This is a genomic window from Aeromonas sp. ZOR0001 (genome assembly GCF_000801015.1).
GTDB lineage: Bacteria > Pseudomonadota > Gammaproteobacteria > Enterobacterales > Aeromonadaceae > Aeromonas > Aeromonas veronii.
Window position 1 is genome coordinate 1 of the sequence record NZ_JRJY01000057.1, and the last position, 56,168, is coordinate 56,168.

57 protein-coding genes and 4 pseudogenes (1 of these 61 running past the window's edge) are annotated in these 56,168 nt (G+C 56.8%); 19 read left to right on the forward strand and 42 right to left on the reverse strand.

Annotated elements, in window-relative coordinates; all coding sequences use genetic code 11:
* Positions 1-668: pseudogene (locus L972_RS07520) on the forward strand (AMP-binding protein); the annotation flags it as partial.
* 81 nt (positions 669-749) lie between these two features.
* Here L972_RS07520 and gshA read toward each other — a convergent pair.
* The 4 genes from gshA to L972_RS07540 form a co-directional block, all read right to left on the reverse strand.
* Positions 750-2,348, reverse strand: a complete 1,599-nt coding sequence (gene gshA, locus L972_RS07525; protein WP_047437167.1) for a glutamate--cysteine ligase — start codon at positions 2,346-2,348, stop codon at positions 750-752.
* Between the two features lie 61 nt (positions 2,349-2,409).
* Positions 2,410-5,223 (reverse strand): M16 family metallopeptidase, encoded by a 2,814-nt coding sequence (locus tag L972_RS07530; RefSeq protein ID WP_047437170.1) that lies wholly within the window; start codon positions 5,221-5,223, stop codon positions 2,410-2,412.
* Between the two features lie 27 nt (positions 5,224-5,250).
* Positions 5,251-5,688 (reverse strand): YqaA family protein, encoded by a 438-nt coding sequence (locus tag L972_RS07535; protein ID WP_005348990.1) that lies wholly within the window; start codon positions 5,686-5,688, stop codon positions 5,251-5,253.
* Positions 5,685-6,662, reverse strand: coding sequence for an NADP-dependent oxidoreductase (locus L972_RS07540; RefSeq protein WP_052200036.1), 978 nt, complete (start codon positions 6,660-6,662; stop codon positions 5,685-5,687). Before L972_RS07540 ends, L972_RS07535 begins: the two co-directional genes overlap by 4 nt.
* A gap of 56 nt (positions 6,663-6,718) precedes the next feature.
* Here L972_RS07540 and L972_RS21360 point away from each other — a divergent pair, with 56 nt between their 5' ends.
* Positions 6,719-6,886: a hypothetical protein gene (locus tag L972_RS21360; protein ID WP_005308905.1), complete on the forward strand. Its 168-nt coding sequence runs from the start codon at positions 6,719-6,721 to the stop codon at positions 6,884-6,886.
* A gap of 59 nt (positions 6,887-6,945) precedes the next feature.
* On the opposite strand, the gene L972_RS07545 is transcribed toward L972_RS21360, so the two are convergent.
* Complete coding sequence (locus L972_RS07545; RefSeq protein WP_047437177.1) at positions 6,946-7,956, reverse strand: hypothetical protein; 1,011 nt, start codon at positions 7,954-7,956, stop codon at positions 6,946-6,948.
* A 255-nt stretch (positions 7,957-8,211) separates the two neighbouring features.
* Between L972_RS07545 and L972_RS07550 the strand changes: the two genes are divergently transcribed.
* Together L972_RS07550 and L972_RS07555 are read left to right on the forward strand one after the other, a co-directional pair.
* On the forward strand, positions 8,212-8,508 hold the full coding sequence (locus tag L972_RS07550; protein ID WP_047437180.1) for a hypothetical protein: 297 nt from the start codon (positions 8,212-8,214) through the stop codon (positions 8,506-8,508).
* A gap of 19 nt (positions 8,509-8,527) precedes the next feature.
* On the forward strand, positions 8,528-8,878 hold the full coding sequence (locus L972_RS07555; RefSeq protein WP_047437184.1) for a hypothetical protein: 351 nt from the start codon (positions 8,528-8,530) through the stop codon (positions 8,876-8,878).
* Positions 8,879-8,927: 49 nt separating this feature from the next.
* Here L972_RS07555 and L972_RS07560 read toward each other — a convergent pair whose 3' ends face one another.
* The 4 genes from L972_RS07560 to rpsF all read right to left on the reverse strand — a co-directional run bounded on the left by L972_RS07560 (position 8,928) and on the right by rpsF (position 10,916).
* Positions 8,928-9,668, reverse strand: a complete 741-nt coding sequence (locus tag L972_RS07560) for a ferredoxin--NADP reductase (protein ID WP_047437186.1) — start codon at positions 9,666-9,668, stop codon at positions 8,928-8,930.
* Between the two features lie 101 nt (positions 9,669-9,769).
* On the reverse strand, positions 9,770-10,216 hold the full coding sequence (gene rplI / locus L972_RS07565; RefSeq protein ID WP_005340490.1) for a 50S ribosomal protein L9: 447 nt from the start codon (positions 10,214-10,216) through the stop codon (positions 9,770-9,772).
* A 52-nt stretch (positions 10,217-10,268) separates the two neighbouring features.
* The gene (rpsR, locus tag L972_RS07570) at positions 10,269-10,499 is read right to left on the reverse strand and encodes a 30S ribosomal protein S18 (RefSeq protein ID WP_005308890.1); all 231 of its coding nucleotides are present in this window, start codon (positions 10,497-10,499) and stop codon (positions 10,269-10,271) included.
* Between the two features lie 30 nt (positions 10,500-10,529).
* On the reverse strand, positions 10,530-10,916 hold the full coding sequence (gene rpsF / locus L972_RS07575) for a 30S ribosomal protein S6 (protein WP_005308887.1): 387 nt from the start codon (positions 10,914-10,916) through the stop codon (positions 10,530-10,532).
* Positions 10,917-11,153: 237 nt separating this feature from the next.
* Here rpsF and L972_RS07580 point away from each other — a divergent pair, with 237 nt between their 5' ends.
* The 3 genes from L972_RS07580 to L972_RS07590 all read left to right on the forward strand — a co-directional run bounded on the left by L972_RS07580 (position 11,154) and on the right by L972_RS07590 (position 13,954).
* Positions 11,154-12,377, forward strand: coding sequence for an Nramp family divalent metal transporter (locus L972_RS07580; protein ID WP_047437276.1), 1,224 nt, complete (start codon positions 11,154-11,156; stop codon positions 12,375-12,377).
* A gap of 111 nt (positions 12,378-12,488) precedes the next feature.
* Entirely contained in the window at positions 12,489-13,346 is an 858-nt protein-coding gene (locus L972_RS07585; RefSeq protein ID WP_047437193.1) for a hypothetical protein, read from the forward strand.
* A gap of 164 nt (positions 13,347-13,510) precedes the next feature.
* Positions 13,511-13,954: a PACE efflux transporter gene (locus L972_RS07590; RefSeq protein WP_047437196.1), complete on the forward strand. Its 444-nt coding sequence runs from the start codon at positions 13,511-13,513 to the stop codon at positions 13,952-13,954.
* A gap of 127 nt (positions 13,955-14,081) precedes the next feature.
* On the opposite strand, the gene hupA is transcribed toward L972_RS07590, so the two are convergent.
* Complete coding sequence (hupA, locus tag L972_RS07595) at positions 14,082-14,354, reverse strand: nucleoid-associated protein HU-alpha (protein ID WP_005340484.1); 273 nt, start codon at positions 14,352-14,354, stop codon at positions 14,082-14,084.
* A gap of 337 nt (positions 14,355-14,691) precedes the next feature.
* Here hupA and L972_RS07600 point away from each other — a divergent pair, with 337 nt between their 5' ends.
* Positions 14,692-15,174, forward strand: a complete 483-nt coding sequence (locus L972_RS07600; RefSeq protein ID WP_005348975.1) for an Rsd/AlgQ family anti-sigma factor — start codon at positions 14,692-14,694, stop codon at positions 15,172-15,174.
* 100 nt (positions 15,175-15,274) lie between these two features.
* Entirely contained in the window at positions 15,275-15,655 is a 381-nt protein-coding gene (locus tag L972_RS07605) for a PilZ domain-containing protein (protein ID WP_005340482.1), read from the forward strand.
* A gap of 81 nt (positions 15,656-15,736) precedes the next feature.
* On the opposite strand, the gene radA is transcribed toward L972_RS07605, so the two are convergent.
* Positions 15,737-17,104: a DNA repair protein RadA gene (radA, locus tag L972_RS07610; protein ID WP_005340481.1), complete on the reverse strand. Its 1,368-nt coding sequence runs from the start codon at positions 17,102-17,104 to the stop codon at positions 15,737-15,739.
* Between the two features lie 100 nt (positions 17,105-17,204).
* Here radA and L972_RS07615 point away from each other — a divergent pair, with 100 nt between their 5' ends.
* Positions 17,205-19,583 carry a PilZ domain-containing protein gene (locus L972_RS07615; protein WP_047437199.1) on the forward strand — a complete coding sequence of 793 codons (2,379 nt, stop codon included), beginning with the start codon at positions 17,205-17,207 and terminating at the stop codon, positions 19,581-19,583.
* 54 nt (positions 19,584-19,637) lie between these two features.
* Here the strand turns inward: L972_RS07615 and L972_RS07620 are convergent, their stop codons facing one another.
* Positions 19,638-20,543: an alpha/beta hydrolase family protein gene (locus L972_RS07620; RefSeq protein ID WP_047437202.1), complete on the reverse strand. Its 906-nt coding sequence runs from the start codon at positions 20,541-20,543 to the stop codon at positions 19,638-19,640.
* A 28-nt stretch (positions 20,544-20,571) separates the two neighbouring features.
* Positions 20,572-21,582, reverse strand: coding sequence for a phosphoserine phosphatase SerB (serB, locus tag L972_RS07625; protein ID WP_047437205.1), 1,011 nt, complete (start codon positions 21,580-21,582; stop codon positions 20,572-20,574).
* 120 nt (positions 21,583-21,702) lie between these two features.
* Between serB and L972_RS07630 the strand changes: the two genes are divergently transcribed.
* Positions 21,703-22,323, forward strand: a complete 621-nt coding sequence (locus tag L972_RS07630; RefSeq protein ID WP_005340472.1) for an AhpA/YtjB family protein — start codon at positions 21,703-21,705, stop codon at positions 22,321-22,323.
* Between the two features lie 67 nt (positions 22,324-22,390).
* Here the strand turns inward: L972_RS07630 and deoD are convergent, their stop codons facing one another.
* The 7 genes from deoD to L972_RS07665 all read right to left on the reverse strand — a co-directional run bounded on the left by deoD (position 22,391) and on the right by L972_RS07665 (position 29,612).
* Complete coding sequence (gene deoD, locus L972_RS07635) at positions 22,391-23,107, reverse strand: purine-nucleoside phosphorylase (RefSeq protein WP_005340471.1); 717 nt, start codon at positions 23,105-23,107, stop codon at positions 22,391-22,393.
* A 76-nt stretch (positions 23,108-23,183) separates the two neighbouring features.
* A complete protein-coding gene (locus L972_RS07640) occupies positions 23,184-24,392 on the reverse strand; it encodes a phosphopentomutase (RefSeq protein ID WP_021230981.1) in 1,209 nt (402 codons plus the stop codon).
* Between the two features lie 14 nt (positions 24,393-24,406).
* Complete coding sequence (deoA, locus tag L972_RS07645) at positions 24,407-25,738, reverse strand: thymidine phosphorylase (protein WP_042030712.1); 1,332 nt, start codon at positions 25,736-25,738, stop codon at positions 24,407-24,409.
* A gap of 109 nt (positions 25,739-25,847) precedes the next feature.
* Positions 25,848-26,621 carry a deoxyribose-phosphate aldolase gene (gene deoC, locus L972_RS07650; RefSeq protein WP_005340468.1) on the reverse strand — a complete coding sequence of 258 codons (774 nt, stop codon included), beginning with the start codon at positions 26,619-26,621 and terminating at the stop codon, positions 25,848-25,850.
* A gap of 424 nt (positions 26,622-27,045) precedes the next feature.
* Entirely contained in the window at positions 27,046-27,216 is a 171-nt protein-coding gene (locus L972_RS07655) for a XapX domain-containing protein (protein WP_005340467.1), read from the reverse strand.
* A 125-nt stretch (positions 27,217-27,341) separates the two neighbouring features.
* A complete protein-coding gene (locus L972_RS07660; protein ID WP_019445565.1) occupies positions 27,342-28,616 on the reverse strand; it encodes a NupC/NupG family nucleoside CNT transporter in 1,275 nt (424 codons plus the stop codon).
* A gap of 222 nt (positions 28,617-28,838) precedes the next feature.
* The gene (locus tag L972_RS07665) at positions 28,839-29,612 is read right to left on the reverse strand and encodes a TatD family hydrolase (protein ID WP_047437211.1); all 774 of its coding nucleotides are present in this window, start codon (positions 29,610-29,612) and stop codon (positions 28,839-28,841) included.
* A gap of 41 nt (positions 29,613-29,653) precedes the next feature.
* Here L972_RS07665 and L972_RS07670 point away from each other — a divergent pair, with 41 nt between their 5' ends.
* Positions 29,654-30,283 carry a type II secretion system protein gene (locus L972_RS07670; protein ID WP_047437214.1) on the forward strand — a complete coding sequence of 210 codons (630 nt, stop codon included), beginning with the start codon at positions 29,654-29,656 and terminating at the stop codon, positions 30,281-30,283.
* Positions 30,284-30,608: 325 nt separating this feature from the next.
* Here L972_RS07670 and luxS read toward each other — a convergent pair whose 3' ends face one another.
* The 4 genes from luxS to L972_RS07690 are packed head-to-tail and all read right to left on the reverse strand — an operon-like array spanning position 30,609 to position 33,760.
* Positions 30,609-31,118: an S-ribosylhomocysteine lyase gene (luxS, locus tag L972_RS07675; RefSeq protein ID WP_005340462.1), complete on the reverse strand. Its 510-nt coding sequence runs from the start codon at positions 31,116-31,118 to the stop codon at positions 30,609-30,611.
* Positions 31,119-31,136: 18 nt separating this feature from the next.
* Positions 31,137-31,730, reverse strand: a complete 594-nt coding sequence (locus L972_RS07680; protein ID WP_272951253.1) for a transglycosylase SLT domain-containing protein — start codon at positions 31,728-31,730, stop codon at positions 31,137-31,139.
* A 59-nt stretch (positions 31,731-31,789) separates the two neighbouring features.
* The gene (gene glnB, locus L972_RS07685) at positions 31,790-32,128 is read right to left on the reverse strand and encodes a nitrogen regulatory protein P-II (RefSeq protein WP_005308848.1); all 339 of its coding nucleotides are present in this window, start codon (positions 32,126-32,128) and stop codon (positions 31,790-31,792) included.
* 9 nt (positions 32,129-32,137) lie between these two features.
* Positions 32,138-33,760 carry an NAD+ synthase gene (locus L972_RS07690; RefSeq protein ID WP_047437221.1) on the reverse strand — a complete coding sequence of 541 codons (1,623 nt, stop codon included), beginning with the start codon at positions 33,758-33,760 and terminating at the stop codon, positions 32,138-32,140.
* A gap of 146 nt (positions 33,761-33,906) precedes the next feature.
* Here L972_RS07690 and L972_RS07695 point away from each other — a divergent pair, with 146 nt between their 5' ends.
* Positions 33,907-34,425, forward strand: a complete 519-nt coding sequence (locus L972_RS07695) for a GspH/FimT family pseudopilin (protein ID WP_019445570.1) — start codon at positions 33,907-33,909, stop codon at positions 34,423-34,425.
* A gap of 98 nt (positions 34,426-34,523) precedes the next feature.
* The gene (locus tag L972_RS07700) at positions 34,524-35,051 is read left to right on the forward strand and encodes a GspH/FimT family protein (RefSeq protein ID WP_047437225.1); all 528 of its coding nucleotides are present in this window, start codon (positions 34,524-34,526) and stop codon (positions 35,049-35,051) included.
* 27 nt (positions 35,052-35,078) lie between these two features.
* Here the strand turns inward: L972_RS07700 and tapY2 are convergent, their stop codons facing one another.
* The 12 genes from tapY2 to murJ form a co-directional block, all read right to left on the reverse strand.
* Positions 35,079-35,360 carry a type IVa secretion system protein TapY2 gene (gene tapY2, locus L972_RS07705; protein ID WP_047437227.1) on the reverse strand — a complete coding sequence of 94 codons (282 nt, stop codon included), beginning with the start codon at positions 35,358-35,360 and terminating at the stop codon, positions 35,079-35,081.
* A complete protein-coding gene (locus tag L972_RS07710) occupies positions 35,357-39,052 on the reverse strand; it encodes a pilus assembly protein (RefSeq protein WP_047437230.1) in 3,696 nt (1,231 codons plus the stop codon). Before L972_RS07710 ends, tapY2 begins: the two co-directional genes overlap by 4 nt.
* Positions 39,053-39,062: 10 nt before the next feature.
* Positions 39,063-39,500, reverse strand: coding sequence for a type IVa pilus pseudopilin TppD (tppD, locus tag L972_RS20685; RefSeq protein WP_081990703.1), 438 nt, complete (start codon positions 39,498-39,500; stop codon positions 39,063-39,065).
* On the reverse strand, positions 39,497-40,498 hold the full coding sequence (locus L972_RS07715; protein ID WP_081990704.1) for a PilW family protein: 1,002 nt from the start codon (positions 40,496-40,498) through the stop codon (positions 39,497-39,499). Before L972_RS07715 ends, tppD begins: the two co-directional genes overlap by 4 nt.
* Positions 40,495-41,064 carry a type IV pilus modification protein PilV gene (gene pilV, locus L972_RS07720; RefSeq protein WP_047437234.1) on the reverse strand — a complete coding sequence of 190 codons (570 nt, stop codon included), beginning with the start codon at positions 41,062-41,064 and terminating at the stop codon, positions 40,495-40,497. Before pilV ends, L972_RS07715 begins: the two co-directional genes overlap by 4 nt.
* Before the next feature lie 2 nt (positions 41,065-41,066).
* On the reverse strand, positions 41,067-41,471 hold the full coding sequence (locus tag L972_RS07725) for a type IV pilin protein (protein ID WP_005358030.1): 405 nt from the start codon (positions 41,469-41,471) through the stop codon (positions 41,067-41,069).
* Positions 41,472-41,581: 110 nt separating this feature from the next.
* A complete protein-coding gene (gene ispH, locus L972_RS07730; RefSeq protein ID WP_047437237.1) occupies positions 41,582-42,517 on the reverse strand; it encodes a 4-hydroxy-3-methylbut-2-enyl diphosphate reductase in 936 nt (311 codons plus the stop codon).
* Positions 42,517-42,969 carry an FKBP-type peptidyl-prolyl cis-trans isomerase gene (gene fkpB, locus L972_RS07735; RefSeq protein ID WP_047437240.1) on the reverse strand — a complete coding sequence of 151 codons (453 nt, stop codon included), beginning with the start codon at positions 42,967-42,969 and terminating at the stop codon, positions 42,517-42,519. The genes ispH and fkpB overlap by 1 nt, the downstream gene beginning before the upstream one ends.
* Positions 42,966-43,463, reverse strand: coding sequence for a signal peptidase II (gene lspA / locus L972_RS07740; RefSeq protein WP_005340447.1), 498 nt, complete (start codon positions 43,461-43,463; stop codon positions 42,966-42,968). Before lspA ends, fkpB begins: the two co-directional genes overlap by 4 nt.
* Positions 43,463-46,324 carry an isoleucine--tRNA ligase gene (ileS, locus tag L972_RS07745; protein ID WP_047437242.1) on the reverse strand — a complete coding sequence of 954 codons (2,862 nt, stop codon included), beginning with the start codon at positions 46,322-46,324 and terminating at the stop codon, positions 43,463-43,465. Before ileS ends, lspA begins: the two co-directional genes overlap by 1 nt.
* Complete coding sequence (gene ribF / locus L972_RS07750; protein ID WP_019445579.1) at positions 46,324-47,298, reverse strand: bifunctional riboflavin kinase/FAD synthetase; 975 nt, start codon at positions 47,296-47,298, stop codon at positions 46,324-46,326. The genes ileS and ribF overlap by 1 nt, the downstream gene beginning before the upstream one ends.
* 154 nt (positions 47,299-47,452) lie before the next feature.
* Positions 47,453-49,015 carry a murein biosynthesis integral membrane protein MurJ gene (murJ, locus tag L972_RS07755; RefSeq protein ID WP_047437247.1) on the reverse strand — a complete coding sequence of 521 codons (1,563 nt, stop codon included), beginning with the start codon at positions 49,013-49,015 and terminating at the stop codon, positions 47,453-47,455.
* Between the two features lie 191 nt (positions 49,016-49,206).
* Here murJ and rpsT point away from each other — a divergent pair, with 191 nt between their 5' ends.
* Positions 49,207-49,470 (forward strand): 30S ribosomal protein S20, encoded by a 264-nt coding sequence (gene rpsT / locus L972_RS07760; RefSeq protein ID WP_005308808.1) that lies wholly within the window; start codon positions 49,207-49,209, stop codon positions 49,468-49,470.
* 49 nt (positions 49,471-49,519) lie between these two features.
* Here the strand turns inward: rpsT and L972_RS07765 are convergent, their stop codons facing one another.
* The 5 genes and pseudogenes from L972_RS07765 to thyA form a co-directional block, all read right to left on the reverse strand.
* Complete coding sequence (locus tag L972_RS07765) at positions 49,520-49,822, reverse strand: ArsR/SmtB family transcription factor (protein WP_013724128.1); 303 nt, start codon at positions 49,820-49,822, stop codon at positions 49,520-49,522.
* 48 nt (positions 49,823-49,870) lie between these two features.
* Entirely contained in the window at positions 49,871-50,803 is a 933-nt protein-coding gene (nhaR, locus tag L972_RS07770) for a transcriptional activator NhaR (protein WP_005340434.1), read from the reverse strand.
* Positions 50,790-51,197 carry a hypothetical protein gene (locus L972_RS07775; protein ID WP_047437252.1) on the reverse strand — a complete coding sequence of 136 codons (408 nt, stop codon included), beginning with the start codon at positions 51,195-51,197 and terminating at the stop codon, positions 50,790-50,792. The genes nhaR and L972_RS07775 overlap by 14 nt, the downstream gene beginning before the upstream one ends.
* Positions 51,194-52,384, reverse strand: a complete 1,191-nt coding sequence (gene nhaA / locus L972_RS07780) for a Na+/H+ antiporter NhaA (RefSeq protein ID WP_005358003.1) — start codon at positions 52,382-52,384, stop codon at positions 51,194-51,196. The genes L972_RS07775 and nhaA overlap by 4 nt, the downstream gene beginning before the upstream one ends.
* A gap of 223 nt (positions 52,385-52,607) precedes the next feature.
* A pseudogene (gene thyA, locus L972_RS07785) lies at positions 52,608-52,901 on the reverse strand (thymidylate synthase); the annotation flags it as partial.
* A 698-nt stretch (positions 52,902-53,599) separates the two neighbouring features.
* Here thyA and L972_RS22225 point away from each other — a divergent pair.
* A pseudogene (locus L972_RS22225) lies at positions 53,600-53,752 on the forward strand (IS66 family transposase); the annotation flags it as partial.
* A 15-nt stretch (positions 53,753-53,767) separates the two neighbouring features.
* Here L972_RS22225 and L972_RS07795 read toward each other — a convergent pair.
* A complete protein-coding gene (locus tag L972_RS07795) occupies positions 53,768-54,340 on the reverse strand; it encodes a hypothetical protein (protein ID WP_005895555.1) in 573 nt (190 codons plus the stop codon).
* A gap of 118 nt (positions 54,341-54,458) precedes the next feature.
* Between L972_RS07795 and L972_RS20690 the strand changes: the two genes are divergently transcribed.
* The 3 genes and pseudogenes from L972_RS20690 to L972_RS07805 form a co-directional block, all read left to right on the forward strand.
* A complete protein-coding gene (locus tag L972_RS20690) occupies positions 54,459-54,665 on the forward strand; it encodes a helix-turn-helix domain-containing protein (RefSeq protein ID WP_005895552.1) in 207 nt (68 codons plus the stop codon).
* Positions 54,666-55,084: 419 nt separating this feature from the next.
* Positions 55,085-55,318: pseudogene (locus L972_RS21800) on the forward strand (DUF4172 domain-containing protein); the annotation flags it as partial.
* Between the two features lie 66 nt (positions 55,319-55,384).
* Positions 55,385-56,168: the 5' portion of a Fic family protein gene (locus L972_RS07805; protein WP_231560909.1), read on the forward strand. 44 nt of this gene lie beyond the right edge of the window; the window shows 784 of its 828 coding nt (coding positions 1-784); its start codon is at positions 55,385-55,387; its stop codon lies off the right edge, out of view.

Consider the following 56,168-nt stretch of genomic DNA (forward strand, 5'->3'; position numbering starts at 1 on the left):
AGACCACCGCCACTGTCTGCTGCTACGAAGACAGCCAGTTCAAGTTGGGCTCCATCGGCACGGCACTGAACGGCATCGAGGTGAAGCTGGGTGAGAACAACGAACTGCTGGTGCGCTCCCCCACAGTAATGCGCGGCTACTACAACAAGCCGGACGCGACCGCTGAGGTGATGACCGAGGATGGCTTCCTGCGTACTGGCGATGCCGGTGAGCTCGACAGCCAGGGCAATATCTACTTCACCGAACGCCTCAAGGAGCTGATGAAGACCTCCAACGGCAAGTACGTGGCCCCGCAACTGGTGGAAGGGACCATCGGCAAGGATCGCTTTATCGAGCAGATCGCCATCGTCGCCGATGCCCGCCACTTCGTCTCTGCGCTGATCGTCCCCTGCTTCGAGTCGCTTGAGGAGTACGCCCGCTCCATCAACCTGCAGTACCAGTGCAAGACCGAGCTGCTGCGCCACTCCCGGGTGATGGAGTTCTTCGAAGCACGCATCGCCGACTTGCAAAAAGAGCTGGCCAAGTTCGAGCAGGTGAAGAAGTTCACCCTGCTGCCGAGCGCCTTCTCCATGGAGCTGGGTGAACTGACCCCCACCATGAAGCTGCGCCGCAAGATCATCGAAGCCAAGTACCAGAGTGAAATCGAGGCGATGTATAACCACGTCTGATATCGCTCAGGTTCAGAGGAATAAAAAAGCCGCTCACTCGAGCGGCTTTTTGTTGGCACTTTGGTTGGTACGAACCCGCCTTCAGGCCGTGGTGGTAGTGGTACCGAAGTAGTCGGCCAGGAAGTCATCGAACGACAGGCTGTCGCTGCGCTCGCGCTCCCGCTGCTTGGCCAGCGAATCCTTCGCTTCACCGGCAAAGTAGGCCTCATCCCAGTACTGCAGCTCCCCTGCCAGCAGCTCCTCGCGATAGCGGGTCGCCAGCTTGTCGCCATAGCAGCCGTTGTCCTTGCCGCTCTCCAGCAACTCCCTGAGCATGCGGGCGGAGTAGGTTAGCTCGGGGTCGAGCAGCTTCTCGCGGTGCATCGCCAGCGTCTCGCGATAGCGGTTGCGGCCGCAGCAGCGATCCAGCAGATCGGCCACCTGAGCCAGCTCGTCGAACAGTTTGAGGCCGTACTCTTTGAGGCCAATGGCATTGCCCTGCTCATCTTCCAGCGTCAGGCCGGGACGACGCCCTTCCAGCACCACCTTGTTCTGGTTGCGGCGGTTGCGGGCAATCTCCTCGTCACTCAGCACCGGAGAGGGGCGCAGCAGGCACCAGACCAGGAACAGATCGAAGAAGCGGATCTGGTCGGCATCGATGCCGAGCGGGGTGAAGGGGTTGACGTCCACGGTGCGCAGCTCGATGTATTCGATGCCGCGCTGATCCAGCGCATCCGAGGGCTTCTCGCCGCTGCGCGGGGTGCGCTTGGGGCGGATTGGGGCGTAGAGCTCATTCTCCAGCTGCAACACGTTGTCGTTGAGCTGGCGATACTCCCCATCCACCTTGACCCCGATCTTGGCAAAGTCGGGATTGTGGGTGTTGATGGCGCGGCGCAGGCTGCTGACATAGGTCGGCAGATTGTCGTGGCTGATCTTGAGCCCAGCCTGGGCGCTGTTGGTGTAACCGAGATCAGAGAGACGCAGCGCGGTGGCGTAAGGCAGATAGAGGGTGCCCTTGCCGGTCTTCTCGAACGGCAGGTTGCTCTTGCGCCCTTTGAGGAAGGATTCGCAGATGGCCGGAGAGGCACCAAATAGATAGGGTACCAGCCAGCCGAAGCGGTAGACGTTGCGAATAAGCCCCATGTACTTGTCGGAGATAAAGCGCTGGCTGCAGCACCCTTCGCACACCAGATCCTGCCACTCGCTCCAGAAGCTGTCGGGCATGGAGAAGTTGAAGTGCACCCCGGCGATCACCTGCATCAGGCTGCCGTAGCGGTTCTTCAAGCCCTGACGGTAGAGAGTCTTCATCTTGCCGATGTTGGAGCTGCCGTACTGGGCCAGCCGGATGCTCTCTTCCCCGCCGACGAAGCAGGGCATGGAGAGCGGCCAAATCCGCTCGTCACCCAGATGCTGAATCACATGGTGATGGATGTCGCCGAGCTGCTCCATCAAGCTGTCGATGGAGTCGGTGGCCGGGGTGATGAACTCCAGCAGGCTCTCCGAGTAGTCGGTGGTGATATTGGGATGGGTCAGGGCCGAGCCCAGCGCCCGGGGATGGTCACTCTGGGCGAGTCGGCCATCCGGCGTGATGCGCAGGCATTCACGTTCGATCCCGCGCCGGATCCCCTTGAGCGCGGTGAGGCGCTCCGGTGATCCCAACGCATTCAGCAACTCGGTGAGCGACAAGCTTGTTGTAGTCATATTCACGGCTCATGTGAGGCCGCCCCATCCGGGGCGGCTCTTGATTTTTATAAAGCGTCAGTTACGGCAACTGCAGCGGATAGATGGGAAGATGAAGCTCCTTCAGGGGTTTTTCAAGCTTTTGCTTGTCTCCCACCACCACGATCTCCATGTCGGCCGGATTGAGCCAACGGGCGGCACTGGCCTTCAGCGCCTCGGGCGACACCGTTTTGATCAGGTTGTTCTGGGCCTGCACATAGTCCGGTTTCAGGTCATACATCACCATCTGCAGCAGGAAGCCCGCCTTCTGGCCCAAGGTCTCGTAAGAGAGGGCATCCTGCTGGGAGACAGCGCTGCGCATATAGGCCAGCTCCACCGGTGTCGGGCCGCTCTTGCGGTAGTTGTCCATCTCCTTGAGGAACTGGCGGATGGCATCCACAGTCGCATCGGCCCGCACATTGGCGCCGGTGGCGAAGGTGCCAACCTCGCGGTTGGCGGAGAAACCGGAGCTGGCGCCGTAGGTGTAACCCTTGTCTTCCCGCAGGTTGAGGTTGATGCGGCTGTTGAAGTTGCCACCCAGATTGAAGTTCATCAGCCCGGCGGTGAAGTAATCCCCCGTGGTATCGAACGGCATGGCGCGACGACCGATGCGGATCACCGACTGGGGTGCCCCCGGCTTGTCGACCAGATATATGCCCGGCTTGGCCTGCTCACCCTTGAGCTTGAGATCCCCCAGAGTCGGCGTTGCCCCCTTCCACTCGGTCAGGAAGCCAAGTTGCTCCTCGATCTGCTTCTGCTCCACATCACCGACCACCACCACTTTGGCGTTGGTGGGGTTGTAGTAGGCCTGATAGAAGTGCTTCACGTCCGCCAGGGTCAGCTTGGCCACATCGGCCGCAACCCCGTCGGTAGGTTGACCGAGGCGGTTTTGCTTGCCGTAGACCAGCTCGCGGAACGCCTGCCCGGCCAGCCACTCGGGCTGTTGCTGGGCCTGTTGCATCCCCTGCAGCAGCTGCGCCTTGACCCGCTCGAAGTCCGCCTCCCGCATGCCCGGACGCTCCAGCACTTCGCGCACCAGCGCCAGCGTCTGGGGCAGCTTGTCCGCCAGCGAGCTGACGGTGATCAGGTTGTTGTACTGGGCGCTGGAGACATCAATGCTTGAGCCCAGCTTTTGCAGCTCGTCGCTCAGCTGAGCCTCGGTCAGGCGCACCGTGCCCTGCCCCATCATGGCGGCGGTCAGATTGGCCAGCCCCAGTTGCCCTTTATCTTCGGCACGAATGCCGCCCGGCAGGGCGATCATGATGGAGACGGCCGGGATCTCGTCACTCTTGGTGCCAATGATCTCGATGTTCTTGTCGAGCTTGCCGTGCCAGATGGCGGGCACCTTGACGCTCACCGCCTCGCTCGCCTTGGGCTGCACGCTGCGATCGAAATTGTCTTTTACCGGTCGTTCGGCCAGCGCTTCGTCATGCTTGCTGTAATCCGGCAGCTCGCGCTTGGCAGGGGTAAAGTTCGGGGTGGCAACCTGCCACTCGGTCTTGCCCTTGGGCACCACGCTCAGCACCACCGCAGGCTTGCCGGCGATGAACTTGTCGTAGGCGGCCTTCACCTGCTCAGGTGTCACCTTGCCGATGGCATCCAGCGTCTTGAACACATAGTTGGGATCCTGGGCAAACACCTGACCCATGGCGAGCTGGCTCACCTTGCCGGAGACGCTATCCAGACCCCAGATGGCGGAGGCGCGGTACTTGGCGATCGCCTTCTCCAGATCTTCCGGCTTGAGGCCGCGCTGGGCGAACTCGCCGATCACCTTGTCCACCTCCCCCTTGAGGGTCTTGAGGCTGCCATCCTGCGACGGATTGGGATAGGCGTAGACGGTCAGGGTACAGGCCAGCTCTTCGCAGTAGTGGGACGCCCCCACATCGATCGCCTTGCCGGTTTTCACCAGCGACTGGTAGAGCATGGAGCTGGCGGAACCGCCGAGTACGTCGGCAAACATGTCGAGCGCAGGCTCCTGCGGGTCACCAAGGGATACGGTGGGGTAGCTGATATAGAGCAGCGGCAGGTGTACCTTGTCCTGCAGCGTCACGTAGCGGGTCTCGGGCAGGGTCACCGGCTTTGGCGTCGGCTCGGCCACGTCCGGGCCGCGCGGGATGGAGCCGAAGTACTTCTCGATCCATTCGAGGGCCTGCTTGCTGTCAAAGTCGCCGCCCAGAGTCAGGGTGGCGTTGTTGGGGCCATACCAGCGCAGGAAGAACTGCTTGAGGTCGTTCACATCGACCCGGTCGAGATCTTCCACGTAACCGATAGGCTGCCAGGAGTAGGGGTGAGTGCGCGGATAGAGCGCCTCCCCCACCTTCTCGCTCACCAGCCCGTACGGCTGGTTATCGACCCGCTGGGCCCGCTCGTTCTTGACGGTGGCGCGCTGGATCTCGAACTTCTTCTGGCTCACCGCATCGAGCAGGAAGCCCATCCGGTCCGCCTCCAGCCAGAGCACTTTTTCCAGCTGGTTGGCCGGCACTGTCTCGTAGTAGTTGGTGCGATCCTTGTTGGTGGTGCCGTTCATGTCGCCACCGGCCTCGTTGATGATCCGCATATGCTCCTGATCACCGACGTGTTTCGAGCCCTGGAACATCATGTGCTCGAAGAAATGGGCGAAACCGGACTTGCCGACCGTCTCGCGGGATGAGCCGACGTGATAGGTCACATCGAGGTGCACCAGCGGATCGGAGCGATCGGGGGCCAGGATCACGGTCAGGCCGTTGTCCAGCTTGTACATCTGGTAGGGGATGGCGAGCTTGCCCTCCTCCTTGCCCTGTTCGGCAATCAGGGTCGGTGCCGCCAGCACCGGCAGGGTGAAGCCCAGCAGAATCGTTAAAGGTATGACTTTGTTCACGGTAACCTCGTGAGTGACAAAAACAGGCTAGAAAATGTGACTGGCCAGCAGAAAAACCAGGGCATAACGGAACAATTTGCCGAGCCCGATCAGAATGAGAGAGCGCCAGAAGGAGAGGCGCAGCCAACCGGCCAACAGACAGAGACCATCACCGACCACCGGCGTCCAGGCAAGCAGCAGACACCAGTGACCATGTTGTTTGAGCCAGCCTAAGGCTTTTTGTTCCCCACGGCCTTGAAAATCTTCCGGTTTTTTCTTGAAGGTGGCGAGCCATCCAAGCCACCAGGTGGTCATGGAGCCGAGGGTATTGCCCAGCGTCGCCCACAGCAGCAGGCTCGCCATGCTCCACTCCCCCTTGGCCGCCATGGCCCCCAGCAGCACTTCGGAGCTGCCGGGCAGCAGGGTGGCGGAGGTAAAGGCGCTTAAAAAGAGCCACCCCAGCCCCATCTCCATCATCTCGCTCATTCGGGATAGCCGTCGGCCGCAGGCATGCGCAGCAGCAGCTTGCCGCGCACATGGCCCCCTTCGATGGCCTGATGGGCCAGCGCCCCCTCAGCCAGAGCGAACTCACCGGCGAGGGTGACCTTCACCTCCCCCTGACGCAGCAGCATCAACATCTGACCCAGCTGCTTCTGGTCAGGGTGAACCAGCATGCCGACCACCTCGATACCCGCCGCAGCCCCTGCATCCTTGATCTGCTGGGCGGTAATAGTGGGCACAGTCACCAGGCGGCCACCCGGCTTGACACAGGCCAGCGCCGCCTTGCCGCTCTCGCCGCCCACCAGATCCAGCACCAGATCGACCTGACCGGCCTCTGCCACCACCCGCGCGGGCCAGTTCGCATCGTGGTAATCCACCATCCAGCGCGCCCCCAGAGCATGCAGGAAGCCATGGTTGTCCGGGCTGGCGGTAGCCACTACCTCGGCGCCATAGGCGCTGGCAAACTGCACCGCCAGATGGCCGACCCCACCGGCACCGGCGAGGATCAAGACCCGCTGACCGCTCTGGAGGCCGCCGTGCTCAAGCAGCCCCTGCCAGGCGGTGAGACCGGCCAGCGGCAGCGCCGCCCCCTGCTGCAGGCTCACCCCGTCGAGCTTGACCAGCTCGCTCTCGCTTGCCACCACAGACTCCCCGTAGCCACCGGCGGTGAGGGGAAAACCGACCATGCCGCACACCCGATCCCCCTCGACCAGCGAGGTTACGCCGGGGCCCACTTTCTCTACCACGCCAGAGACGTCATAACCCGGCGTCCAGGGCAGCTTGTCCTTGTTCTGGGCCGCCGCCCAACCGAGACCTGCGCGGGTTTTGGCATCGATGGGGTTCACCCCCGCAAAGCAGATGCGCACCCGCACTTCGCCATCGGCTGGCACCTTATCGAGGGAAGGGTTGAGCTTGAGTACCGAGGGGTCACCGAATGCGGTAATCTGTAGTTGCGTCATTGCACAATCCATCCTGTTGATTGATCAAGGGTCAACAGAATAACAGCGAGGACACCATGGCTCGAATGTTTCTTATTCCTCTGTTGCTGGCACTGGGGTGGTGGGCGTTTCTGCTCTACTTCCGCATCCCGCTCAAACAGGGGGCCAAGGGGTTTTACTGGATCATCGGCATCGGTGGCGGACTGGCCGCCTTCCTCAGCCTGATGATGGTGCTGACTCACTGAGTGCCGTGCCACAGCCACTCGATAACGAAAAAGGCCACCGCGTTCCGGTGGCCTTCTCACTATCCGGGTTGCTGCTCCAGCGCCGGATTGAGGTAGTAGTGGCGATTGCTCCCCTGCCCCAACACCCCTTGCGACAGCAGATGGTGGAACACCCGATCCACCTCCTCCAGCGAGAGTGACAGCGCCTGTGCCACCGAGCGCTTGCTGCACTTGAGCTCACCGCTCACCAGCGCACCGCGCACCTGCGCCAGCACTTCGGGGGCGGGCTCGGGGGGCATGATGGGCTCGGGCTGCGCCGCCATCGCCAACGCCTCCTGCGCCTCTCTGCGAGCTTGCTCCTGCTGCCAGCGCCACATCCGGCGAAAGCGGTTCTCCTCGCCGATCAGGCTGACGAAGAAGGCGCCGAACACGTCGAGCAGCACCGAGAGGAAGCAGACCAGCAGGAACTGCACCTGACTGATGCTCATCCCCACCCCGTCCGCCAGACTGCTCATCAGCCCCAACATGGAGGATTGTTCGTTGACCGGCTTGGCATCGCGCTGCTGACGCAGCTCATCCTGCTGCAAACGCAGCTTGGTGTTGGCGTGCTGCAACGAGGAGACGCCGCTAGAGATACGCTCCAGCTCGATGTATTTGCGGGCCGCCTCCTCGTTGAGCTGGATCTGCCGCTCGATGCTGGCGATCTGCTCGTCGAAACGGGCCAGCTCCCGCTCGTGGCGCGCCTGCTGGCTCAGTACCGTATTGGTGGCGCTGTTGATGCCACCAATACTGCCGCCGATGGAGATGGCCGCCAGCACGCTGTAGAACAACAGCGACCAGAAAGCGCCACTCAAATCCCGCCGCGCCTTGCGCTCGCCGTACTCGTACCAGACGTAAAACTTGCCCAGCTCGAAGATGATGGCCAAGCCGCCGAACAGCCACTTCATCAGCGGGTTGTCATCGATGGAGAGGAACAGCAGCAGGGAGAAGATAATGGAGGCCAGAATAGCCAACCCGGTGAAACTGTATACCGTCGTCAGAGCAAACCACCCCTTGGGGTAGCGCAATGTGGAGGAGTCCTGTGTGGTCATGATGAAGGGGTGTGCTGTGCAGGAAAAGTTGGCTGCCGATTATAGTCGCCAGACTCGCCCAGAGAAGGGCAAATGACTGAATTCCTTCAGATTGGCAACCAGCTGTCCAGAGTGCGACCAAAACGGACAAATCGGCAGCAGAAAAGCGATACAATCCCTCCCTGACTTGATCATGTAGTGAGATGGGGAACAGTTCCGCCCGGGTTCAGCTCCGGTCTGTACACTCATCCACCGTTGCAATTATCCGAGGCCATCATGAACAGTAAGACCACTTTGCTACTCTCCCTTCTTCTGGTTACCGGCAGCGCCGCAGCGACCCAGCAATATCAAGAGAGCAGTGGCTCCGAATTCTCCGTAGATGAGCTTAAATTCAACCTGGACTGGGATGACAAGCAGTTCGGCTGGACCCAGAACGACTGCCTCGACTTGGGGGTCGGCGAAACCGCCCCGGCCGACTGCAGGGCGGTCAAATTCAATCTGGAAGATGAAGAGAACCGCAACCAGCCACCGCAAACCAACCAGATCCCTGCCAACTCGCAGAGTAGCCAATAACGACAGGAGTCCCCTTGCGATGACCCAAGCCAAATACAACCCCGTTATCCGGCGCGGTGCCCTGTGGCTCTCCCTGCTGATGGTGCATGGCATCGCGGTTGCGGCGCCGCCAAGCAAAAATGGCGATGGCATCAAGATCTCCGGTGATGACATCAAGATCAATCTCGACTGGGATGACAAAGAGTACGACTGGTGGCAGGACAACTGTCTGGATCTTGGCATTGGCGACAGCCGGATCAAACTCAACTGCGACAAGATGGATGGCAAGTACCGGGATCACTACAACCGCAGCATCCACAGTGGCAATAACCCCGGGCAAGGTCACGACAAACAGAAAGATAAAAACAAAGGCAACGGCAAGAAGAACTGAACGCACTCTCCTGATGCAGCAGGGGCCTGGCGCCCCTGTGCTGATTTTTTTACCAATAATTCTCCGCACTGATATTGCCCGGCGCACGCCGCAGATTCTTGGCCAACCCCAGCGCCAGCAAGGTCTGCTGGGTCTCTTTCACCATCTCCGGATTGCCGCAGATCAGCACCTGACTCAGCTCGGGTGAGAACTCCAACCCCACCCGCGCCTGTAGCTGACCATTGGCAATCGCCGCCGGGATCCGCCCTGCCATTGCATCGGGCCAGGGCTCACGGCTGACAAAGGGGACATAGCGGAAACGTGCGCCATATTGCTCGGTAAAGCTGGCGATCAAATCCTGATAGCTCAGCTCTTCGCCTTTGCGCACCCCGTGCACCAGCACCAGATTCTCGAAACGGTTGAAGGCTTCCCCATCGGCCAGCATGGAGAGAAAGGGGCCGATGGCAGTGCCGGTCGAGAGCAGCCAGAGATCGCGCCCGGCGGGCACCTCATCCAGCGTCAGAAAGCCGGTGGCCTGGGATTGCACCAGCAGGGTATCGCCCGCTTGCAGCGAGCCGAGCGAGGGAGTCAGCTCACCGCTCGGGATCTCGACCAGATAGAACTCGTGATATGGCGCAGAGGGGGGATTGACGAAGGAGTAGGCGCGCTGAATGCGGCGATCGCCCTGCTCGAGGGCCAGCTTGGTGAATTGGCCTGCCTTGTAGGGAGCCAGCTCGGCCGCTACCCGCAGGGAGAACAGAGTGGGTGTCCATTCGATGCGTTCGATGACGCGGCCTTCTACCCAAGCCATAGGGATCTCCTCCAGTGGAACAGACCTTCACTCTACCCCCGGGCCGGAAAATAAAAAACCCGCGCAAGTGCGCGGGTTTTCTCTGCAAAAGCGAATCGCTATTACAGGGCAACAACCTGGATCTGTACGGTTGCTTTAACGTCAGCGTGCAGCTGAACAGCAACTTCGTAGTCACCGGTGTTACGCAGAACGTTGCCCATGCGGACTTCGCTCTTGGCAACGGCTACGCCGGCAGCAGTGATGGCTTCAGCCACGTCACGGGTACCGATGGAACCGAACAGCTTGCCTTCGTCGCCAGACTTGGAAGCGATAACCACGGTAGCCAGTTCGGCCAGCTTGGCAGCACGCTCTTCAGCAGCAGCTTTGTTGGCAGCCAGTTTGGCTTCCAGCTCAGCGCGACGAGCACCGAAAGCTTCGATGTTGGCCTTGGTGGCCATAACAGCTTTGCCTTGCGGGATCAGGTAGTTACGGGCATAACCAGATTTCACGGAAACTTGGTCACCCAGACCGCCCAGTTTGGCGATTTTGTCGAGCAGGATAACTTGCATTACCTTTCCTCTATAAATTTCGTTGAGTTAGGCTTAAGTGCCGGGCCGATTCTTACTTGTTGTGCAGATCGGTGTACGGCAGCAGAGCCAGGTAACGAGCACGCTTGATGGCGCGTGCCAGCTGACGCTGATACTTGGCGCGGGTACCGGTGATACGGCTCGGTACGATCTTGCCAGATTCAGTGATGTAGTTTTTCAGAGTAACGATATCTTTGTAGTCGATCTCGGTAACGTTCTCGGCGGTGAAGCGGCAGAACTTACGACGACGGAAATAACGTGCCATGGCCTTTATCCTCTAGTCAGTGATCCAGAATTACTCTTCGGAAGCAGCTTCAGTAGCTTCTTCGCGGCGCTCGTCGTCACGACGGGTGAAGCGCTCTTCTTTGGCCTTGGCCATCGGAGAAACTTCAGTCACGGCGTGCTTGGTGCGCATGATCATGTTGCGGATAACGGCATCGTTGAAGCGGAAGTTGGTTTCCAGCTCATCGATAACGGCTTGCTCTGCTTCTACGTTCATCAGAACGTAGTGGGCTTTGTGCAGTTTGTCGATCGGGTAAGCCAGCTGACGACGGCCCCAATCTTCCAGGCGATGAATGGTACCACCGGAGGTGGTGATGGCGCCGGTGTAACGCTCGATCATGCCGGGAACTTGCTCGCTCTGGTCCGGATGAACCATGAAGACGATTTCGTAATGACGCATTTTAGCTCCTTACGGATTAATTCAGCCTCCGCCCAGGTGCAGCCAGACCTCGGAGGCAAGGAACATAAAGGTGTTTAGTCGCTGCTTTTCTAGGGCGGCGTATTGTACGAAATCACATCCCTCACTGCAACTGACTGCCTTAAATGTTTTTCCCGATGGAAATCATCAGAAACAACAATTGATAATGATTATCACTTAGATCTATTCTCTCTCCATATCCTTATGGAGGGTGATGCCATGCAACCCGCACTGACGACTACGATTCCAGCCCGCAAATTCAAACTGACCCTGCTCGGGCCTGCCTTTATCGCCGCCATCGGCTATATCGACCCGGGCAACTTCGCCACCAATATTCAGGCGGGCTCTACCTTTGGCTACCAGTTGCTCTGGGTGGTGGTATGGGCCAACCTGATGGCCATGCTGGTGCAAACCCTCTCGGCCAAACTCGGTATCGTCACCGGCAAGAATCTGGCGGAGCACATCCGCGACCGACTGCCAAAACCGGCGGTCTGGGCCTACTGGGTACAGGCAGAGATCATCGCCATGGCCACCGATCTCGCCGAATTTATCGGCGCCGCAGTCGGCTTCAAGCTGCTGCTTGGCGTTACCTTGCTTGAAGGGGCCTGCATCACCGCCGTGGTGACCTGGGGGATCCTGATGTTGCAATCCCGTGGTCAGAAACCGCTGGAGTTTGTGGTCGGTGGCCTATTGCTGTTCGTCGCGGCGGCCTACATCGTCGAGCTGATCTTCTCCCGCCCCCATCTGCCCAGCCTGCTGGAGGGCGCCCTCTTCCCCGGTCTGCCCAACAGCGATGCCGTCTATCTGGCCGCCGGTGTGCTCGGTGCTACCGTGATGCCCCACGTTATCTATCTGCACTCGGCACTGACCCAGCACACGCAGGATCAGGGCTCGGTCAGCCAGCGGCTGCACACCACCCGGGTCGATGTGGCGATTGCCATGACCATCGCCGGTTTCGTCAATCTGGCGATGATGGCGATGGCGGCCGCCGCGTTCCACAGCTCGGGCCACCAGCAGGTAGCGGAGCTGGAATCCGCCTACCAGACCCTCACTCCGCTGCTGGGTAAGGCTGCCGCCACCCTGTTTGGCCTCTCGCTGGTCGCATCCGGCATCAGCTCTACCGTGGTGGGCACCCTGGCCGGGCAAGTGGTGATGCAGGGCTTTGTCCGCTTTACCATCCCGCTCTGGCTGCGTCGCGCCATCACCATGGCTCCCGCCTTCGTGGTAATCGCCATGGGACTCAACACCACCGAAATTCTGGTGTTGAGTCAGGTGATCCTGAGCTTTGGCATCGCGCTGGCCCTGATCCCGCTGTTGATGCTGACCGGCGATCGGGCGCTGATGGGGCAACATCGCAACTATCCGGTCACACAAGCCGTCGGCCGCCTTATCGTTGCGCTGGTGATCGGGCTCAATGCCTATCTGCTGGTCGCCATGATCTAGCGAACCGTAAAACCGAGAAGAGAGGCTCATTAACTCTGGTTAATGAGCCTCTTCGCACTTTGGCGTATGCTGCCGCTTTCTCTTCTCATTTATCGTTGCGGGAGCCTTGCCATGGAACATACCCGAGCCAGCTTCGTACTGGGCCATCATCAAGAGCAGGCCAGCGTGGTCTGCTGCCAGCGCGGTGACACCACGCTGCTGGTCACCGACCTCACCCCCTTTCATCCCCAGAGCCACCTCTGGCCCGATCAGCCGGGGGATGTAGGCCATGTTCGCTGGGAAGGGGGCGAAGCCACCATTGGCCCTTGCCGAATGGGGGCCATCAGCCCGGATGGCGAGCTGTTCGTCGATACTGCCATTCCGGTCAAGCGGGGCGCAGAGGGGTGGTGTTTCGTGGTGGTCCACCCGCTGACCGGAGACCACGCGCTAGCCGTTGGCAGCCAGGTCGAATTGCAAGTGGATAGCGCTGCCCGCCACGCCCTGAGTCTGGGCCATAGCGGCTGTCATCTGGCGGCACTAGCCCTCAACCGGGTACTCATCCCCTACTGGCGCAAGGAGGTAAGCGAGCGTGATGCACTGGGCCAGCCCGACTTCGACCGCCTGGCTATTCAAAGCTCTCGGGTCGAGCCTTGTGGATCGCGGGAGCAGTACCGCATCGGCAAGAGCCTGCGCAAGAAGGGGGTCAACAGCGAGGCGCTGCTGGCAGATCTGGCGCTGATTGAAGAGAAGGTCAACCAGCAACTGGCCGACTGGATCGCAGCCGGAGGCGAAATCCGCCGCAGCCGCGCTGGCGAGGCGATCATCGATTCCCGTTACTGGCACTGCATGCTGGAAGGCCAGGAGGTCACCATCCCCTGTGGCGGCACCCATGTTGCCTCGCTCGCCGAGTTGGGAGAGGTCAAGGTAGAGCTCACCCAAGTGGAAGAGGGCTTTGCCATGCTGACCCGGGTCACGCCAACCGGCGCCTGAGTCGCAGACTTGACCACTCAGGGCTAACGCCCAAATTGGCAATAGAGAAGTATCGCAAATGAGGGGGCATCATCATGCCTCTCAACGCCAGTCATGACGGGCCGATGCTTCTCTTTTAACCACTCCCTGATTAGAATGCGCCTCCCACAGGAGGCACATCACCCATGAGTAGTACCCAACTTCGCACCACCCCTGATCGACTTCGTTATCTGGTTCTCTACGAAGGCATCGGACTGGCACTGGTCGCACCGCTGATCAGCCAGCTGTTCGGTCAGGGCGTCGCCGAGGTCGGTTCGCTGGCCATCTTCTTCTCCATCGTCGCCACCGCATGGACCTATGGCTGGAACCTGTTGTTCGACAAGGGGTTGCTCAAACTTTGCGGGCGCACCAACAAGCGACCACTGGACCGCTTCCTGCACGCGTTTGGCTATGAAGCGAGCTTTATGATGCTCTCCCTCCCCTGCGTCATGTTCTGGCTCGATTTGGGAGTGTGGGACGCCCTGATGCTGGATCTCGGTTTCGTTGCCTTCTACCTCGTCTACATCATGGTCTTTACCTGGGCCTATGAGCGGATCTGGCCGCTGCCATCCAACCAGCAAACGGCATAAGGCCTCAGCCGCCACGAGGCTGACAGAAGGAAAAGTCAGGAAGGACTAATAGGAAGGATGGGAGAATCCCATAAAAACAATGCCAGTCAGCAAGCTGACTGGCATTGGACAAAACAGACTTTCGGACTTACTTGACGGCGTCTTTCAGAGCCTTGCCAGCCACGAATGAAGGCACGTTGGCAGCAGCAATCTGGATCTCTTTACCAGTTTGCGGGTTACGACCTGTGCGGCCTGCGCGGTGGGTGACCTTGAAGGTGCCAAAACCGACCAGTTGCACAGCATCGCCTTCTTTCAAGCTCTGGGTAATACCATTGATGATCTCTTCCAGAGCCACTTTGGCCTGAGCTTTGCTCAGATCTGCTTTGGCGGCAATCGCATCGACAAGTTGAGCTTTGTTCATAACATTTCCTTTATGATCGGGCATTTAGCGCTGGGTCACTCTATGCAAAAAAAAACTCACAGGCAAAGCCTTTATCGAGCCGAACGCGTCAAACGCTGGGGTTTTCATCAAGATCTGCGGAAATAGTCACATTCCACACGCGAAAAACCGTGAGTAGGCCTGAAACCTGCTAGCACGCAGACACAATCCACTGACTATTTCTTCGCCACTTAACATTATCCCCCCATGGCTATTGACGCTTGCCCAGATTTTCCCTAGTTATAGGTTGTGTCACTGCTCAAACGGCTCGGAATACCGAACAATCGGCCAGCCTTTGCCCCACGGAGGGATAGGGATTATGTTGACGAAACTGGAACAGACCAAGCAGGCGCTGGCAGGCAAGCATAAAGCTATCGACGACTGGCTGGATGCAAGGCAAGCGTTGCTGGTTGGATACATGCAGCTGGCAGGCCTTACTCCGGCGCGGACCAAGCAACGCAGCCTGCCCAAAACAGAAGAGCTGCATCAGTTTTGCGACCGCCTGGTCGACTATGTCAGCGCGGGCCATTTCGAGATCTACCACCACGTCGTCACCGCCTTCGAGCAAGCCAGCGGCGAAACACTGGAGCTGGCCAAGCGCATCTATCCCCATATTCGTAACAGCACTGAATTCGCCCTCGAATTCAACGACAAATACAGTGATGCCGACGAGGCCCAATTGCTACTACTGGATGATGATCTCAATGAGTTGGGTCCGGTTCTGGAAGAGCGGTTCAAACAGGAAGATCGCCTGGTCAAGGCGCTTCATGTAGTGGAATCCTTGAGTACCCAGCAAGCCTGAATGCCATTTTCGGAGCAAGTTCAAGATACTGGCAACCAAGGTGGATTACACTCAGAGCAATGACCCTAGCGTCCACACTTATTGCATACAGGAGATGAGCATGTCTGAGCGCCGCCGTTTTGCACGGATCCTCTACTTGACCATGGCAGAACTCACCCAGGGGGAACAGAAGTGGCAGACCCAGCTTGTCGACGTCTCCTTGCAGGGAGCCCTGCTGATCCGCCCCGACGACTGGGAGAGCCGTGACAACAAGGAGTACCAGCTCAGCTTTATCCTGAGCGGTAGCGATATCGAGATCAAAATGCAGGTCGAGCTGACCCACGAAGCCAGCAAGAAATTGGGTTTCTACTGCCACCACATCGATATCGACAGTGCCACCCACCTCAAGCGGATGATCGAGCTTAACGTCGGTGACGAAGAGCTGCTCCACCGCGAGCTGGAACAACTGCTGAGCGAGCATCTGGAACACAGCCAGCCCTGATGGCAGATTCCTGCCCGTAAAAAAGAGCGCCGAGGCGCTCTTTTTTCGTTGTACTGTTGTATCGATTGCAATGCTGAGAGATTACAGCGCCTCGAGTGCCTCAGACAGCTTCTTGACCGGCACTACTTCCATCCCTTCGATGGGATGCTTGGGGGCATTGGCGTGCGGCACAATAGCACGGCGGAAACCGTGCTTGGCCGCCTCCTGCAACCGCTCCTGGCCGGATGGCACCGGGCGAATTTCACCGGAAAGACCCACTTCGCCGAACACCACCAGATCCTTGGGCAGCGCCTGATCCCGGAAGCTGGAGACCATCGCCAGCAGCAGCGCCAGGTCCGCACTGGTCTCCTCGACCTTGACCCCGCCGACCACGTTGATGAAGACATCCTGATCCGCCATCTGCAACCCGCCGTGACGGTGCAGCACCGCCAGCAACATGGCGAGTCGGTTGTGATCCATCCCCACTGCCACCCGCCGCGGGTTGGAGAGCTGGGAGTAATCCACCAGCGCCTGCAACTCCACCAGCAGCGGCCGGGTGCCCTCCCAGATCACCATGACGATGGAACCGGGCGCCTGCTCCTGCCCCCGGCTGAGGAAGATAGCGGAGGGGTTGCTCACCTCGCGCATCCCCTGTTCGGTCATGGCAAAGACCCCCAGCTCGTTGACCGCACCGAAGCGGTTCTTGTGGGAGCGCAGGGTACGAAAACGGGAGTCATGGCCACCATCGAGCAGCACAGAGCAGTCGATGCAGTGCTCCAGCACCTTGGGGCCCGCCAGACTGCCATCCTTGGTCACATGACCCACCATGAAGATGGCCACATGATTCTGCTTGGCATAGCGGGTCAGCAACGCAGCCGCTTCGCGCACCTGAGAGACTGAACCGGGGGACGATTGCACATCCGCCACATGCATCACCTGAATGGAGTCAATCACCATGATCTGCGGCTGCTCCTGCTGGGCAATAAGGCAGATCTGCTCGACGCTGGTCTCGGAGAGCATCCGCAGCTTGTCGGTGGGCAGCCCAAGGCGGTTGGCCCGCATCGCCACCTGCTGCAGCGACTCCTCACCAGTGACATAGAGGGTTTTCATCCGTTCAGCGAGACCACACATGGTCTGCAGCAGCAGGGTCGACTTGCCCGCCCCCGGGTTGCCGCCAATCAGAATGGCCGAGCCGGGCACCACACCGCCACCAAGTACCCGATCCAACTCCTTGAAACCTGAGGTAAAACGGGGAATTTCGGTGGTGGCGATCTCTGCCAGTGTCTGTACCTGACTGCCGACCGCACCGGCATAACCGGTGTAACGGGCACTCTTGCCTGCGGGACTCACCGAACCGAGGCGCACCTCGGTAATGGTATTCCACTCCTTGCACTCGCTGCATTGACCTTGCCAGCGTGTGAAGTCGGCACCACATTCGGAACAAACATAAGCAGTTTTATTTTTGGCCATTGATAACTCGGGGACAGGATGAATTCCTGCTTGATATACTTGTTTGCGACCGACAGATCAAACCCAGAATCGGAAAAGTGACTTTCCGTGGCAGGAACAAATGGATTCAGAACACCAGCAACATCTGATTGAACAACTCGTCCCCTTGCTGCGGGAGAAAGATTTCGAGGAGATCTTCAACCGCATGACTCAGGAGGAAAACAGCAACAGCCGTTTTCTGATCAAGATGGAGCTCAAGCGCAAGTGCTCCCCCTGCCGCAGGGTCATCGACATGCGCGATGAGCTGGAGGATGAGTGCCTGGTGCATGAGTTCGACGGCATCACTCACTTCATGCCCGCCGATGCGATTGCCCTGTTCCAGTCCCAGTGCTATCTCTACCGCGATATTTATACCCTCGGTGTCTACGAGGCGCTGCAACAGTGGCAAAAACAGCACCACAACGCCCGCGTGGATGGTCAGCTGTCGCCGCCGGCCAGCCCCTTCCGGCAATATGATGTCAACACTATTGCCTTTGCCAGCTACTACGGCCGCCGTCAGGAGCGGATGCACTTCAGCTCGCCGGTGCTGATCAAGTTTCAGGACGGGGAAAAGTTGTTCGCCAAGAGTTCCGATCTCTCGCTGGGTGGCATGCGGGTCTCGGTACCCTATCTGCCTAACTATCACACCGGCGCCCAGGTGGAGGTCTTCTTTACCGGACTGGAGCGGGACACCCCCAATCCGGTGCTGCATCAGTCGGTCGGCTATCAGATCCTCGGCGAAGAGAGCAAAGAGGGGAAATACTGGCTGCGACTGGTGCGCTCCGGCGAACAGCCAGCCTTTGATGCCTTCCTCAGCGACTTTATCGACGCCAACAAGATCCGCTATCGGGTCAGCGTCGACTATCTGCTCTCCGCCGCCATCATCAAGGGGTATGAGCAGTTCTACCTGCCGCGGATGACCGGCATGCCGCTCTTCTTCGGCACCGGCGACAGCCCCAATCTCGAGATTGCCCTGCGTACGGAAAACAACCAGCACCTGCTGGAGTATTGGCGCGATGAGAAAAACCGCGATGCCCTCGCGGGGCTTTTCAGCGCAGAGCGGATGAAACGGCTCTGCCCGGCCCCCGGCACCACCACCGAGACCATCATCTACTGCTTTACCCACACGGTGCGCAGCCACATCTACTTCTTCTCCGCCACCGCCGAGGAGCTGCGCCAGAGTGGCCTCACCGCCCTCTTCTTCCAGGTGGGCTCACGCCGCCCCAGCTGGCGTGTCTACAAATTCACGCTGGAGGCATGCGATCTGGTCGAGGCGGATGTGGGACAACTGCAGGGGCAGGACAACCCGCAGTTACAAGACATCCTGCTGCTCGAGCGGCTCAAGCAGATCGGCTATTGCGGCCTGCTGCAGGAGATCGGTCTGGAGTCCCAGCGGGAAGAGTTCCACCAGGAAGGAGTCAGCAACAACGCCAACGAGCTGCAACGCTTTGGTCACGAACAGGGGGTTGCCCCGTTCGAGATCGAGACCCTGCACTATGTTCAGCTGCGCAAGGAGTCGCGCTACATCCACAAGACCGCGGTCGCCATCCATCACAACGGCAAATCCTGGATCGGCTGGACCCGCGATATCTCGACACACGGCCTGCAAATCGAGCTGGAAGATGCTTTTATCGGCGAGAAGAACGATGTGGTGACCATCGCCCTGCCCCGCTTGCAGGAGCTCTCCAAGAGCATGGATCTGCAGCGCCTCTCCTATCGGCTGGTCAGCCTCAACATGACCCGCACCGTGCTGCACCTCTGCATCGAAGGGGATTCGGATCGCCATACCGGCCGCCAGTTCTTCAGCCTGCTGATCGAGAGCAACCAGAACAAGCTCAAGGCGGCGCAGGAGCAGCGTCGCTATCGCGGGCTGGCGCGGGCCCTGCGAAACATCTATACCCATCACCTGTTCAACTCGCCGGTATATATCAACAAGCTCAAAGGAGCCCCCAAACCGGCCTCCATCGGCAAATCCCTGCAACCGCGCAGTCTGCAGCGGCTGCTGCAAGCCTGTGCCGAGCTGCCGGAGCAGGAGAACCTCTATCCGCTGTTTCAGGGGGAGCTGCTCAAGGAGCTGCTGATGAACCCGCTGCGAGCCATCGAGCGGGAGGACAAACCGAGAGAGGACGAGGTCTATATCGCCAGCATCCAGACCAAGGCCGGCCTGCCCATCTTCAGCAGCCGGCTGGCCAGCAGCTTTGCCAACGTCAAAGAGAAGCGTCAGTTCATCGAGCTGGCGCAGCAACAGGGAGAGTTCTACTCGGTGCTGGTCGGCATCTCCCGTACCGGACGGCCCGACACCAACTTCATCGCCAACGAGCTGGACTACATCGCCAAGTTCGCCATCCACAAGGCGCGCAAGCTGGAAGAGGAGCTATGGAGCGTGGTGGGGGTGGGCGAACTGACCGATACCACCCAGGCCACCCTGTTCCGCTTTGGCATCACGCGGCCGCTGAACTGAAGATCCGGAAACAGACAAAAATGAAACAGGGCGCTCGAGGCGCCCTGTTTTTTGTCATGCCGCCTGCGGGTTGAGCAGCCAGTCGAGGATCTGGGGAAAGTGATCCTCCTGGGCCTGCTGGGCGGTCAGCATATTGATGTGGTCATAATCGAGGAGGTTGCCGTTGTCCCGCCCCAATCGGGTGTGACGTGTGGCCGAACCCATCTCGTCGCTGAAGCGGCGCACATCGGTCGGGTGACCCAGCACCTTGTCCGCTTTGGCCGAGATCATCCAGAGCGGTGGCCAGTTGACCCGTGCCGCCGCCTCGTCATAGGCAAAACCGTCGTGAGGATCCTGCCAGGGGCCGCACTTGACCCAGGGGATGGTCTCCTGCAGATAGCGCAGCGGCTCGTCGTCTGCACCGATCTTCAGAGTACGAGCCGCCAGAAAACCACGGCGGCGGGCCAGCCAGGGGGCCAGCCGATTCCAGATCAGATCCACCTTCAGCCAGCGCTCGGGATTGTGTACCGACACGCCGCGCTTGGTGCCAAAAAACAGCAGACTGGCAACCTGTTCCGCCAGCTCGGGGAAGCGCACCAGAGTCGAGGCCATGATGACACCACCCCAGGAGTGGGCCACCCAGTGCACCTTGAAACCATGATGGCGCTCGGCAATCCAGCGCTGCAGGGCGGGCAGATCCTCGGTGATCAGCTCATGCTGACCGTGCTCTGCCTGCTCGGCGATGGCAGGAGTGCTGAGCCCTCGCCCCCGCAAATCAGCCACATAGACCTGATAGCCGTGGCGGGCCAGAAAGCAGGCAAGCCCCTTGCCCGATTCGGTATAGAAGATCCGCCCGTTCTCGATGGCGCCATGCACCATCAGGATCGGCTCGCCATGCACGGCGACCCGGGGTTTGATGTGGCGAACATGCAATTGATGGCCACCACAGGGGATAAACAGAGACTGCTGCAACAATTCCATTTTTATTGGTTTCCTCCTTGAAACACTGTCAGCGCTTGTCCCAACGTTGCTCGCTGCAGGCCCGCGCCGCCAGCAGGCAGATCACCCCCTCCAAATCGTGATGATTGAGGGTGGCCGCCGCCTGCGCCCGCACCAGCGGCTTGGCGTGAATGGCGATGCCAAGGCCAGCGACCCCCATCATCTTGAGATCGTTGGCACCATCGCCGATGGCCACGGTCTGGGCGGCAGCAATGCCGTACTCCTGAGCAAGCTGCTGCAACACCTCGGCCTTGACGCTGGCATCAACGATGCGCCCGCTCACCTTGCCGCTCAGTTGCTCCCCTTCCACCGCCAGCTCGTTGGCGAAGATGGCATCGAGCCCCAGCTCGCGCTGCAACTGGCCAGCAAAACGGGTAAAACCGCCGGAGGCGATGGCCACCTTCCAACCCGCCCCTTTGAGGGTATCGACCATCAGCTGCAAGCCCGGCATCCAAGGCATCCATGCCGCCACCTCGTCGAGAATAGTGACCGGCGCCCCAGCCAACAGGGCAACCCGATTGCGCAGGCTGTCGGAAAACTCCAGCTTGCCCTGCATGGCTGCGGCCGTTACTGCCGCCACCTGCTCGCCGACCCCGGCAAGCCGGGCAATCTCGTCGATGCACTCGATGCGGATCGCGGTGGAGTCCATATCCATCACCAGCAGGCCGGGCTCGTTCAGGGTCGGCAGGGCGGGCAGATGGCAGAGATCGATTTCCCACTCACCGCTCTTGAGCTCGGCCACCAAATCGGCAGAGAAGCGATCGCAGCCAAGCAGCAGCAAAGGCACGCCCGCCACCTCGGTGGGAGGATAGAGGGTGGCCGCCAACTCCTGTGCTGCCAACAGTGGCGACAGACGCGCCAGATGGGAGGCGCCCAGCCCCTTGCCAAACAGCACCAACCAGCCGCCAGCCTGCGGAGTCTCTGTCGGTTGCAACGCATCTGCGCTGAGCTGCCAACAGGGTGAGCCGGACAACAACGCGGGCCAATCGGATAACAGAGGGGGGAGCCGGGACAACAACATAAGGGATACGCCTTCCTTGGTGATCAGGGGGTTAACAATGCTGGCCCAGAGTAGCGTATTGCTTTTTGTACAGGCAAGCGCCAAGATCCCGCCACTCCTTGTTACCATGAGGTCTCGCGCTTGCAGCGTCATCTTCCCATCAAACGTGTTCTCAGCCTGGGTGCCGGTATCCTGCTCGGATGCTGGGTGCTCGGTGTGCTTATCCATATGCAGGGTGAAAGCCAGGCCTCGCTGCACAGCGAAGCGCGCAACCGGGCGCAGGCGCTGGTCGCCTATGCCGCCCGAGACATGAAACGCTGGATCAAGGAGGAGAAGAGCAGCGAGCTGGAGCGGCTGGCGCGGGATCTGGCTGCGGAGCCGGAGATCCTCGATGCCACCCTCTACGACGGACGCGGCATTCCCCTCGCCCAATCGGAGCAGGCGGTGCCGCTGGAGAGCCTGCTGCCCATCGGCAGCGATAACAAGTCACTGCCGGAGCAGGGCAAGGGGCGGATCCAGTTCGTACAGGAGATCCGGGATGGCGAGCAGACCATCGGCTTCCTGCGAATCACCCTGGAAGAGCAGCAGATGCTGGCAGACAAGGACACCCGGCTCAAGGTGGTGCAGGAGAAACAGCGGCTGATGCTGCTGGTCGCCCTGCTGGCCGGGGTGCTCATCTCCTACGGCGTGCGCCGTAACTACATGCGGGTGCGCAAGCACAAGAAAAAGAGTACGCCCCCCTCGCCACCTCCGGAAAACTGATGGCGCAACCAGAGAGCAGATACAAAAACGGCGGCCAGAAGGCCGCCGTTTCTTATTCGCGAAGGAATTACTTGTCGCCCAGCAGGACGGAATCCAGTGCGATTTCGATCATGTCGTTGAAGGTCAGCTGACGCTCTTCAGAGGTGGTCTGCTCGCCGGTACGGATATGGTCGGAGACGGTGCAGATAGTCAGCGCCTTGGCACCGTACTCTGCGGCCACGCCGTAGATACCGGCGGCTTCCATCTCGACACCCAGGATGCCGTACTTTTCCATGACGTCGAACATGGAGGGGTCCGGGGTGTAGAACAGGTCGGCGGAGAAGATGTTACCGACGCGCACGGCAACGCCCTTGTTCTTGGCGGCCTGCACGGCATTGGCAACCAGATCGAAGTCGGCGATGGCAGCGAAGTCGTGATCCTTGAAGCGCAGACGGTTTACTTTGGAATCGGTGCAGGCACCCATACCGATCACCACGTCACGCAGTTTCACGTCTTCACGCACAGCGCCACAGGAGCCCACGCGGATCAGGGTCTTCACACCGTAATCGGTGATCAGCTCTTTTGCGTAGATGGAGCAGGACGGGATACCCATGCCGTGACCCATGACGGAGATACGACGGCCCTTGTAGGTACCGGTGAAACCGAACATGTTGCGCACGTCGCAGATCTGCTCGACGTTCTCCAGGAAAGTTTCAGCGATGTACTTGGCGCGCAGGGGGTCGCCCGGCATCAGCACGGTATCAGCAAAGGCGCCATCTTTCGCATTGATATGAGGAGTTGCCATTCTCTTGATTCCTTCACACTAGGTTGAGTTTTATTGTTTTATAAATTGCCCGCCGCCGAAGTGGCGGGCGGGTAAATTACAGGAAGCTGGTACCGTACGCCAGTTTCGGCAGGCCGTGGTAAGCCGCGATGCTCTGGCCGATATCGGCAAAGGTCTCGCGACGACCAACGGAGCCAGCCTTGACCGGCTTGCCGAAGAACAGCACCGGAATGTATTCGCGGGTGTGGTCGGTCCCACCCCAGGTCGGGTCACAGCCGTGGTCCGCAGTCAGCACCACCACGTCGCCATCTTGCAGCAGCTCAAACAGCTCCGGCAGGCGGGAATCGAAATACTCCAGTGCACCGGCATAACCGGCAACGTCACGGCGGTGGCCGTAGGAGGAGTCGAAGTCGACGAAGTTGGTGAAGACGATGGTGTTGTCACCAGCCGCTTTCACCTCTTCCAGCGTGCGATCCCACAGCTCGGTCAGACCGGTCCCTTTCACCTGCTTGGTGATGCCCTGTTGGGCATAGATGTCGGCAATCTTGCCAATGGAGACCACCTGACCGCCCGCATCTTTCATGTAATCCAGCACGGTCGGCGCCGGCGGCAGCACTGAGTAGTCGTGGCGGTTGCCGGTACGCTTGAAGTTGCCCTTGCCAGTGCCCACGAACGGACGCGCAATCACGCGGCCGATATTGTAGGGCTCCAGCAACTCGCGCACTATGTGGCACAGCTCATAGAGCTTCTCGAGGCCGTAGGTCTCTTCGTGGCAGGCAATCTGGAATACGGAGTCGGCAGAAGTGTAGAGAATCGGCTTGCCGGTCTTCATGTGCTCTTCGCCCAGATCATCCAGCACCTGGGTACCGGAGGCGTGGCAGTTGCCCAGATAGCCTGGCAGACCAGCCTTCTCGACGATGGCGTCCAGCAGCTCCTGCGGGAAGCTGTTGTGGTGATCCTTAAAGTAGCCCCACTCGAACAGCACAGGCACACCGGCGATCTCCCAGTGACCGGACGGGGTATCCTTGCCGGAGGAGAGCTCCTGCGCAAAGCCGTAGGCACCGACCACCTCGATATCTTTTTTCAGCCCTTCCGGGAAGTAGCCGGAAGCCTGCTCGCAGGCGTGGCCCAGACCCAGCTTGTTGAGGTTGGGCAGATTGAGGGCGCCACGGCCTTCAATTTCACCTGCCGCACACGCCTTGGCGATATGGCCAAGGGTGTTGGCGCCCACATCTCCGAACTTGTCGGCGTCGGCAGCTGCGCCAATACCGAAAGAGTCCATCATCAGAATAAAGGTACGTTTCATGGGTCTTCCCCTTGTTACAAATCAGCCAGGGTGATACGGCGGTACACTTCAGGCAGTGCCTCCGGCCGCTCGCCACCAATCCGGACAGCCGCCTGCACCATGCTGGCAGCCTGAGCATATTGCTCTTCAGTCTGAGCGTGGATCATCGCGATCGGCTTGTCAGCATCGACGCTTTGACCCAGGCGGATAAAGTCGGTCAGACCGACCGCATAATCAAGTTTGTCACCGGCAGCGCGGCGACCACCGCCCATCGCCACCACGGCCAGACCCAGCTCGCGGGTATCCATGGCGGTCACAAAACCGCTGTTGGCCGCGAAGACCGGGCGTACGATGGCGGCCTTGGGCAGGTAAGCGTCGTAACGCTCCATAAAATCGGCCGGGCCACCGAGACCAGTCACCATGCGACCGAAGATCTCGGCCGCCTTGCCGTTATCCAGCACCGCCTGCAGCTTGGTGCGGGCATCGCGCTCGTCGCTGGCCAAGCCTGCAGAGATAAGCATCTCGGCGCACAGCGCCATGGTCACTTCGTGGATGCGCGGGTTGCGGTATTCACCGGTCAGGTAGCGCACCGCTTCACGCACTTCCACCGCGTTACCGGCGCTGGAGGCCAGCACCTGGTTCATATCGGTCAAGAGCGCAGAGGTGCGGCAACCGGCACCGTTGGCCACGGCCACAATGCTCTTGGCCAGCTCTTCGGAGGCTTCGAAGGTTGGCATAAAGGCGCCGGAGCCCACTTTCACATCCATCACCAGCGCTTCGAGCCCGGAGGCGAGCTTCTTGGAGAGAATGGAGCCGGTGATCATCGCGACAGATTCGACGGTGGCGGTGATGTCACGTACTGCATAGATACGCTTGTCAGCCGGGGCGAGATCGCCGGTCTGGCCGATGATGGCGACACCCGCCTCTTTCACCACTTTCAGGAAACGATCGTTGTCGACCGAGGTCTGGTAGCCGGGAATGGCATCCAGCTTGTCGAGGGTGCCGCCGGTGTGGCCCAGACCACGACCGGAGATCATCGGCACGAAACCGCCGCAGGCAGCGACCATCGGGCCAAGCATCAGAGAGACAACATCACCCACCCCGCCGGTGGAGTGCTTGTCGACTATCGGGCCACCCAGATTGAGGTGATCCCAGGTCAATACCATGCCGGAGTCGCGCATGGCGCAGGTCAGGGCAACCCGCTCATCCATGGTCATGTCTTTGAAATAGACCGCCATCGCCAGCGCGGCGATCTGCCCCTCGCCGATGGTGTTATTGGTAATGCCCTGAACGAAGAATTGAATTTCTTGGGTACTGAGCGCTTCACCGTTGCGCTTCTTGCGAATAATTTCTTGAGGCAAAAACATCTTTCATTCCCTCCGCCATTGCTGGCGTTACACAAGCCTGAATCCTTGCCCGCACACCGCATGGTGGGGGCTATCAGGGCGGACTGCTGTCCGCCCTCTCATCAACCTATTAGTAACCGCTGGTGTTGGCCGGCTTGTCGCCATGCCCCAGAGTGGCCAGCAGACTGGCCAGCAGGCTGGATGCACCAAAGCGGAAGGTACGGGCGGATACCCAGTCGTTGCCGAGGATCTCTTCGGCCATGGCCAGGTACTGACCGGCCACGGCGGCATCTTTCACGCCACCAGCTGGCTTGAAGCCAACTTTCGGATTCTTGGCCTTGATCACTTCCATCATGATGCGTGCCGCTTCCGGGGTCGCATTGACCGGCACCTTGCCGGTGGAGGTCTTGATGAAGTCGGCACCGGCATCGATACAGATTTCGGAAGCGCGACGGATCAGCGCCTCTTCTTTCAGCTCGCCGGTTTCGATGATCACTTTCAGCAGCACGTTGGCACCGCAGGCCTCTTTACAGGCTTTGACCAGATCAAAACCGATCTGTTCATTACCGGCCATGAAGGCGCGGTACGGGAACACCACGTCCACTTCGTCAGCACCGTAGGCGACAGCGGCACGGGTCTCAGCCACGGCGATCTCGATGTCGTCGTTGCCGTGGGGGAAGTTGGTCACGGTCGCAATGCGTACGTCGGCTGCGCCGATCTCACGCAGGGTCTTGCGAGCGATAGGGATAAAACGGGGGTAGATGCAGACAGCGGCGGTCAGGCCAGCCGGTGACTTGGCCTTATGGCACAGGTCGATCACCTTCTGATCGGTGTCGTCATCGTTCAGGGTGGTCAGGTCCATCAGGTTCAGGGCGCGCTGAGCGGCCACTTTCAGATCAGTCATTCTGTTCTCCAAAGTCTCGATTTAATCCAGATAACCGGGCACCACCATACCATCCAGCGATGGATGCACAGGCAGTAATCCCCAGCTATACGGGAATGGAATTACAGTGCGAAGGCACCGGCACTATCGGGATGCTATTCAAAACACCCTGCAGGCACTGCGACTGTAAATAAGGCAAGAGCCCTGTCACTTTCTTACAAAAGTGCGGACTTGGTTCCATGAAGACTTGAGAAAGGCCGACAACATCTGACCCGACTTCCCAATCAATTCCATTTGACCGCCAACACCCGATTTCATCGAGTATTAGTCATTGCCAGCACCCTGCTGGCAACGCCTATTTCAGCCGAGATACCCCCTGTTTGCAAGCCGGATTTACCAATTTCAGAGGTACCTCACATCTGGCAAATCCAGGTCTAAAAAAGCCTTACGAAAAGAAACGAGTCAGGATCCAGGAGTAGGCCAATCCCCCCAGATAGACCCCGACGATCCCCATTACCCCGGACAAAACGGGAGGCGCCGGGATCGGCAATTTGAGGAAAGAAAACAACAAACCAACTATAAAGCCGGCCACCATCGCCAGTAGCACTTCATTCATAAAACCTCCGATTTGACTCATTTTATTATTAGTTTAGATAGGAAAACGGTTGTCACCGCTCCATACGCGAACGCCACGGCAGATGCCGTGGCGTTCGTGTTTATACCCTGTCAGTCAGGCGGCGATTACATGCCGGACAGTGCCAGGAAGAAGCCGGCGATAGTGGCAGACATCAGGTTGGACAGAGAGCCAGCCAGTACGGCTTTCAGACCAAAGCGTGCAATGGTACCGCGGCGGTTCGGCGCCATGGACCCCAGACCACCCAGCAGGATGGCAACAGAGGAGAGGTTGGCAAAACCACACAGTGCGAAGGAGATGATCGCCTTGGTGTGATCGGACATGGCCACACCGTTGATCAGCACTTCGTCTTTCAGGTACGGAGCGAAGTTCAGGTAAGCCACGAACTCGTTCACTACCAGCTTCTGACCGATGAAGGAACCAGCAACCACTGCTTCATTCCAAGGCACACCGATCAGGAAGGCCAGCGGGGAGAAGATCCAGCCCAGCAGCAGTTCCAGAGAGAGTTGCGGATAACCGAACCAGCCACCCACACCGGAGAAGATGCCGTTGATCATGGCGATCAGACCGATGAAGGCCAGCAGCATGGCGCCGACGTTCAGGGCCAGTTGCATACCGGCAGAAGCGCCAGCAGCAGCAGCGTCAATGACGTTGGCAGGCTTGTCATCCAGCTCGGCATCGGCAGAGCTTTCGTCGTAGTTCGGGGTCTCGGTCTCGGGAACCAGCAGCTTGGCGAACAGCAGACCACCCGGTGCAGCCATGAAGGAGGCAGCAATCAGGTACTCCATCTTCACGCCCATGGAGGCGTAACCGGCCAGTACGGAACCGGCAACGGAAGCCAGACCACCACACATGACGGCGAACAGCTCGGAGTCAGTCATCTTGGAGATGTAGGGACGAACCACCAGCGGCGCTTCGGTCTGACCGACGAAGATGTTGGCAGTTGCAGACAGGGATTCGGTGCGGGAAGTACCCAGTACTTTCTGCAGACCGCCGCCCAGCAACTTGATGACCATCTGCATGATGCCCAGGTAGTAGAGCACTGCAATCAGGGAAGAGAAGAAGATGATGACCGGCAGAACACGGAAGGCAAAGACAAAGCCGCCGCCACCGAACACTTCAAACATCTTGTTGCTGACCAGACCGCCAAACAGGAAGTCGATCCCGTTCTGGCCGTAGCTGATCACGCTGGATACCGCGTCGGACACGCCGACCAGGATATCGCGACCAACCGGAACATAGAGAACAAACGCCCCCAGACCGGCTTGAATTGCGAACGCACCGACAACGGTACGGACGTTGATTGCCTTGCGATTGCTGGAGAACAGCACCGCGATAAGGACGAGCGTCGCCATCCCTACCAGACCCATGAACAAATTCATTATTATCTTCCTCTAGTAGCACCTGGCTTGTTAGCGGGTTGTTATTAAACCCAACTAATCAAGGGGAGCGCATTATACTAATTAAAGTCCGATAAAATAGAATGCTGGTCACATTTTATCGTTATCAAAATGTCCAAGTGTCACAAAATTAGACAGCAAACGATTTTTACGCTCATTTTTTTTCCTGACAACTAAATCAGGTGTTGCACATTTGTTTCATGGCTATTGGTCGTGATGGAAAATATGCCGGGCAGTTTCAAATAACACCTTGGCAACATCTACCAATGATTCCTCCCGCAAAGTCATCAATATTTCTGCTATTTTCGGCAGCGCTTCCGGGGTATTTCGGGATCCTTGTGCGCCTTGCAACGGCATATCGGGCGAATCGGTTTCCAGCACTAGGGCCTCGAGCGGCATGGCCCGAAATACCTCTCGCGTCTTGTTCGCCCGTTCAAAACTGATTACCCCGCCCACCCCGAGTCGAAAGCCCAGTTGCCAGAAGGCCTCCGCCTGCTGCAACGAACCGCTGAAAGCGTGGATCACCCCGCCACGAGGCGGCTTGAAGCGGCGCAACAGCTTGGCCACAGTGTCATTGGCGCGCACCGAGTGGATCATCAGGGGGAGCCCGGCATCAGCGGCCAGCCGGATCTGAGCCTCAAACAACGTAAATTGTCCCTCCTGCGGCACGCGAGAACGGAGGTCCAACCCGCACTCGCCTATGGCTACCATGCCGGCAGGTTGGCTCATCACCAGCGTTCGCAGCCGCTCCATCACCCCCTCCCGCTGTTCACCGGCATACCAGGGATGAATGCCCAGACCATAAAAGAGGCCGTCATGTTGCTCTGCCAGTGCCATCACACGAGTCCAGTTATCCTCTGCGATGGCAGGAATGATATACTCCGTCACCCCTAATGCCCGACAACGGGCCAGCAGCGCCTCCCTGTCCTGGTCGAACACCGGAAAGTCGAGATGGCAATGGGTATCTATCAGCTGCATATCACTCACACCTGTTTGCGGTATTTAATGGGTCATTGAACATGATGAACAACAGAAACAACGGCTTTACCCTGATTGAACTGGTGCTGGTGATCATAGTGCTGGGGATCCTGGCCGTCACCGCCCTGCCCCGCTTTATCAATATCAAGGATGATGCCCTGAAAAGCACGGTCTCGGCGACCGCAGGCAGCTTTGCCAGTGCAGTTCAGCTGGCTCATGCTGGCTGGGCAGTGAAAGTACAGGGGCAAGCGATCGCGCTCTACAACCTGAGCAGCTTTGGTAAAGGCGATGTGGATATCAATCGATATGGTTGGCCAACGGGCTCGAAGGAAGACCAAGGGAGTGCGGGAAGCGATAAACCATATCAGCCGGGCTCAGGTAACCATATATCGGTCAACAATGATGATGACTGTGAATTGCTATTTACTAACCTGCTAGATAGCAGTCAGAGCGTTGCTTCCACAGAGCGGCCTGACGCTGTTCAAAAGCAGGCAGATTACCTCACCACCATGATTGGCCCGAGCCATCCGGATGAAGATGAAGGTAACGAGGCACACAATAACTGCAGCTATATTCTTCGCGATTCTATCGGCCGCTTCCCGGATCACCCCAACGGCCTTGGCTTCGAGTACAACAGTGTTACCGGCGCCGTGACCCGCAATTTTGATTGAGCTCAGCCTCTTCTGCGCAAACTCGCTCTTTGCTTGAATCATCATCATAACGAACCGGCGTGCAGCAGCGCCGGTTCTCCTGAGTGAGCCCCCACTCCTCGCACCACGCGTCATAACGGGCCAGCCAACGCAGCAATACCCCTTTCATCGTCACACCTCCGCCAACAGGTTCAGGTCAAAAACCATCCTAATCAGAGTCGGCAAGGGGAGCAAGTCATCCCCATAACCGCGATCGGGCGGAATAAAAAAGAGCTGGTCAGCATAGCTGACCAGCTCTTTTCACATTCCCTGAAGAGGTTACCCGATGAGCGGCAGCTCACCAGCCTCACAGACTCTTCAGCTTCTCTTCCGGCAGGGCCAGCTCGTCGTTGTGGTTAACGCCGATACCGCGCTCCAGCACATGACGGGCGATGGCGTGGGCCTCTTCCAGCGAGTGCATGCTGTAGGTGCCGCACTGATACTCGTTCAGCTCGGGGATCTTGGCCTGATCCTGCACGGTCAGCACGTCGCTCATGGCCGCCTGCCAGGCTGCACCAACACGGGCTTCGTCCGGCGCGCCGATCAGGCTCATGTAGAAGCCGGTACGGCAACCCATGGGGGAGATGTCGATGATCTCCACGCCGTTGCCGTTCAGGTGGTCACGCATAAAACCGGCGAACAGGTGCTCCAGCGTATGGATACCGCGCTCGGAGAGGATCTCCTGATTCGGTACGCAGAAACGCAGGTCGAACACGGTAATGGTGTCCTTATTCGGGGTCTGCATGGTCTTGGCCACACGCACCGCTGGCGCTTCCATACGGGTGTGGTCAACGGTAAAACTGTCCAATAACGGCATTTCTGACTCCTGATTTGGTTACCAGAACCAGCCCCCACGGGAGAGCTGATCCTTGCATTGACGGTACTGGGCGCCGTAGCGCTGGGCGCGAGCTTCCACTTTGCGAGAGGTCTTCATCAACCACCCCTTGCTGCGATAGCTGCCACGCCGGTAGCCACCCCACCCTTCGTGATAGTTGAGGTACTGGCCATAGGCATCCCACTTGGAGGTGCCATTTAGCCGCTGGGCCTTGTTAGTGTACCAACCCATAAAATCGATGGCGTCGGCAAAGTCATCGCGGTCACTCCAGCTGTTGCCGGTTTCCCGCTGGTAATCCGCCCAGGTTTCATCTTTGACCTGAGCATAACCATAAGCCGAACTGGCCCGCCCGGTCGGGATGAAGAGGAAATACTGCATCGGCGGCTGAGCATCATGTACGTACGAGGACTCCTGATACATCATGGCCATCACCACATGGATCGGCGTCCCCCACTTCTCGTTCATCTTGAGCGCGGCCTTGTGCCAGTCAGGCTTCTCGCGAAAGATCTGGCACAGATTCTCCGGCTGAGCCGGTGGACGGGTACTACAGGCTGTCAGGCCCGCCAACAGGCTGGCGACCACAGCAAAACGCATCCACCCCATCAAATGAGGCCGCACTTCGCACCTCTGGTCAGGTAAAGAGATAGCCAAGGTCAGATCGCGTCTTCGTTCTCTTCGCCGGTACGGATACGAATGACACGCTCCACTTCACAGACGAAGATCTTGCCATCACCAATCTTGCCGGTACGGGCGGTGTTCTGGATCGCTTCCAGACAGGCATCGAGATCCTCGTCCTGCACCACCAGCTCCACCTTCACTTTCGGCAGGAAGTCGACCATATATTCGGCGCCGCGATAGAGCTCGGTATGGCCCTTCTGGCGGCCGAAGCCTTTGACTTCGGATACGGTCATGCCGTTGATGCCGATCTCGGCCAGGGCCTCGCGCACATCGTCCAGCTTGAACGGTTTGATGATGGCTTCAATCTTCTTCATGGTGACTCCTTACCAGTTCTGTTTGCCGAACCCGGATGTGATGGGGTAACGGCGATCCTTACCAAAGTTGCGAGCCGTAATGCGGGGCCCGACCGCCGCCTGACGGCGCTTGTATTCGTTGAGATCCACCAGGCGGATCACCTTGCGCACCACCGCTTCCTCGAAGCCTTCGGCCACCATGTCGGCCACGGACGCATCCTCTTCCACGTAACGCTTGAGGATGGCATCGAGGATGTCGTATGGCGGCAGGCTGTCCTGATCCACCTGATCCGGCGCCAGCTCCGCTGAAGGGGGGCGATCGATAACCCGCTGCGGGATCACATAGTCGACCGAGTTGCGATATTCGCACAACTTGAATACCAGCGTCTTGGGCACATCTTTCAGCACGTCGAAACCGCCCGCCATGTCACCGTACAGGGTGGCATAACCCACAGCCATTTCACTCTTGTTGCCAGTAGTCAGCACGATACGACGACGCTTGTTGGAGAGCGCCATCAGCAGCACGCCGCGGCAGCGGGCCTGCAGGTTCTCTTCGGTCGTATCGCGAGCGGTACCTTCAAACAACGGCGCCAGCTGGGTCATAAATCCTTCGAACATCGGCTCGATGGAGATGATGTTGAACTCAACCCCCATCCGCTCGGCCTGCTCCTTGGCATCTTCCACACTCATCTGGGCGGTATAGCGGAACGGCATCATCACCGCCTGCACCTTGTCGGCACCGATGGCATCGGCCGCGATGGCGAGCGTCAGCGCCGAGTCGATCCCACCGGAGAGACCCAGCACAGCGCCGTGGAAGCCGTTCTTGGTAACGTAGTCGCGCACTGCCAGCACTAGCGCCTGATAGGTCTCTGCCAACGGCTCAAGCGGCGCAGCCGGTTCACACTCTTTCACCGGCTGGCCATCGGTAAAACGTACCAGCGCCAGCTCTTCGGCAAACGGGGCCAGCTTGTGAGTCAACTCGCCCTGGCTACTGAACACCTTGGAGCAGCCGTCGAAAATCAGCTCGTCCTGACCGCACACCTGATTGAGGTAGACCAGCGGCAGACCGGTCTGATCGCAGCGCTCGGCCATCAGCTCGCGGCGGATCCAGGGTTTCTCCTGATCGTAGGGCGACGCATTGATGGTGAGCAGCAGATCGGCTCCTGCCGCCTTGGCGGCCAGCGCCGGGCCCGGCTGCCAGAGGTCTTCGCAGATGAGCAGCCCCAGATTGTAACCACGGAAGGGAACCACACAAGTCTCGGTCGCGGCGGTGAAGTAGCGCTTCTCGTCGAATACCCCGTAGTTGGGCAGGTCCTGCTTGAAGTAACGGGCAATTAGCTTGCCCTGCTCATAGAGTGACGCCGCGTTGTAGAGCACCTCCCCTTCACGCCAAGGGTGACCCACCAAAATGGCACAGTTGCCCTGCCATTCGGCAACACGAGCCAACGCAGCTTCGACCCGGATCATCAGATCGGCACGCAGCAACAGATCTTCCGGTGGATAGCCGGTCAGGGCCAGCTCGGAACAGACCAGCAGATCAGCGCCTTGCTGCTCGGCCTGAGCCGCCGCAGCGAGCACTTTGTCAGTGTTATCTTCGATAGCGCCTACCGTCAGATTCAACTGGGCAAGCATCAGAGAGAGGGCTTTTGCCATGGCGATGCATCTTGAATTCGAAAATGATGGGGAATGATAAAGAAAAGGGGGGCAATCTGCCAGTTCAAGACAGGCGTAACCGTGTGACAGCAACCAGCGGGAAGGATAAGCTGTAGATAGTCACGGAACGACAGGCCTTCGCAGATATGAAAAACGCCGGATTTACCCTGATGGAGTTGATGATAGCCATTGCACTGGGCGTCATTCTGTTGGGGATTGGTATTCCTTCCCTCTCTAACCTGCTTGGCAGCAATAATTTGGCGACTCAGGAAAAAAGCCTTCTCAACCACTTAAACTATGCCAGACAACAGGCTATCTCTAACCAGCAAACGGTTACTCTCTGCCTGACCACTATCAATAATTCTGTAGAAGAGTGCGTTACTGCCAATCAAAATGGAGCGACCCGGCAGATCGCTTTTATCGATACTAATAGCGATCAGAAGCTCAATGGCAGCGAAACAACTCTGACGGCAAGTCCCGAGTTTCCTGCAGAACTGGCCATTTCTGCAGATGCACAGGCGCTGCGCTTCACCCCAGATGGCACCATTACGTCTGACAGCGAGGTCATCTTTTCACTCTGTGTAAGCGGTGAAAAGGGCATTGAGATTGCAGTTATGCCTGCCGGGCGTGCCCATAGCCAGGCAAGTGGTGCTGTATGTCCATGACCTGCATTAACTACAGCGAAACACACACGAGCACAAAAGGATCCATTTCAATCCAATAGCTATGCTTAGAGTCTCCTTTGAACAAGGACTCATACGCTATGGCACGAAATGGATTTACCCTGCTTGAGTTTTTAATATCTGCAAGCCTGACAACCATCCTGCTGACCTTGGGACTGCCGTCATTGGCAAATCTGCTGACATCTACCGACAGCGACATCTACACAAGAAACCTGCAGGACCACCTAATCTTCGGCCAACGGCAAGCCATCACACAGCAGCAACCCGTCACAGCATGTCTTGCCATGCCTGTCAGAAACTCCACAAAAGAAGGTTGTGTACTCGCAAATCAAACCGGCGCCCAGCACATGCTTGTCTTTATCGACACCAATCAGGATCGCCAATTCGATATTGCAAATGGCGATATCTTGTTATCAGCAACAGAACCCTTTCTTGAAAAACATACCGTGACGGCCAATCGACAATTTGTGCGATTTAGTCCAGATGGCACTGCGATTGGCACCAACATGACACTCCGGTTTTGTATCGACCAAGCACCTCGAGTCGATATCATCGTTTCCCCATCCGGCAGAAGCAGAAGCGAAAAAAAGGGGCTGAGTTGTTCTTAGCCCCTTTACCCTACTCAATAACCAACGTTATCTGGGTTGGATTTCATCTTGTTTTTTTGCATCAGCCAGCGAAAAGGTAGCCGCCAAAGGAACGCACTCGATTACCTCTGTGACAAGATGCACCACCCCATCAATCTCATAACCTTTCTGTTTAAACACCCTGACCAGATTTGCCTTGCTCGTATCAGCAACCGGTTGCTGCAACACCATCTGCACGCCACCTTCCAGAGTGACATAACATTTCATGTCTTCCGTTTGAGCCTGAACCAACAAGGGTAAGCCCACACACCAGAGCAGCATGCGTTTCATCCCTGTTCTCCTTCATAGAGATAGATTTTCTTGGGGGACATATCCATTTTTGCCTCTTCCGCACCTTGTGAGCATTCTCCTTCACCGGTACAGCGCTCAGGCTCTCCCTTCCCATCATCTTTGAGGATGACCTCCTTGCCCGGAGCACCACCTATAATCCTGATCCGGCCATCATCCCCACCATGAATAACCAGATCATCAGCAACCTTATTTTGCACCTCTACGTAACGCTGAATAACTTCCTGATTGTTGCTATCCAGTACATATTTGAAAGAAGTGCCATAGTGCATATCAATCATATATTGGCGCATGGCACCGATCGATTGAATCGTACATTGTTGGAAGTCCTGTACCTGAGGCAGGAAGGAGGTGAAATAAAGCTTGCCTTGCAACACCAAACCAGCGCCCATTGATTTTTCACCGCTTTCATTGAGCCAGAATTTCCATCCCAACTTGCTGGTCAACGCCTTGGTGGTGTTTACGATCTGCTCTTCATTCAAACCCGTAAAGGGATCGCTGGTCACATCGTAGAGATCGTCCAGTGTGATACTTGATGGCACCGCAGGTTCAGATGTTGCCCCAAACAAGGTCGGATTAACATTGTAGTCACGTAGCATCACATACACATTTTGGGTTGTCGCCTCCGAGGAAGGACGATTTCTATCACCACTGCCTATCAACACGGCATCAAATGGACGCTCACTGTAAAGATAATTTGTACCATCATACTTCCAACCTTTATTGATGGTGCGCACCAATACGGGCTGAGTAAAGAAGCGACGGTCGTCTGCCAGTTTCTTATCATCCTCACTTAAATGGGCATTACCCAAACTGGCAAATTTGATGGCCGTCCATTTAGATTTATCTTCTCCTTTCATATCGATACGCCAGATCTGGCCACCGGTATCTCCTGCATAGATTCGGTCTGAAATACCATCTCCATCACTATCCAGCACGGAGACAGAACCTGGCATACTGTAAACCATGCCTGCAACCTGTTTGTTGGTTGCACTGGTCTCGTCCGGGGTAAAGCTGAACAACAGCGTGCCGGCCTCAGCATCCACAATATAAATACCCAACCCTTCACTGTCTTCAGCCCCTTGGCCCAAATAGCTCTTGGCCTGATCATAACCTCCAGAGAATATCAGGACTGGCTTATAGGTTTTTTTACCATTGATTTCTGTGTAATAACCGGGAATAAACGCAATCTCGGGGAGAGACCAAGTTTCACCGAGCATGCCAAAGCCAGCGCTATTTTTATCCAATCGCCACATCAGCGAAGGGGAGTCCGGATTAGATATATTCAACGCATAATAGGCCTTGCCACCGCCACGCAACCCAGTGAATAACCACACCTTGTCGCCTTGTGCAGATTGTATATGGCCATCTTTTACTTTCTCATTAACCAGTACAGTGGGTGATGAATCTACACCATATAGATGTACTGATGAATCCAGGTTCTCTCGCAACGCTTTCTGATTGGCAATAAATTGATAGGGCATGATTGCCCAGCTTTCATCAACCGTGGTGCTGCTGTCTTTAAACATATGCAAGAAGCCGGCATTGGTCCCCATCACGATTCGCAGGTCAGGAGTGCATGAAGTCTGTCCCGTCGACTTTGTACAACCATAATTTATCACTAATGGCCGAGAATGCAGAGGGTCACCAAGAATATGCTCTCGAATATCCGTTTTTTCACCATCTTTATTTTCATCAAAAGCATCCATCCCCTTGGTCCAATTAAGCAGGTCATCCATGCTATCCGCACCATCCAGCTTCATCACTGTGCGCAGCTCAGTAGCCCCACCCGCCATACTTTCAAGGGTTGACTTGCTAAAGGAATTCAATTCACTTGTATAAGGAGGAATAACATAAATATTACGGTTGGTTTTGGCTGCCAGCATCTCTTGTACCCCACCCTCGGCAACCTTGTTACCATCACTGGTGGATGACCAATAGGTTTTTGCTGATTCAAGAATTGTTCCATCACTAGAAATCGCAGGTAAGCCTATTGCATCATTCCCATATTTATCTTTATATGTAGTACTATCTACCACATAACCTTTCTCAGGTGCCAGCACCAGCTTTTTCAAATTTCCCTTCCATCGTGGGCCAGCTCCCGGTTCAAACATGGCGTAGTATATATTATTAAGGCTGCGAGTGCGGTCAAAGTTATTGGTGGCAATGGCGGGAGATACCAGCGAGGTATTCATTTTCAAGATAGCTAGTAATGATGATTTTAATGCTTCGTTAAGTTGGGTTGCATCGGTTGCCGGATAGTATTTACCTCCGCCACGACGAGCGGTCTCTGCCAATAATGCACCGGCCCCCTTAATTGCTTCATCCCCAAAACCCACGGTGAATGTTGTGACTGTTTGTTTGCCAATAGCCGAGGTGTTTACATCATTGTTTTTCATATATCCGGCAAGTGCAGCAAGATAGCTTTTTTCACCAGAAGATCCATAACTAACCAAGCCACCATAAGCAACTTTATCCTCTGCTGATAACGTGCTAATCAGGTTTGCCACAAGGGAGTCTGCGGCTTTATCATTGGTTGGTTCACCATCTGTCATGTAGATGATATAACCATTATTGGAACACTTATCATAGGGGGTTTTATATATACCCGATGTTACTTCAGCATTGCTATCCCGCTTGGGAGTACGGTTTACATCATCGTCACCAAAGTACACCCCCAAACCGCCAAAATATCTATATGATTCATATAGAGTTTCACACAAGGGAGTCCAAGTGTCAGAGCTCAAACTATTTACCTTGTCAATCAAATCCTGCGCACCGGTTTTCCCAGAGGTAAGGATAGCATCGTTACCTACAATATTGCGGATTATTCTTCCGCCATTTCTATTACCTGGTTCATTGCCATCATTATAGTTAAAAACAGCCAGACCAAAATCGACAGCTGGCGTAGCCAAAACCAGTTCCTTGACTGCATCCTGAGCAACTTTCAATCGAGTTTGTGTTGACACACCTGTACTACCGTAATACCAACGGACATAATTTGCCGTAAATAATGAGATCTGGGTAGAACTACCATTCGCAAGAGCATTGGCTACATTTGATGTATAAAACCAGCTTCCAGTTTTGCGATTTGGCTTGTCAACAGGATAACCATCAACAATATATGTTGAATATGAGCCTGAATATTGATTGCTTGCATTTTGCTCATCAATATCTTGCTGGCAATCTGCAATTATTATACTGTAAATATTAAAGTCATTTAGAGAACGCCAACGCCCCTTTCTATTGCTATCATATATTTCATATCCCCAAACTCGTGACTGAAATCGCCCCACATTATTTAGAGGGCCTTTAGATGTCGCACATGCATTTAAATCCTCACTAAAACGTTTGGTACTGTTGATAGCGGGAACTTTTCCATCAGTGGAGAAATAGATGAAGCGATTGCTATTATTAACATCTGGATCATTAGCCAATGATGGATAACTTATCGATGAGTCATAAGGCTCTTTAGCAACTTCGGTTGTATTTTTCATACTCCCCGAGTTATCGAAAATAAAGAGCACCTTAGGGCGGAAGTCTCCCGCCTTGGCAAAGTCATAAATAAACAACTCGGTATCGTCGGAATAACCAGTACCTACCGCTAAAGATGCCCCTGATACTCCGCAACACAATACCAGCAAGCTTGTTAAAAAACAGTTCCTTATGTTCATTACTGGCTCCCTAATTAGCACTGAGCAAGGGTTGCTCTACCCCGGCAGTAAAGGCCATTTGGCTATTCACCTTGCCATAAGCACTGGATGTGGTGGCTTCAGCATAACGACAAGCTGGCGTTACATTCTGGCTACTGGCTTCAAATTTGCGTTTACATACACTTTCTGTATTGACTGTCAGGGTAGTAGATGGAGTAGTCGTGCCTATTGCAGCGGAAACCCCAATAGTCTGTGTAGCAATTTGTGTTGAGAGAGAAGTATCGCTCAATGCAGACTCCAGAGTACCTTCAACTTCGTGCTCCGCTCGTTGCAAACTGGCACTAGAACCCGCCATCTTCAGACTCATACCACTGGATTGCATGACGACTACCGCAATCAGAGTCAAAGGAACCAGAATAACCAGTGCGACTATCAGTGCAATCCCTTGCTGTTGTTGAAACGATCTCATGTGCCACTCCGGGTAACAATTTGCGGGTTACGCAATGCGATGCTGCTTTCCAGCAATAGGCGGCGATAGCCATCGCCATTGCCTTTTATCGGGGGCAGATTGCCAAGTTGATAGGTGTTATTATTTTTGTAACGTGCAGACTCTTTCGCCGCTCTGATTAATAAAAACAACCGAACTCCCAATACTCGACCTTCATTCCAGAGCTGGGTGGTCATCTGGTCTGCTGAGAGATATCTGTCGATCCGCCCATCAGGGATAACAGAGTCATCGACACCGAACATCATCACCATATTCTCTACCCCTTCAGCCATAGCACCTCCAATCTCGAAAGAGCCACTATTAGCAGTCAAGTAACGTTTGCGCAGAACCGGAATACCATGATCTTGTGACAGGTAATAGATATAGTGCTGATATTCCCAAAGCTGACTTTCATTATTGGCCCCAAAGATAGGTCTGGTATTGCTGCCCTTAATACCGCGAATAACTCTCGCCTCTTGGCTATTGGTCGCCATATAAAAACGGTTTTCATCCAAAATTTCGGTCTCAGGAATAGGTCGGCCAACCAGCCGCTTTATACTGATCACGTCTGAATTGGCTACTCGGTCAGCCTCCTTAATACAGGTGAGTCCCCCCAGCGATTTGGTGGCCGAGACCCGACTCACCCATAGTCCCCTGATGGGCGCTTTATTTGATGGTAAGCTGCCAACGTCACGTTCATCCAAGCAGTCATCATCGTCATCAATTACAATGTCATTTCTTAAAGAAGGGCCAATCTGTACAGGCTGGCCGGTATAAGCTCCAAAAAAGCCAGCCCATTTGATATCCTGGCTAATCAACCGAATGGCCAATCGACCATTTTCCTGTAATTCACTTTGATCAAAAGCATCTTCAGAGCTGGAGCGAGACATCACAAAAACTGTGAATACCCCCGCCAACAAAAATAGACCGAGCAGCATAGCGACCAGCCACTCTACCAGTGTGAAACCGCGAGAATTCATAAAGTCGTCGTCAGAATAAACTGGCGCCTCGAAAGATTATTTGCTGTCGAGAGTTGACACTCATTGATCAGCGTTGCTGCGGCAGCAGCAGCCCCCCCATCAGATATCTCTTGTTTGCCAGCCCAGAATATCCCGACAGCCAATACATTATTGGCCCGCCGCACCACGCAGCCTATCGGTGAATTCAAGGAAGATGCCGCCCCCGAAACACTGGCACCAAGCAGGGCTTGTTGCCAGTAGTGAAGGTCGGCATTACGTAAATCTGCAGCACTGCACGCGCTGATTGTGCCATCTACAGCGGCGCATGTCGGGCGTGGCAAGTTGGCAGCAAGATTGACGGTCACTGCACCGGATGCGGTCCAGCTATCGCGATTTATCCGTACCCGTTCAACCATATCGTTAGCCAGCCAGCTGGCAATAGTGCGCTGGCGAGCTTCATAACTGGCAAATTTTGAATGGGTTTGCAAAGCAACCAGACCAAGCAGCCCCAGCGACAGGATGACTGCGGTGATCATCACCTCCAGCAGGCTGAATCCCCTCTCATGTGATGAAACATGAATGGCCATGGCTATTCCCAACAGCTATTGCTAGCTGCACCAGAGGCACTTTTGACGCCCAACTGATTAATCGAAAACACCGTGCAATCGGTATCTTTGGCTTGGGCCGTCGCCGCGCCAGCACTGGCTGACAAGGTGTAGGTGTTACCTGATACGGCAATGGATAATTGATACAGGCCATTCTCAGATGCACTACTGATACCAAGAGCAGCAGCAGAGGATGCATACTGATTGAAATCCATAAAATAGGTTTCTTGCCGATTGGCCGCATTCAACAGCATGCTCTTGGCTTCGACACGATGACTGGTCAGCACATATTGCTGATAGGCGGGATAAGCGATGGTGCCAAGAATCGCCACGATGGCGATGACAATCATCAACTCAATAAGAGAAAAGCCACGAAAGTATCCAATCATATCCCATCCTTGGTGACAGACTGCTTCATAAGTTTAACGCCGAGCCTGTCTCTTGAACAAACCCGGCGTCATTATCAACACACTTTATTCTTAAGCCTTCCTGGCTGCACTCAAATTATTCTAAGTTCGGGAGGAACCTCAAAGACTACGTTCTCTTCACGGCCAGGATGCTCGGCGACCACCTTGCCACCCAGCTCCCGCAGACGGGCAATCACGTTTTGCACCAGCACCTCGGGGGCGGATGCACCTGCAGTGACGCCGATCGCCTTCACCCCTTCCAGCCAGCTCGCCTCGATCATCGACGCATCGTCGATAAGATAGGCTCTGGCACCCACCTTCTCGGCCAGCTCGCGCAGACGGTTGGAATTGGAGGAGTTGCGAGATCCCACCACCAGCATGGCGTCCACCAGCCCCGCCATCTCCCGCACCGCATCCTGACGGTTCTGGGTGGCGTAGCAGATATCGTCCTTGCGCGGCCCCTGGATCTTGGGGAAGTGCTTGCGCAGCGCATCGATGACGTCAGAGGTTTCATCCACACTCAGAGTGGTCTGGGTGACAAAACAGAGATCATCCGGATTCTTCACCTGGAGCTTGGCCACATCTTCCGGCGTCTCCACCAGATACATGCCGCCTTCGCGATTCTCGTACTGCCCCATGGTCCCGATCACCTCGGGGTGACCGGCGTGGCCGATGAGCACAGCTTCGGAGCCCTTGCGGCTGGCTCGATGCACCTCCATATGAACCTTGGTCACCAGCGGACAGGTGGCATCGAATACCTTGAGGGCGCGGGACTTGGCCATCTCGCGCACTGTTTTGGCCACGCCGTGAGCAGAAAAGATGACGATGCTGTCGTCCGGCACTTCGTCCAGCTCCTCGACGAAGACTGCGCCCGCCTCTTTCAACTTGTTCACCACATACCGGTTATGCACCACTTCGTGACGGACATAGATGGGGGCACCGAACTTCTCCAGCGCGCTCTCGACAATACTGATGGCGCGATCGACACCGGCGCAAAAACCACGAGGGTTAGCGAGCAGAATATCCATTAATGCACCTTCTCCTCATCATCAACGCCCAGGATCTCCACCTCGAAGGTGACGGTATGACCGGCCAGCGGGTGGTTGAAATCGACCGTGACCGACATCCCGGCTACCGCCCGGATGATGCCCGGCAGCTCGCTGCCATTGGGCTGATCGAACAGGATGATGGAGCCGACTTTTGGCTCCACATCGGCGCCAAATTTGGCACGGTCGAGATGGTAGATGTTGTCGGGGTTGGAGAGACCAAAGGCCTCTTCCGGCGCCAGAGTAAAACTCTTGCTCTCCCCTTCGCACAGGCCCAGCAGACACTGCTCGAAGGTGGGGGTCAGGCTGCCATCGCCCATCCGCAGGCGGGCAGGTTTGCCGTGCAGCGCCGTGCTGTCGGCAACCGAGCCATCTTCCAGCTTGATGGAGAAGTGGAACAGCACGCTGCTGTTAGCGGTGATCTGCTGGCTCATGCCTGCTCCTTTTTCTCACCACGGAAACCGTCCAGCACAATCATGGCGGCCCCGATAAAGATAAAGCTGTCGGCCAGATTGAATGCCGGCCAGTGCGCACGCTGCCAGTAGAAGTCGAGGAAATCGACCACATGGCCCAACACCAGTCGATCAAAGACGTTGCCAAGGGCGCCGCCGATGATGAGTGAATAGGCGATACCGCTCCAACGCTGGGTCACCGACTGCTTGCGCAGCCAGTGGATCAGCAATCCACAGATGGCAAAAGCCAGCACCGCGAAGAACCAGCGCTGCCAGCCCCCCTGATCAGCCAGAAAGCTGAATGCGGCGCCCTTGTTGTAGACGTGAACCAGATTGAAGAAGGGGGTGATCTCCACCCCCGGGTAACCAAATGGCAGCAACTTGACCACGGCGAGCTTGCTCGCCTGGTCCAGTACAAAGGCCAGCACTGCCAGCCACAGCCAACGCAGGCCGCTTTTATGTTGAGTCATGTTCATCAGGCAAATTGACGAGTTTCGCCGTCACCCTCAACGTTGGTCACACAGCGACCACAGATCTCTTCGTGACCCGCGATGGTGCCCACATCTTCTACATGGTGCCAGCAGCGGTCGCACTTGGCGGCAGCAGACTGGGCCACGCTCAGCCACAGGTCATCACGCTCGGTCGCCACAGAGCCTTCCGGCGCAGTGTCAGCCTCAACAACCTTGGCTTTGGAGGTGAGCAGCACGAAGCGCAGCTCATCGGCCAGGGCATTCAGGCGTGCAGCCAGCTCCGGCTTGGCGAACAGGGTCAGTTCGGCCTGCAGGGAACCGCCGATACGCTTCTCGCCACGGGCCACTTCCAGCGCCTTGTTCACTTCACCACGCACGGTGAGGATCTCGGCCCAGAAATCGTCGTTGAGGGATTCACCCGCTTCCAGACCGAACAGGCCGTCGTACCACTCTTCGGTGAACACGAACTCGCCGCGCTCACCCGGCAGCAGTGCCCAGATTTCATCAGCGGTGAAGCTCATGATCGGCGCCATCCAGCGCACCATGGCCTCGGCGATGTGATAGAGGGCGGTCTGGCAGGAGCGACGGGCCAGGCTGTCAGCCTTGGCGGTGTACTGGCGATCCTTGATGACATCCAGATAGAAGGAGCCCATCTCGATGGAGCAGAACTGCATCAGCTTCTGGGTCACGCCGTGGAAGTTGTACTCGTCAAATGCTGCCATGATCTCGGCCTGTACCGCCTTGGCACGACCGACAGCCCAACGATCCACCACTACCATGTCGGCAGGCGCCACCATGTCGGTCGCCGGATTGAAGCCGTTCAGGTTGGCCAGCAGGAAGCGGGCAGTATTGCGAATACGACGATAAGCATCGGCAGAGCGCTTGAGGATCTCGTCAGAGACAGTCATCTCGCCGGTGTAGTCAGTGCTCGCTACCCACAGACGCAGGATGTCTGCACCCAGCTTGTTCATCACGTCCTGCGGGCTCACCACGTTGCCGATGGACTTGGACATCTTGCGACCCTGACCATCCACGGTGAAGCCGTGAGTCAGCACCTGGTTGTAGGGAGCCTTGTCTTTCATGGCCACACCGATCATCAGGGAGGACATAAACCAGCCACGGTGCTGGTCAGAACCTTCCAGATACATGTCGGCTGGCTTGCCGTTGAACTCGGGACGGGCATCAACCACGGAGGCGTGGGTAGAACCGGAGTCAAACCAGACGTCCAGAGTGTCAGGCACCTTGTCGTACATGTCGGCGTCGCTACCCAGCAGCTCGGCCTTGTCCAGATCCCACCATGCCTGAATGCCGGACTGCTCGACACGCTTGGCTACTTCGTGCATCAGGCGCACGGATTCCGGGTGCAGTTCCTGGGTCTCTTTATGGACGAACAGGGAGATGGGCACACCCCAGGTGCGCTGACGGGAGATACACCAGTCAGGACGGTTCTCGACCATCGCCTGAATGCGGTTTTTACCCCAGGCCGGTACCCAGCCGCTCTGGCCTTGCTGGGCAATGCCGTCCTTCTCGATGCGCTCGATCTCTTCCAGCGCGCGCTTGCGCAGCCCCTTCTGCTCCATGCTGATGAACCACTGCGGGGTGGCACGGAAGATGATCGGGGTCTTGTGACGCCAGCAGTGTGGATAGGAGTGGTTGAACACCTTGTGGTGCAGCAGGGCGCCGCGCTCGGTCAGCACTTCGATCACGGAGGCATTGGCCTTGAACACATGCTGACCGGCAAACAGTTCGGTATCCGGCAGGTAAACACCGTTGCTGCCAACCGGGTTGGCCACTTCCAGACCGTACTTCTGACCGACCACGAAGTCTTCCTGACCGTGGCCAGGTGCGGTGTGAACGGCACCGGTACCTGCATCCAGGGTAACGTGATCACCCAGTACCACAGGCACATCGAAGCTGTAGAAGGGATGGTTGAAGCGCAGCAGCTCGAGCGCGGCACCCTTGGCATAGCCCAGATTGTGGAACTTCTCGATACCGGCGCGATCCATGACGTCCTTGACCAGCTCTGCGGCCAGGATCAGACGCTCGGGGTTCTCCCCTTCAACTTGCACCAGCGCATAGTCGAGGTCGGCGTGCATGGCGATGGCGCGGTTGGCTGGCAGGGTCCACGGAGTGGTGGTCCAGATCACCGCAGAGATCGGGCCCTTGCCAGTGTGGCCTTCGGCGCAGTCAAACTTGGCGGCAACGGTCGCCTCATCAACAGCCTTGAAGCGCACATCGATGGAGGGGGAGTTCTTGTCGTAGTACTCAACCTCTGCTTCAGCCAGCGCGGAGCCGCAATCGGTACACCAGTGCACCGGCTTGGAGCCTTTGTGCAAGTGGCCGTTTTCAACGATCTTGGCCATGGAGCGGATGATGTTGGCTTCGGTGCCAAAATCCATGGTCAGGTAGGGGTGTTCCCAGTCGCCCAGCACACCCAGACGGATGAAGTCGGTCTTCTGCGCTTCGATCTGGGTCTTGGCGTATTTGCGGCACTCGGCGCGGAATTCGGCAGCGGAAACCTTCTCGCCCGGCTTGCCGACCATGCCTTCCACTTTCAGTTCGATAGGCAGACCGTGGCAATCCCAACCCGGCACATAGGGGGAATCGAAACCGGAGAGGCCCTTGGACTTGATGATGATGTCTTTGAGGATCTTGTTGACCGAGTGACCGATGTGGATGTTGCCGTTCGCATAGGGGGGGCCATCATGCAGAATGAAAGAAGGCTTGCCCGCTTTGGCGCGGCGAATAGCGCCGTAGAGATCCTGATCGTACCAACGTTTCAGCATGTTGGGTTCGCGTTTGGCCAGATCGCCACGCATCGGAAACTCGGTTTCCGGAAGATTCAGGGTGTGTTTATAGTCGCTCATCAGTCCTGGGTTCCCTTCTTTTCTAAAAGAGTGCTGGGTAAATTGAATTGTGGCAGCCCGAACCAGGCTCGGGCCGCCAGGGCATCTCGTTCGATCTGCTCTTTCAAGGCAGTGAAAGAGGCAAACTTCTGCTCTTCGCGCAGCTTGTGGCGAAGCAGCACCTTGACCTGCTGACCATATAGATCACCAGAAAAATCAAATAGATGTACTTCCAATCTGGCTTGTGTGCCGCTCAAGGTCGGCCGTACACCCACATTGGCGACACCGGGGAAGGTCTTGCCGGAACATATCACTTCCACCGCAAACACGCCACCGACCGGGATCACCTGACGCTTGAGGGCCAGATTGGCGGTAGGAAAACCTATGGTGCGCCCCAACTTGTCGCCGTGGGCCACCCGGCCGCTGATGGTATAGGGACGGCCAAGCATCAGCTCCACCTCCGCCATCCGGCCCGCCTTGAGTGCTTCACGCACCAGGGTGCTGCTGACCCGCTGCCGTTCGAGCTGGAAGCTCTGGGTACTGATCACCTCGAAGCCGAAGCGATGGCCCGCCTCCTCCAGCAGGTGAAAGTCACCTTCCCGCCCCTTGCCGAAGCGAAAATCGTCGCCGACCACCAGGTAGCGCACCCCGAGCTTTTCCACCAGCAACTGCTCGATGAAGGTCGAGGCTGCCTGCTCGGCAAAGCGGTGGCTAAAGCGCACGCAGAGCATGCGATCGATATGCAGCCCCTGCAGTGCTTCGTACTTTTCCCGCAACCGGCTCAGCCGGGCGGGCGCTGCCGTGCCGGCAAACAGCTCCAGCGGCTGCGGTTCGAACAGCATGACGCAGGCGGGCAATCCCAGCTGGGCCGCTTTCTCCTTGAGACGTGCCAATACCGCATGGTGACCCTGATGAACCCCATCAAAGTTGCCAATGGTTAATACACATCCCCGGTGACGGGGCTTGAGATTGTGAATGCCGCGAATAAGCTCCATCAGTGCCTTGTGCGTTGCTGCCATGGAAATCGGCGGATTATATATCAGGCAGCAGGCAGGGTCAGCCCTCATAGCCTGATTTCAACTATCCGGGCCCAATCACGCCCCCTGCGGCGCCATGAGGCACTATCCCCATGGCGCCGCAGGATCACGGCTACTGCTGCCCCGATTTAAGGTGACGCGGCCGAATGCCCAGCAGCAGCAACACCACGGCATAGACCGCAGCCCCCAGCGACAGCAGCATGGTCAGCTGCAAACTGGCCTTACCCATGCTCCATGCGCCCCACTGGGCCAAGTCTGGCGACAGATAGGCGAGCACGCCCCCCATCAGCACGCTGGCGACCAGCAACTTGAGGCAGAACACGCCGGTATGGCGGGAGGGACGATAGACGCTCTGCTGGTACAACCCCTTGAACAGCAAGGCCGCATTCAGAGTGCCCGAGCAGGCGGTCGAGAGCGCCAGACCCACGTAACCGAGCGGGTAGATGAAGATGAGGTTGCAAAGCATGTTGGCAATCATCGACATCACCCCGATCCGCACCGGCGTCTTGGTGTCCTGACGGGCGTAGTAACCGGGTGCCAGCACCTTGATCAGCATCAGGGAGAGCAGACCGGTAGTGGAGGCCAGCAGGCTGGCGCTCGACATGCTCACTTCATGCAGGCCGAACTCGCCGCGCATGAACAGTACTCGCAAAATGGGCTCGCGCATCACCGCAATGCCTATCATGGCGGGCAGGCCGAGCAGCATCACCATCCGCACCCCCCAATCCATGGTGCGGGAGAAGTCCGCCGGATCGGCATCCACATGCTTCTTGGCCAACGCAGGCAGGATCACGGTACTGATGGCTACCGCAAACAGCCCGAGGGGGAACTCCAGCAGGCGATCAGAGTAGTAGAGGTAACTGATGGCACCGGTCGCCAGGAAAGAAGCCAGCATGGTGTTGACCAGCAGGTTGATCTGGCTGACCGAGACCCCGAACAGGGCCGGGATCATCAGGGTGCGGATCTTCACCACCCCAGGGTGATTCCATCCCCATTTGGGCCATACCAGCATGTTGATTTGGCGCAAAAAGGGGTACTGGAACAAAAACTGCACCAAACCGCCCAAAAAGACACCAATCGCCAGCGAGATCTCCGGTTTGTCCATCAGTGGCGCAATCCACCAGGCCGCCGCAATCATGGTGATGTTGAGAAACACCGGCGTAAACGACGAGACCGCAAAGCGGCCGAAGGTGTTGAGGATAGCCCCCGCCATGGCGGTAAAAGTGATAAACCAGAGGTAAGGGAAGGTGATTTTGAGCATCAGACTGGCGAGCTCGAACTTCTCGGCCGCAGGGCCGCCATGCAGCCAGTCCCAGAACCAGCCCCAGCCAAACAGCGCGGTCAGCACACCCGAACCGAGCACACCAAGCAGGGTGACCACAGTCACTATCCCCCCCAACGTGCCCGCCACCGCCGCCAGCAATTCACGCACCTCCCCCTCGTCGCCATTTTTCTTGTACTCCGTCATCACGGGAACAAAGGCCTGGTTGAAGGCACCTTCGGCGAACAGACGACGCAGAAAGTTGGGAATGCGATTGGCAAAAAAGAAGACGTCGGCGGCCACCCCGGCACCGAGCAGATTTGCGATGACCACATCGCGAACCAAGCCCATTACGCGGGATGCCAGCGTCATTCCGGACACTATCATGCCGGATTTGATCAATTTCTTACTCAAGACGAGGCCTCTGGAACTGTCAGAATGAAAAGAATGCTGCTAGAATCGGCCGACAGTTTAACCGTCTCCCTACTGACACACCACCGGGAGGCGGTGTTTATTTGCACAAATCATTTGACAATATGTGGTTGGAAGGGCATATTTCCGGGCCTTTTCAATACACTCGCTAAGACAGTTTTAGGAGTTTTACCTTGGCTAACATCAAATCTGCTAAGAAGCGCGCTCTTCAGTCAGAAAAACGCCGTCAGCACAACGCCAGCCGTCGTTCCATGACCCGTACCTACCTGAAGAAAGTCATTGCTGCTATCGCCTCTGGCGACAAAGCTGCTGCGACTGCCGCTTTCGCTGTTGCTCAGCCGATCATGGATCGTATGGCGACCAAAGGCCTGATCCACAAGAACAAAGCTGCTCGTCACAAGAGCCGCCTGTCTGCCCAGATCAAAGCTATGGCTTAATCAGCGTCTGCTGATCAAAGCTGAAAAAACCGGCCTTAGTGCCGGTTTTTTATTTATCTGCGCTGCAATAAAGTCGATGCAGCAAACTGATCATTTCACGCACCTCATGGCTGCGCAGCGAATAGTAGACCGTTTGGGCCTCTTTACGCGTCGTCACCAGCTCATCCCGCCGCAGCAGCGCAAGATGCTGTGACAAGGCCGACTGACTCAATCCCAATCGCTCGTTGAGCTCCCCCACCGACAGTTCACGCTCCAGCAACTGGCACAGAATAAACAGCCGCCGTTCGTTGGCCAGCGCCTTGAGCAAGGCCACCGCTTTACTCGCATTGGCTTCCATCTCTTCAAGTTGCATCACATCTCTCCTCTACCACTCGCCGATGATACGTGGTGACGGGCCGTTTTAAAACGACAGGGTGGCCGGCTGGATGGCGGAGAAGTTCTCCTGGCCGGAAAAGAGAAAGGTAAAATCGCTCTCGCAGACCCGCTTCACCGCCGGATGCTGGATCATTCGCTCGGCGAAGATGACGTAATACTCCTCCATCAGATCCTGAGTTTCCCCGATCAGCATCACCCCCTCCCCCTCGAGGATCTCCTCCCGATAGATAGTCGGGGCCATGAAGATGCCCTGATTGAAGAAGCCAAACGCCTTCATCAAGGCGGCATCATCAAACTCGCCAAGAATGCTGGGAGAAACCCCCTGCTGCTCGAACCACTGGGTCAGCTGACGCCCCATGGCAGTACGGCGACCGGGGATCAGCAGCTTGCGCTCTTCCAGACAGGCGGGAAAGGGCTTTTCGGGCAATGGCGCCTTGCAGAAGAAGCTGACGCCACAGCCGCCCAACCGCTTGGAGAGCAGCCCCGCATGCTGGCTGGAGTCCACCGGACAGTCGGAGAGGATCATATCGAGCTTGTGTTCGCTCAGCTGCTCCAGCAGCAGTTCGTGGGTCGATTCGAAACAGCGCAGATGGATGGAACCATCATTGGGGATGACAGAGAGCAGCACGCGGCTGGCAAGGCGCTTGGAGAGGGCATCGGCGATGCCGACGTCGAACAGGATCTGGCTCTCCTTGCGGTAGTTGACGATATCGAGCATCTCGTAGGAGAGGCTGAACATCTTGTCGGCATAGCGAAACACCAGCTGGCCCAGCTCGGTCGCTTCAAGAGAGCGCCCCTTGCGTTTGAGCAGCTTGCCCCCGAGGCGCTGCTCCAGCAGCTTGATCTGACCGGTGACGGTTTGCGGGGTCAAAAAAAGGGCTTCCGCTGCCTGGGTAACGGAGCCCTTCTTCTGAGTCATCCAGAAATAGTAGAGATGGTTGTAGTTAAGGTGTGACATCCGATGGGGTTCCCGCTTGACGCGGACTCCGGTAGCAGCTGAGTTCAACCGCCAGAATGTCATACATGTCGCTAACCGAGTCAACCTTGTTCGCGCCAAACTGCTCCATCAGACTGGCCTTGAGGCGTGCCTTGTCCGGCATCCGGTCAGCGCAATAACGCTTGTTGGAGCGCTTGACCATCTCGCCAGCCCGACTGCTCAGCGCCCGCTCGGAGAAGGTTTCGCCAAAGCGCGCCTTGGCCTGCTTGTCCCCCAGCAGCAGGGCGCTGTCTACCACCCCGTTCAGATAGGCAGAGCAGTTCGCCGAAGTGGCGTCCTGCTTGCAATCCTCCAGCCCGTCGGCCCATGCCGCGGGGCTCAACAACAGCATCAACAACCCTGTATGCAGCTTCATAGTCCCTCCGTACTCTGTTCCCCTTCACCCTTGGGAAGGGCCATGCGCAAGGCCAGATAGCCGACTACCGCCGCCATGGTGGAGCCCACCAGGATCCCGAGGCGAGAGTAGCTGCCGTAATCCAGCCCACCGTGCTCGAAGGCGAGCGACGCGATAAACATCGACATGGTGAACCCGATGCCACAGAGGATGCTGACCGCAAAGATCTGCTTGAAGTTGACCCCGGGCGGCAACTGGGCGATGCCCAGCTTGACCGACAGCCAGCTGATGGTGAACACCCCTAGCGGCTTACCGATAAACAGCCCCAGCATGATCCCCATCGGCACCGGACTCAGCAGGGAGGAGAGGCCAATCCCCTCCAGCGATACCCCGGCGTTGGCAAACGCAAACAGCGGCAGGATCAGATAGGCACTCCAGGGGTGCAACTTGTGCTCCAGATACTTGAGCGGTGAGGCGTAACGCTTGCCGTTAAGCGGAACCATAAAACCGACTACCACGCCTGCCAGGGTCGCATGGACGCCAGACTTCAGCACCGCAACCCAGAGCACCAGACCAACCAGCATGTAGAGGCTGATCCTGTCCTCACCACGGCGATTCATCCAAAGCAGGGTGAGGGTTGCCAGAATACCGATGGCCAGCGCCTCCAGCGACAACTGCTGGGTATAGAAAAGCGCGATGATGATGATGACGCCCAGGTCATCCATGATGGCCAGCGCCAACAGGAATACCTTGAGGCTCACCGGCACCCGCTTGCCAAGCAGCGCCATCACCCCGAGGGCAAAGGCGATATCGGTCGCAGCCGGAATTGCCCAGCCAGCGCGTGCCACTTCATCCGAATAGTTGAAAAAGGCATAGATCAATGCCGGAGCCAGCATGCCGCCCACCGCCGCAATAGCCGGAAAAGTCGCTTGCACCCGAGAGGAGAGCGCCCCCTCCAGCATTTCACGCTTCACTTCCAGACCAACCAGCAGGAAGAAGATCGCCATAAAGCCATCGTTGATCCAGAGCAGCAGTGGCTTGTTGATGTCGAGAGCCGCGATGCGCACCTGCACCGGCGTGTCGAGAAACGCCTGATACCCGCCAGCCAGCGCGGTATTGGCTAAAATCATTGCCAGCATGGCAGCCATGATCAGAATAATTCCGGAGGCGGCCTCCAGCTTCAGGAACTTTTTGATTACGTCACTCATGGTTAAATTTTCCACTGTATTGCTTTGGTTTGAGTCTATCCCTTGCAACAACCAATGGAAAATCGTTTCTTGCTGCTCAATACAACGAAAAAACCGAAAGCAAAATAGAACATACCTGCTATAAGCAGGTTTTTCCTCGTCTCTGGCCACCATCTTATTAATCAATAAAATGAATTTTCAATTATTTAACTGCATAAAAAAGGCGCCCTGAGGCGCCTTGCTATCAGATGGCGACGGGCGCCTTGATGCCGGGATGGGGGTCATAACCCTCGATCTCGAAATCCTCGAACTTGTAATCGAAGATGGAGTCAGGTTTGCGCTTGATCACCAGGGTCGGCAGCGGGCGCGGCTCGCGGGAGAGCTGCAGCGCAGTCTGCTCCATGTGGTTGGAGTAAAGATGCACATCACCGCCAGTCCAGACGAAGTCACCCACTTCCAGATTGCACTGCTGGGCCATCATATGGGTCAGCAGGGCGTAGCTGGCGATGTTGAACGGCAGGCCGAAAAAATTTATGCAACACAAAAACTGCACAAAACACCACTAACACTGAACCTAGCACCAAAAAACCTCTTGTGCAAAACAAAAACTGCACACTTCGGGGGCTATGATCCCCTTTTAAGAGGGGGTCATTGTGCAAAATCAGCTGGCACAGCTCCCAAGAGAAGGAAGGATAGAAGTCACGCACCTATACTGCGCGACCTGGAAACTATATGACCTGCAAATGCTGGACATCTGGGGTCATGTTGTTGAAATCGACTTATATAGAAGGGATGACATTAGCGGACTGACGCGGAACTCCCCAACGCCCTCATTACCTCCTCTACGGCTGCCAACCGTCCTCGTAAACTCCGAAACTCCTTACAGGTGTGCCTAAGCACATTATCAATGGTCGCCTCTAACGCGGGGAAATCTGTTCGTAGCTCACAATATTCGGCGAACGTAGCCTGGTATCCCTGGAGCTCAAACCGATAAGAGCGTGCTCTAGCCTCTAGCACCTTGCTCCCTTCATTCCTGACTTCCACGACAGGCTTTTGCTCGACCTGAGTCACTGGAACCTGCGGGCCAAGTAGATCCTCCCGAACGCCTGCTGGAGTAGGAGTTGGTTGGCGTATTGGTGGCGGGCCTGTATGCTGGCTACCGGTTTGTCTGCACGAGTCTGCGCCTGCTCTGCTGGGCACATGTACTGCGCAACGTGGCTGTTATCGCCCAGAGTGGGGGATCTGTTTCGTCAACGCTTACTTTCGTTGGTTGAGACGACCAAACGCTTGGGACGTTGCCCCCAAGAGTGACTGCATACCATTGTCCGAGCCCGCATCGAGAAAACGGATTACCCCATTCCCTCCGAACTGTGTGCATCAAGCCCCTGACGCTGAACGGTTACATCAAGAGGCGCTTCTGAACGCAATCAACCCCCTCAAAAGCCTCTCCACGGCCTCCAGCCTGCCCCGCAAATCGCGTTTCTCTGCAACGGTATTGCTGATGGCACTTTCAATCGCTGGATCCAATATGGAGAAGTCCACTCTTAATTGCTGGTACTCAGCGAGCATTGAATCACATTCCTGCAACCCCTTACGGTAGTGCTGTGCTCTCGCGATCAGTCCTTCCAGGACGGATTCATACGTTTCCGACTTACGCTCCTTACCCGATTCCGTTACAAGCGCACAAGGCCCAATAAATTCCTCTTTGAAATGCACTTCATCGAACTTGGGAGTCCTGATGAAATGAGAACAGCGCTTCCCATCATCAACATGCTTCCTTTTTAGAAGTCCCTTATTTACGAGCTTGATCAGATGCCGATAAATGAAGGTATAACGATAACGCCGCTGACGTATCTGCGATTCTGCTTTGTCACCAAAAATGGCATTTACAAATCCTATCGCAGTGAAGTCATCCATCTGCCATCGAATGAGTGCGGTGTAGAGCGCGGTTGGTAACCACACGGTCTGGGAGCTCATAAGTAATCCTGGGCCTCGAACGAAAACACTTAGTGGAAATCTAAACTCGTTTGCGGATTATAATCCGTGGTCGTTAGCCAGACAACCAGAGATAGTGCTCGCCAGCGAGAGGCGAGACATGCAAGAGCTAGCAAAAAAATTTGGTGATGCTGTACGTGATAGACGGCTTCAATTGGGCGTATCGCAAGATGCACTCGCATATGCGGCCGAAATTGATAGAAGCTACGTAGGACGAATTGAGCGTGGTGAGGTCAATGTCACCCTGGAAAAGGCTTATCGTCTTGCCAGGGTTATGGGGTGTGACATTCGCGATCTGCTGCCATAGATATATTTGCCAAATAATTATCTCTTCACCCAGATAAAACTAAATTTCCCTATAATTATTCACAGTGATGGCATAGCGAGTACCATCAGGCATATGAGTGAGCAGACCTAAGGGCATCTGCGTGTGCGTGGCTTCATGCAGCGCAAGCTGCAAGCTCCCAAAAAGCATTCGAAACGAAAACGAGCTCCCGCCTTGTCTATCTACTGGTTGCTGTAGCGCCACACAGCAGCAATAAATCCAGTTTTTCATTAGCTCCGGTCTGAGATTTTCAGCCTGGATCTCCATCCTCATCACCAGCTCTACCAGCTCTACCAGCTCTGCTGTTCTGCTGCATGTGTTATATTCGGCTCAAACATTGAGCCGAATGATGGGCTGGGTCGGCTCATTATTGAGACCCTAGCACGTTGGATGAGGAAATAATGGAACCATTTTGGATTTGGCAACAAGCTGATTGGCCCCATTTTCGTTGGCAGGATAGCGAGATATTGCCCAGATTACGGCATGCTCAACGCAGGCTGGGAATGCTAATAGGTAGTCATTCCAGATTGGGAAACTCCGACCAAACGTTGGATACGTTACTGGCTAACATCATCTCCTCATCCGCTATTGAGGGTGAGCGTCTCAATGCCCAATCCGTGCGTTCCTCCTTGGCTAGGCGGTTAGGGGGATCAGAAACTCCGTCCTATCCCGTGTCAGATCGCTCAGAGGGGCTCGCGGCCATGATGCTGGACGCCATCGACAATCATGGACAGCCATTGACGATTGAGCGGCTTTACCAATGGCATCGTTGGCTGTTCCCCGCCAACGAATGGTCGGTGCAGCCAGTGAACGTAGGGCAGTTGCGAGGAGATGAGCCGATGCAGGTTGTCTCTGGGCGTGTTGATCGCCCCACCGTGCATTTTGAGGCACCGCCCAGAGCAACACTGGACGATCAACTGGCCGAGTTCATCCCCTGGTTTAACCAGACTCGGCATGACCCCACGATGGATCCCCTTCTTCGTGCGGCAATCATCCATTTCTGGTTCGTGACCCTGCATCCCGTTGATGATGGTAATGGGCGGCTCACGCGGGCATTGACCGATCTCGCGCTGTCACAGGCTGACAGCCAAAGCATCCGGCTGTATGCCATGTCAGTTGCGATTCTAGAGCTGCGGGGTGACTACTATCGAGCGCTTGAGTCAGCGCAGAGGGGCTCGCTAGATATTACCTCCTGGATCTGTTGGTTCCTCGACACACTGGATTACGCCATAGAGCTGGCGTTACAGGTTATTGACCGTTCTCTTGCCAAAAAACATTTCTGGTTGCAGCACTGTCATGATGGTCTGAGTCCAGAGCAAACCAAGGTTATTAACCGTTTATTGGATGGCGGCCAACAAGGTTTTGAAAATGGCATCAGTGCCAGTCAATATCAAAAAGTCGCCGGAGTCAGTAAGCCCACGGCCACACGCCATCTGGCTGCATTGGTGAAAAAGGGATGTATTGAGAAATTACCTGGTGGCGGAC

Bases quoted from the DNA above. Each gene is read 5' to 3' on its own strand.
- luxS (WP_005340462.1), bottom strand. From the start codon at position 31,118: ATGCCGTTATTGGACAGTTTTACCGTTGACCACACCCGTATGGAAGCG.
- L972_RS07620 (WP_047437202.1), bottom strand. From the start codon at position 20,543: ATGGAATTGTTGCAGCAGTCTCTGTTTATCCCCTGTGGTGGCCATCAA.
- L972_RS07795 (WP_005895555.1), bottom strand. From the start codon at position 54,340: ATGAGCTCCCAGACCGTGTGGTTACCAACCGCGCTCTACACCGCACTC.
- L972_RS07710 (WP_047437230.1), bottom strand. From the start codon at position 39,052: ATGAACATAAGGAACTGTTTTTTAACAAGCTTGCTGGTATTGTGTTGC.
- L972_RS20690 (WP_005895552.1), top strand. From the start codon at position 54,459: ATGCAAGAGCTAGCAAAAAAATTTGGTGATGCTGTACGTGATAGACGG.
- L972_RS07605 (WP_005340482.1), top strand. From the start codon at position 15,275: ATGTCTGAGCGCCGCCGTTTTGCACGGATCCTCTACTTGACCATGGCA.
- L972_RS07590 (WP_047437196.1), top strand. From the start codon at position 13,511: ATGAGTAGTACCCAACTTCGCACCACCCCTGATCGACTTCGTTATCTG.
- lspA (WP_005340447.1), bottom strand. From the start codon at position 43,463: ATGAACATGACTCAACATAAAAGCGGCCTGCGTTGGCTGTGGCTGGCA.
- rpsF (WP_005308887.1), bottom strand. From the start codon at position 10,916: ATGCGTCATTACGAAATCGTCTTCATGGTTCATCCGGACCAGAGCGAG.
- L972_RS07535 (WP_005348990.1), bottom strand. From the start codon at position 5,688: ATGAGCGAGATGATGGAGATGGGGCTGGGGTGGCTCTTTTTAAGCGCC.
- nhaR (WP_005340434.1), bottom strand. From the start codon at position 50,803: ATGTCACACCTTAACTACAACCATCTCTACTATTTCTGGATGACTCAG.
- tppD (WP_081990703.1), bottom strand. From the start codon at position 39,500: ATGAGATCGTTTCAACAACAGCAAGGGATTGCACTGATAGTCGCACTG.
- L972_RS07665 (WP_047437211.1), bottom strand. From the start codon at position 29,612: ATGCAGCTGATAGATACCCATTGCCATCTCGACTTTCCGGTGTTCGAC.
- L972_RS07600 (WP_005348975.1), top strand. From the start codon at position 14,692: ATGTTGACGAAACTGGAACAGACCAAGCAGGCGCTGGCAGGCAAGCAT.
- L972_RS07680 (WP_272951253.1), bottom strand. From the start codon at position 31,730: ATGCGTTTTGCTGTGGTCGCCAGCCTGTTGGCGGGCCTGACAGCCTGT.
- L972_RS07640 (WP_021230981.1), bottom strand. From the start codon at position 24,392: ATGAAACGTACCTTTATTCTGATGATGGACTCTTTCGGTATTGGCGCA.
- L972_RS07560 (WP_047437186.1), bottom strand. From the start codon at position 9,668: ATGGCTTGGGTAGAAGGCCGCGTCATCGAACGCATCGAATGGACACCC.
- L972_RS07715 (WP_081990704.1), bottom strand. From the start codon at position 40,498: ATGAATTCTCGCGGTTTCACACTGGTAGAGTGGCTGGTCGCTATGCTG.
- L972_RS07545 (WP_047437177.1), bottom strand. From the start codon at position 7,956: ATGACCACACAGGACTCCTCCACATTGCGCTACCCCAAGGGGTGGTTT.
- L972_RS07550 (WP_047437180.1), top strand. From the start codon at position 8,212: ATGAACAGTAAGACCACTTTGCTACTCTCCCTTCTTCTGGTTACCGGC.
- ispH (WP_047437237.1), bottom strand. From the start codon at position 42,517: ATGGATATTCTGCTCGCTAACCCTCGTGGTTTTTGCGCCGGTGTCGAT.
- L972_RS07660 (WP_019445565.1), bottom strand. From the start codon at position 28,616: ATGAATTTGTTCATGGGTCTGGTAGGGATGGCGACGCTCGTCCTTATC.
- pilV (WP_047437234.1), bottom strand. From the start codon at position 41,064: ATGGCCATTCATGTTTCATCACATGAGAGGGGATTCAGCCTGCTGGAG.
- L972_RS07585 (WP_047437193.1), top strand. From the start codon at position 12,489: ATGGAACATACCCGAGCCAGCTTCGTACTGGGCCATCATCAAGAGCAG.
- deoD (WP_005340471.1), bottom strand. From the start codon at position 23,107: ATGGCAACTCCTCATATCAATGCGAAAGATGGCGCCTTTGCTGATACC.
- L972_RS07725 (WP_005358030.1), bottom strand. From the start codon at position 41,471: ATGATTGGATACTTTCGTGGCTTTTCTCTTATTGAGTTGATGATTGTC.
- ileS (WP_047437242.1), bottom strand. From the start codon at position 46,324: ATGAGCGACTATAAACACACCCTGAATCTTCCGGAAACCGAGTTTCCG.
- rplI (WP_005340490.1), bottom strand. From the start codon at position 10,216: ATGCAAGTTATCCTGCTCGACAAAATCGCCAAACTGGGCGGTCTGGGT.
- radA (WP_005340481.1), bottom strand. From the start codon at position 17,104: ATGGCCAAAAATAAAACTGCTTATGTTTGTTCCGAATGTGGTGCCGAC.
- glnB (WP_005308848.1), bottom strand. From the start codon at position 32,128: ATGAAGAAGATTGAAGCCATCATCAAACCGTTCAAGCTGGACGATGTG.
- hupA (WP_005340484.1), bottom strand. From the start codon at position 14,354: ATGAACAAAGCTCAACTTGTCGATGCGATTGCCGCCAAAGCAGATCTG.
- L972_RS21360 (WP_005308905.1), top strand. From the start codon at position 6,719: ATGGCTCGAATGTTTCTTATTCCTCTGTTGCTGGCACTGGGGTGGTGG.
- deoC (WP_005340468.1), bottom strand. From the start codon at position 26,621: ATGACTGATCTGAAAGTGGCCGCTCAGCGCGCCCTGAACCTGATGGAC.
- nhaA (WP_005358003.1), bottom strand. From the start codon at position 52,384: ATGAGTGACGTAATCAAAAAGTTCCTGAAGCTGGAGGCCGCCTCCGGA.
- fkpB (WP_047437240.1), bottom strand. From the start codon at position 42,969: ATGAGCCAGCAGATCACCGCTAACAGCAGCGTGCTGTTCCACTTCTCC.
- L972_RS07690 (WP_047437221.1), bottom strand. From the start codon at position 33,760: ATGGCAAAAGCCCTCTCTCTGATGCTTGCCCAGTTGAATCTGACGGTA.
- L972_RS07670 (WP_047437214.1), top strand. From the start codon at position 29,654: ATGATGAACAACAGAAACAACGGCTTTACCCTGATTGAACTGGTGCTG.
- L972_RS07775 (WP_047437252.1), bottom strand. From the start codon at position 51,197: ATGAAGCTGCATACAGGGTTGTTGATGCTGTTGTTGAGCCCCGCGGCA.
- L972_RS07700 (WP_047437225.1), top strand. From the start codon at position 34,524: ATGGCACGAAATGGATTTACCCTGCTTGAGTTTTTAATATCTGCAAGC.
- L972_RS07765 (WP_013724128.1), bottom strand. From the start codon at position 49,822: ATGCAACTTGAAGAGATGGAAGCCAATGCGAGTAAAGCGGTGGCCTTG.
- tapY2 (WP_047437227.1), bottom strand. From the start codon at position 35,360: ATGAAACGCATGCTGCTCTGGTGTGTGGGCTTACCCTTGTTGGTTCAG.
- gshA (WP_047437167.1), bottom strand. From the start codon at position 2,348: ATGACTACAACAAGCTTGTCGCTCACCGAGTTGCTGAATGCGTTGGGA.
- L972_RS07555 (WP_047437184.1), top strand. From the start codon at position 8,528: ATGACCCAAGCCAAATACAACCCCGTTATCCGGCGCGGTGCCCTGTGG.
- L972_RS07655 (WP_005340467.1), bottom strand. From the start codon at position 27,216: ATGAATGAAGTGCTACTGGCGATGGTGGCCGGCTTTATAGTTGGTTTG.
- rpsR (WP_005308890.1), bottom strand. From the start codon at position 10,499: ATGGCACGTTATTTCCGTCGTCGTAAGTTCTGCCGCTTCACCGCCGAG.
- L972_RS07695 (WP_019445570.1), top strand. From the start codon at position 33,907: ATGAAAAACGCCGGATTTACCCTGATGGAGTTGATGATAGCCATTGCA.
- L972_RS07540 (WP_052200036.1), bottom strand. From the start codon at position 6,662: ATGACGCAACTACAGATTACCGCATTCGGTGACCCCTCGGTACTCAAG.
- deoA (WP_042030712.1), bottom strand. From the start codon at position 25,738: ATGTTTTTGCCTCAAGAAATTATTCGCAAGAAGCGCAACGGTGAAGCG.
- ribF (WP_019445579.1), bottom strand. From the start codon at position 47,298: ATGGAGCTTATTCGCGGCATTCACAATCTCAAGCCCCGTCACCGGGGA.
- L972_RS07615 (WP_047437199.1), top strand. From the start codon at position 17,205: ATGGATTCAGAACACCAGCAACATCTGATTGAACAACTCGTCCCCTTG.
- L972_RS07580 (WP_047437276.1), top strand. From the start codon at position 11,154: ATGCAACCCGCACTGACGACTACGATTCCAGCCCGCAAATTCAAACTG.
- serB (WP_047437205.1), bottom strand. From the start codon at position 21,582: ATGTTGTTGTCCCGGCTCCCCCCTCTGTTATCCGATTGGCCCGCGTTG.